The following is a 55,355-nucleotide window of genomic DNA, read 5'->3' on the forward strand; positions in this document are numbered from 1 at the left end:
GCACTGGTGTTCGGCCCGCTGTTCTTCGCCCGAGGCAATAGTCAGATCGACGGCCTGATCGCCGCCTTTGCGCTGTATGCCGTGGGCTTTCTCGCCCGGCCGCTGGGCGGCCTGGTGTTTGGCCATCTGGGCGACAAATATGGTCGCAAGCATTTACTGCAGCTCAGCCTGATCATGGTGGGTGTCACCACCTTTTTAATGGGCTGTCTGCCCGGCTTCGACAACATAGGCTATGCCGCGCCGATTCTGCTGGTGATACTGCGGCTGATACAGGGCTTTGCCTTTGGCGGCGAATGGGGCGGCGCCATCTTGCTGGTGTCCGAACACAGCCCGGCCGACCGTCGCGGCTATTGGGCCAGTTGGCCGCAAGCCGGTGTCCCCGCCGGTAACCTGATTGCTACCATCGTGTTGCTCTTGCTGTCGAGCAACTTATCCGAGGCTGACTTCCTAGCCTGGGGCTGGCGCATTGCCTTCTGGTTTTCCGCCGTGGTGGTGCTGATCGGTTATTGGGTGCGCAGCAGCGTTGACGACGCGCCGATCTTCAAACAAGCGCAAGCCAAGTTTGAGCAGCAGGCCAAACGCCAGCCCGGCCTGGTCGAAGTACTGAAATATCACTGGCGCGCCGTGCTGGTGGGCCTGGGCGCGCGGTTGGTGGAAAACATTCTGTACTACATCATCACTACCTTCTCCATCACCTATCTGAAGCTGGCGCTGAATAAGGACACCAGCCAGATACTGTTGCTGATGTTCGGCGCCCACGCGCTGCATTTCTTCTTCATCCCGCTGATGGGCTATCTCTCCGACCGGCTTGGCCGCAAACCGATCTATCTGGCCGGCTCGGTGCTGGCAGGCCTGTGGGGCTTTATCGCCTTCCCGCTGATGAACACCGGCCAGGACAGCCTGATCATACTGGCCATCATCCTGGGGCTGCTGGTGCACTCAATGACCTATGCACCCTACGCGGCGCTGGTGTCCGAAATCTTCCCCACCCATGTGCGCTATACCGCGCTATCGCTGTGCTATCAAAGTGCGCCCATCGTCGCCGGCTCGCTAGCCCTGCTAATCGCTATCAGCCTGCTCAAGGAATATCAAAGCTCAACGCCAATCGCCATCTATGTGCTGATCGCTGCTGTGCTATCAACGCTGGCGATGGCTGTCGCGCGCGAAACCCGTGGGCGATCCCTGTATGAAGTCGACCAGGAAACCGCCGCAAGCCATCAAAACCACTAAACTGTCGCTGGCCACCACTGGCCAAGGCCAGGCCTGCGTCAGCGGGCTGTTGACTGCCGCCGCGGCCAGCGCCTCGGCGCAGAGCGTCGGGCAGTTCGTCCAGGTAGGTCTAGCGCGGAGGTCGGCCGGTGGCGGCGGGATGGCCGCGTCCGGCGCTCGCGCACCTCCGCTTTAGCGTTGTCAGTGCGCCTAGGCTGTGTGTCAGCTAACGCTTGCTACCGCTGGAGCGCTATCCCTTGCCCTTGCACGCGGTCTATGCGGTATTCCCCGAGCGCAAGCACGTGCCGGCCAAGGGGAGCGCCTTTCTGGAGTTCATCGATAGACGGCTGGGAGGCGAACCGCCGTCGTGGGAGCGGGCAAGTTCCTGAGGTGACTTGGCTGAGACACTGTCCCATGGGTCAGTTATCGCCGTCGCCGGCTGGGCTCCCTGATTGGGGCGTCAAGACGGCCATCCGGTGTTTTCCACCGCCGCTCCATCGTTTCCGTGCCGTAAAACCGGCGTTAAAGGCCCGCTACGCGGGCCTTTCGTCTTTCCACCATCACCGCCGGCGCTAAGCGCCACCGCGCCGTTCGTCCTTGGCCAACCTAACAGTTCTGCTAGCTTACGCCCGCCCCTGCCGCATCCCTACGATGCAAGCTAGGTCGGACAGCCCGGTTTGCTGTTCGATTCGACCCGCAAGCTAATGAAAGAAAAAATGAATATTTTATGAATCCGGGTCCGCGCCCGCGGTTTGGAGTCCGGCGCGGCCTGTCCCGCGATGTGGAAAGCGATGTGTCGAATGAATGGTTCCGCTTTGAATGTGCAGATTGTCCGGCGTGAGCTGCTGCCGGTGGCTGACCTTGAAAACATGCTGCGGCTGCGCGCCCGGTTTTTTTACGACCGCATGGGTTGGGATGTGCGGGTGGAAAACGGCATGGAGCGGGATGGCTACGATGAGCTCGATCCGCATTATCTGCTGATGAAAAGCCGCGGCGGCGGCGTGCAGGGCTGTATGCGGCTGCTGCCGACGCTGGGGCCGAATATGTTGCGCGACGTGTTTTCGTCGCTGCTGGCCGGCCGGTCGATTCCAGCCGACGCGCAGGCTTGGGAAATCTCCCGTTTCGCGCTGAACCCGGACGGCTCCTGTTGTGACCACGCGCAGCGGCTGGAGCATATCCGCGCCGCGCTGCATCAACTGGCCGGTTTCGCTCGGGAACGTGAGATCCATCGCTATGTGATGGTTACCACCCCGACGGTGCGGCGCTTGTTCGCCCTGCTCGACATTCGGGCGCAGGCCCTGTCGGCGCCAACTCGCTTCGGCGTGGACGAGGCGCTGGTGTTGTCGGTGCCTCTGACCGCGGCCAACCGCCGCGCGGTGGCCCCGTCCGTATTTTCGATGCCGCCGGCTCCGCCCGGCGTCATCCGGGCTTGGCAGTGAACCGGACTTTGTTTGTCTCTTTTTCTCGCAACCGCTGTTGCTAAACCACCGGGAACCACCATGGAACAAACCCTGAGCAAACGACCGTCCGCGAGCGCGGAAAAAACCGCAGTGGCCGACAAGGCTGCGGCCAACGACAAGCAGGCGGATCAATGCCATCCCACGACGCCGCGAGAGCCGGTGCCGCCGAGTAACGCCGCGCTGTCCCCGTTCACCACCGAGATGCGTAGCAACGACGGCAATGTGCTGTGGTACGACTCCAAGGTGTTGGCGGGGCTGGGTGAAGAGGGCTGCCGTGCCATCATCCAGCGTCTGGGCCAAGGCCGCTACAACGGCATCGTGCTCTACGCCGTCAATTTGAAAACGCTGAGCCAGGCGGTGTCGCCGCGCTTGCAGCGCGTGCTGCATGTCGAATCGGCCGAGCAGTGGGCCGAGTTGTCTGCGCAGATCGCGCCGACCGCCGGCAAGGAGCTGATCCAGGTATCGGTGATTTCCAGCAGCCAGCCCTCTTTGCTGGCCGCCGCCCGCGCCGCCGGTTTCCGCACCAGCTGGCGCGCCCATGTCGACAACGCGGTCTCCTTGCACGCCTCCTTCCACGATGGCATGCACTACGACTTCCTGATGGTGTCGTTCAAGGACCCCACCAATATTCCGCTGGAACTGGTGATCGCAGAGCTGCACAAGACCAATACCGTGCTGCTCAAGGAAGTGAACCAGGACGTGGATGACGCGATGATCGCGCAGGGCGTGCTGGAGCTGGGCAGCGACGGCGTGCTGGTGGCCTTTACCGATATGGAGCAGTTCGACCGCTTCGCCCACAAGATGGATGCGCAGGCCACGCCGCGCATCGATATTCAGGTGGGCGTCATCGAGCGCATCACCCACTTGGGTCTGGGCTACCGCGCCTGCATCGACACCACCCATATGTTCAACCCGGACGAAGGCATCCTGGTGGGCTCCACTTCCACCGGTGGGATTCTGTGCTGTCCCGAAGTCTTCCATCTGCCTTATATGGAACTGCGTCCGTTCCGCATCAACGCCGCCTCGGTACACAGCTATGTGTTCCAGGTCAATGACCGCACCAGTTATATCAGCGAGCTGCGCGCTGGCAGCGCGCTGACCACGGTGAACGCCCGCGGCGAAACCCGCCAGATCTTCGTCGGCCGCACCAAGACCGAAATCCGCCCGCTCTTGCTGATCGAGGCCACCTTCCCGCAAAACCGCAAGGTCAACATCATCATGCAGGATGATTGGCACGTGCGCGTGTTCTCCGACGACGCCAAGCCGCGCAATGTCACTGAGCTGAAGCCGGGTGACCGCGTGCTGGGCTTCGGCACTGAGCCGGGGCGCCACGTGGGTGTGAAGGTGGACGAACACATCATCGAACTCTGACCCGCAGCGGAAGCGTCCCGCACGGGGCGCTTCGACGGCTCATCGCGCAATGAGGAGCATCAAATGCATCAGATTCTGATTACCGGCGTCACCGGCTTTGTCGGCAGCGCCCTGGCGGCAAACTTCCTAGCGCGCGGCGCCCGCGTACTGGCCGTATCGCGCAACGACCCCGACGGTATGCGCACCATCAACGCGGTGGTGGCTGCGGCGCAAGGCTCCGGACTCGATATCCACGGCGTACTGGCGAACCATCTGGACGTCGTCAACGTCGACTTTTCCTACCTAGAAGACGTATTGGACGACGCAAAGCTTGCCGGCGTCACCGAGGTGTGGCACGTGGCAGCGGAAATGAGCTACTCCCCCCGCAAGCTGTCGCAATCCTTTGCCACCAACGTTGGCAACACCAGCCGGCTGTACGAATTGCTAAGCCGCAACGCTCCCGACTGCCGCCGTTTCTATTACGTCTCCACCGCTTACGTGGTGGGTATGGAAGGCGGCCTCGTCAAGGAGGAGCTGCACGCCTGCAGCCACATGATCAACACCTACCAGACGACCAAATGGAGCGCCGAGCACTCGTTGCATCTGCTGTTTCACCGTCACGGCCTGCCGGTCACCCTGTTCCGCCCCAGCATCGTGGTCGGCCACAGTCGCAGCGGTTGGGCGCTGCGCAACGGCTTTGGTTTTTACATGTTCCCCTGCGCCATGGTGGCTGCAGCCCAAGCCGGCCTCAAGGAGTTGGCGGTCGATTTGGTGGCCGACAGTCATCTGGACTGCATCGCCATCGACCAGCTGGCGGCAGACGCCTGCGCACTGACGCTGCGTGAGCAGCAGGGACGCGACTTCGAGGTGTTCCATTGCGCTGGCGGCAACGGTGCGCGCCTGGAGGAACTGGTGCACATGTGGGGCGAGGTGGCCGGTCTGCGCGCAGTGCTGGGCACGCCGACTTCGGCGTTGGAGCTGAAGTTCAATCGCGCGGTGGAGCCGAATCGTCCGTTCGCAAACCAGATATGGCAATTCGACCGAAGCCTGCTCGACGCCGCCACCGAACGCAGTACGCCGCTGTCACCGCTGTCGCTTGAGGCGTTGCGCACGATGTGCCTTTGGTATGCCGACGACGTCGCGGCTGAACAGGCCGCGATGGCGGAAGTGAACTGAGGAGAAACGCCGTGATCTCTCAGACCGCCACGCAACCTGTCCGCGCGACTGTTGCGGAGGCACGGCGACTTGATGCCTTGTCGGAGCTATTCGTCCACTTGGGCGAACTGACCAACGTCAACACCAACCAGATTCTCGTCGTTGAAGGCTGCCTGGACGCATCGCTGTTGGAACAAAGCGTGCGTCTAGCCATGTCCAGCATCCCACTGTTGCGCGCACAACCACGCCCTGGCCACGCCGAGCTGCGCACCGACGTCTTCATTCAGTTGCACCGCCTGGTAGCGCATCGCGAGTACGAGGGCCGCTGCGACCTCGGCGACGCCGCCTTGCGCCGGCTGCTGATGGATTTCAGTTTTCACAACAGGCTAAACTGGCGCGAGCGTCCGCCCATTCAACTGCTGCTGGTCACCTCGATGGATCGCGGCAGCAGCTGCGTCTATTTGAGTACGCACCACGGCGTGGCCGACGCGCGCAGCGACAGCCTGCTGTTTCGGCGCATCATCGATCATTACGCCCATTTGAGCGGCGCGACGGCCATGCCGCCCGTCATCAAACCGCTGCCTTTCAATACCCTGCCCGAGATCCGGCCGGATTGGTATCGTCCACTGGCGCGAACCATGCGCTGGCTACGCGGCTTTTGCAGTGTGGCCGCCGATTTGGTGCACCGAGATATCGGCTTGCGCGTGCCTTTGACCGGCTCGCGCTGGGAGGGGCGCGCCGCACAAGCGGATATCGGCGAGTTGGATTTTTTTCACAGCGTCATCCCCGAGGCACTGTCCGCTCGGCTGGCGCGCGTGGCGCGCGCGAGCGGCGTCACCCTCAATACCTTGCTGTGCGCCGCGCTGGCACGGCATCTCGAACAAAGCAATGGGCATGGCCGGGGTATGTTGAGAATCACCTGCGCCGTCAGTCTGCGCCGGCTGATCGACGAACATTACGACCAAAGCTTCCGCAATTATCTGGTGCCCAGCAAGATCCGCATCCGCCAGGGGCTCGCGGCGAGCGCGCTGGTCCATGCCGTGCATCGGGCCATCGGCGCGGCGCGGGCGGATCGGCAAGTAAGCGACGAACTCGGCCGGCTGGAATCTCTGCTGCTGGCGCTGCGCATCCCATCGCTGCACGGCCTCGCACGCAAACTGCTCGACTATTGCCAAGGCACCAACGTCTGCTACTCCAACCCCGGGCGCATCGAGGAGGATTTCTCGAGCTTCGGTTCACCGCGGCACCCCACCCGGCAGTTCATCGGCTTTGGCTGCGTGGTGCCACCGTACGACTTCATTCTCTATACCCCAACGGTCAATGGACAGATGCAGCTGGACGTGGTCTACCGTCGCGCCGCATTCAGCGATATCGGCCAGCAATTCGCCGCGCCTCTGCTGAATCGACTGCAGCGATTGCTCGACGAACTCGAGCTGACTCTCTATCCCGGACGGATGCCGCCATGAGCTACTTCTTTGCCACCCTCGCTTTCGCCGTGCTGGGCTACCTTATCTTCGCTTTCGTCCATTTGGGGTTTCCTGTCCGGCTAACGCTCTTGGTCCGCTGGGACAACCGTATCGACACCGTGCTCGAAACCGCCGCGCGGCGCCATGGCTTACGCGAGTTGATCGAGTTGGCCCGGCCGCTGCGCTGGACCGACCGCCGGGTCTGGACCGCCGGGCAATTGCTCGACACCGTCAATGCGTTGTCCGCTTGCTGGCACAGCCTGGGCGTGGCGCCCGGCGATCGGGTGGCTATCTATAAAGCCAACGACTTCGACTATTTCCTGTTCTCTGTCGCCGCTATCCGACTTGGCGCCATTGCCGTGCCGATGAACGCCAACGTACCGCCCGAGACCGCCGGCCTGTACCTGTCCCGGGTCGGTGCCAGCCTGTTGATCGCCGACTGCGTCAACTGGGAACGCGTGCGTCCGTACATACCGGCCTGCGTTCATCAAGCCGTGCTGGCCGATGGACTCGCACCGGCGGCAGAAGGTTGCGTCCACGCGCTGTCCGAACTGCTGCGGCAGTGCCCCCGAACCGTGCCGCGCGCGGCGCGAGGCCCCGACGATCCGCTATACATTGTCCATACTTCCGGCACGACCGGCACTCCCAAAGGCGTCATACTCAAGAGCGAGGGCATCGCCCAATCGTTACGCTCGACCATGCTGTTCAACCTGATATCGCCGCGCGACCTGGCATGCTTCGCCTTGCCGATGAACCATCAGGTATCGCAGCTTTATCTGCACAACACCCTGCTGATAGGTATGCGTTGCATCATCAATGGCGACCTGGACGCGCAGGGCCTGTTGCGGCAGTTGGAACAGCGGCTTCCAACCGTATTCTTCAGCTTCCCTATCACCTACACCCAGCTGATGATCGCCGGCGCCGCCAAGCGACCACTGAGCAGCGTGCGCATCTGGGGTTCCACGGCCGACGCCAGCCATGAAGTCCAGCAACGGACGTTCTTGCCCAAAGGTTCGTTTTTCCGGCGATTGGGCCTGCCGGTCAGCGGCTCGCTGTTCATCGACGGCCTGGGCTCCAGCGAGGTGGGCATCGCCGCCTTGCTGCGCATCGCCACGCCGTGGACCCGTTGTTTCGATCGCCGCGTCGGCCGCAAGACGCCGCTGGGGCCGCAGATCAAGGTAGCGGACAGCGAGGGGTTGCCGGTGGTCAAGGGTCGTCCCGGCCTGCTGATGATCAAGGGCAAGAGCATGTTCGGCGGCTACTGGAACGCGCACGACGTACTGTACGCCTCCTCTCGCGACGGTTGGTGGTTCACCGGCGATGTGGTGCGCGAGGCCGCCGACGGAGAAATGATCCACCTGGACCGCGAAGTGGACGTGATCCACGCCTCGGACGGGGCGGTATATACCCTGCCGCTGGAAGAGGTGCTGCTCAAGCGCGATGGCGTGCTGGACGTCTCGGTGTTCGGCGTGCGGCCGGAGCCGGGCGCGCCGGAGCGTACGGCGGCGGCGGTGGCCTGGCGCGAGGACGCCGCGCCGGTGGCGGCGGATGTCCTGCTGCGGGAACTGAACCGCCAACTGGGGCCGGAGCAGCAACTGGCCCATCTGTGGGTCCTGCCCTGGGAGGACTTCCCCATCGGCGCCACCGGCAAAACCCTGAAACGCCGCCTGCGCGAGCGCTACAACGCGCAATTACAGGCTTCCGCCACCGCCACCGAGAGTCTGGCATGCGCAGCCGTTTCCGTTACCGAATTGCGGCCGTCCTGAGCTGCGCGCTGTTGGCGCTGGGCGCCGACGCGAGCCGGGCCGACGGTGTCGTCGAGGCGGCCGGCGGTCTGCGGCTTGAGCATGACGCGCTGCTGCAGCTGATCCATGAGAGCGGCCGGCTGTATCCGGCGCTGGGCGGCGGCGTCAGTCGGCTCAGCGGCGTCGAGTTGAGGCTGGATCTGCGCCTGAAATGCGAGGGCGGCGCCTGCGACGGCAGCCGCGCGGTGTTGAAGCCGCGCTTCTGGCTGGATGAGGAGTCCAAGCCGGACGCGCTGCAGTCGCAGCGGCCGGAGCCGTTGATGGAAGGCTACGCCATCGTGCCGGTGGGCCGCGGCGAGATCGGCGCCGGCAAGCGTCTGCTAGGTTGGGGGCCATCGATGTTGTACAGCCCCACCAACCGGCTGTTTCCGGACAACGGAGCGGTGACGCCGCGGCGTGAAATCGCCGGCAAGCCGATGGCTTTCGCCAGCCTGCCGCTATCCGAGCGCGGCCGGCTCAATCTGCTGGCGGCCAATCCCAATCTGGACCCGGAGCCGGGCGTCCGCGACAGCAACGGCCTGTTCATGCTGGCGCGTGGCGAATGGAGCTGGATAGACCAGCCGGCGGCCACTGTGGGCGCGGTGCTCGCCGGCGGCGGCGGTTTCCAGCCGTATTTCGGCGGCTATGCGCAGTACGGCCTGAACGACGCCTGGACCCTCAGCGGCGAGTTCGCAGCCTCGCGTGGCTACGCGCGCCGCGACACGGCCGGACCGTGGTTGGCCCAGGACGACGAGAGCTGGCGCTGGGACGGCACGCTGGGCCTGCGCTACGGCCTGGCTTCCGGCGCCGAGATCGGCCTGGAGCTGATTTACAACGGCTACGCGATGACGCCAGAGGAGTGGGCCAATCCGCTACGGGCCGCGGCGCCGTCCAGCGGCAGCAAGCCCTCGCACAACCGGCCGCTGCATCCGTTCGCGCAGCAGCGTTACGCGCTGCTGCAGACCACCTGGCCCAAGCTGTTCGGCGATCGGCGCTGGGGACTGACCGCGCGCTGGCAACAGGGGCTGGACCGGCCCAGCTCCGACGCCTTCGTCGAGCTGTCCTTCAGCCCCGGCGACGCCGCCACCGTTTACCTGGGCGTGTCGCGCAGCCGGGTGACGGACGATTTGAAGCAGACCAGAGCGTTGCCGCGCAACGCCTACCTGGCGCTGGAAATTCATTTCTAAACCTGATCAAGACCTTATCGGAGGATTGCCGTGTACCTAGTTGAATTTGCATCGGTCACCAAGCGCTACCAGCTTGGCGATGTCGAGGTGGTGGCGCTCGATGGCGTCGACTTCCACGTCCAGCCCGGCGATTTCGTCGCCATCACCGGCCCCAGCGGCAGCGGCAAGACCACCATGCTCAATCTGATCGGCTGCCTGGACTCGCCCTCGGACGGGGAGATGAGGGTGATGGGCAAGGCGGTCAACGCCCTGAGCGAGCCGGCGTTGGACCAGCTGCGCAGCCGCACCTACGGCATGATTTTCCAGAACTTCAACCTGATCCCGGTACTGACCGCGGAGGAAAACGTGGCCCTGCCGCTGCATCTGCACGCGTTGTCGCGGCAGGAAACGCGCCAGCGCGTCGCCGAGGCGCTGCGCGCCGTGGGCCTGGAGCGCTTCGCCGGCTTCCGTCCGGACCAGCTCTCCGGCGGCCAGCGCCAGCGGGTGGCGGTGGCGCGCGCGCTGGTGACGCGCCCGCAGCTGATCCTGGCGGACGAACCCACCGCCAGCCTGGACACCGCCAACGCCATCGCGCTGGTGGAACTGATGAAGCAATTGAACGCTGAGCAGGGCGTGACCTTCGTGTTCTCCACCCATGACGACCGGCTGCTGCAGCATGTCCGTCGCATCGTGGAGCTGCGCGACGGCAAGCTGTCGGTGACCCGCGAGCCGCAAGCGGCCGCGCCGCGCGACGGCCTTGTTCCGCAAACCGACCGTCAAGAGGTGATGTGATGTGGGGAATGGCATTTCGCAATCTGTACCGCGACCGGCGCCGCACGCTGGCCACGGTGGTGGCGGTGGGCGTCGGCTTGCTGGCCGTGTTGCTGTTTCTCGGCTACATCCGCTTCGTCGAAGGCTCGCTGGCCTCGGTGGTGATCTATCGCGACGCCAACGCGCATGTGCAGATCTACCGCAAGGACGGACCGGAGCAACTGGCCGCGACGCCGGCGCAGTATTCGCTGGACCGCGCCGAGCAGCGGATGCTGCATAAGCAGGCGCAGGAACTGGCGCACTTCCGCCGCGTGTCGGACCAATTGGTCGGCGTCGGCATGGTCAATGCCGGCGGCGAGAACGCGGTCTTCCTCGGTCGCGGCATCGACCCGGCCTTCGAGGCCGCGCTGCAGGCGGAAAGCCCGCTGGCCGCGCCGCCGTCGGCGCTGGGCCGCGACGGCCTGTTGCTGACCCGCCAGTTGCAGGACTTGCTGGGCGCGCCGGCCAAGGGTGGGGACTTGCAGCTATTCGGCGCCTCCTATTCCAACCGCCTCAATGCGGTGGAGGCACCGTTGAGCGGCGAGTTCTCCACCGGCATCGAGGCGATCGAAGACAAGGGCCTGAAAGCGCCTCTCAATCTGCTGCAATCGTTGTACGACACCGACGCGGTATCCCGCGTGGTGATCCAGCTGGACGACCGCGGCAACGCCGTCGCCTACCGCGACGCGCTGGCGGCGCGGCTGGAGCGTCAGGCTCCGGGCCGCTATGAGGTGACCACCTGGAATCACCCGCAGATCGGCCAGCTTTACGTCAGTTTCATGGGCTTCTTCAACATGGTGTTCGCCTTCACCGGCACCGTGGTGTTCGTGATCGCCCTTACCACCATCCAGCACACGGTGGCCATGAACGTGGCCGACCGCACACGCGAAATCGGCATGCTGCGCGCCATGGGCTTCAGCCGCGGCAAGATCGCCGGCCTGTTCGTGCGGGAAAGCGTGCTGACCACACTGATAGCGGCCTGCGTGGCCCTGGGACTCGCCTATATGACTATTTACGGAATCCTCTCCGCCAATCTGCAAACCCAATTGCCGCGTATCGCCGAACCGGTGAAGCTGGCGCTGGACCTGCCGCTGGGCTGGGCGCTCGCCGCCAGCGTCGTGACGGCGCTGGGCATCGCGCTGGGCGCGGCCGTCACCGCGCGCAAACGCATCGGCGGCGAAGTGCGGGCCAAGGGCAAATCAGTGCCGCTGACCCGGCTGCTGGCTACCACCTCCTGCCTGATGCTGGCCACCTTGCTCACCGCCAGCCTGGCCCACGCCGAAGACGCGCCCAGCGAAGCGACCATGCGCGACTGGCTGCGCAAGGCCGACCGAGCCCGCGGCGGTTGGGGCGCTTACAAGTGGTCATTGAGCATCCATACCGAAGACCCGGCTGGCGCGACCACTACCACCTACGACATTGTGGTGCGCGATGGCAAGGCGCTGGCGCGCACGGTGGAGCCTAAGCGTTACCAGGGCGAGAAAATCCTGATCGCCTCGCGGGCGATGTGGTACGCCAAGCCCGGACTGCGCAAGCCAGTCAGCATCAGTCCGCAGCAGCGGCTGGTGGGCGAGGCCGCTAATGGCGACATCGCTGCTACCCAGTACGCGCGCGACTACTCCCCGGCCTACGCGGGCAGCGCCCAGGTCAACGGAGTGGACTGCCACAAGCTCAAGCTAGCCGCCGCCACGCCGGGCGCCACCTACGAGAGCATTGTTTATTACCTGGACAAGCGCAGCCTGATGGGTGTGAAGGCGGATTTTCTGACCGCCGGCGGGGCGGTATTCAAGACCGCCTCCTTTGAGTATGGCAACAAGGTCAAGGTCAACGGCCGCGAGCAACCCTTCGTATCCACCATGAAGATCGTCAACGCCAACTTCCCGGACCGCTACAGCCGCCTGCAATACGGCCAGGTGGCGCCCAGCAATCCGCCGGACAGCCTGTTCGCGCTGGATACGCTGATGACCATGTGAGAGAGGCCGCGAGATGAACGCCAAATTGTTATTGAGCATGTCGCTGCGCAATGTGCGGCGGCAGGGACGCAAATCCGTCGGCACCCTGGTGGTGATGGCGGTGTCCATCCTGGCCCTATGCCTGTTGGCCGGCTACACGCAGTCCAATGTGGAACTGATCCAGAACGCCTTCATGCGCTGGGGAGCGCGCGGCCATCTGGTGATTGAGCGGCCGTCGTCGCAGCTAGCCAGGGAAGTGGAGGGCGCCGGCCAGAATCCGATCACCGCCGCGATGCAGAGCGACATCGACCGGGTGCTGTCCAAGGATGCGGATGTGGCGGCTCGGGCTCGCATCCTGCGTATTTCCGGCATGGTGTCCAATGCCCGCGTCAGCACTATCTTCGCCGGCATCGGCCAGGACGTGCAGGAAGTGCGCCGCATCAAGGGCCCGGCCTATGAGTACGACGTGGTAGCAGGCACGCCGCTGTGGCAGGAAACCCGCGCCCATCCGCTGGTGTTGGGCCAGGGCCTGGCCGCTATTCTGGGCTGCGAAGTGCCCAAGGTCGGCTTCGCCCCGGCGCAGCCGGGCCAGACCCCGGCCTCGCGGCCGATGCGTTGCCCGCCCGGGCCGCTGGAACTGATGGTGTCCACTCGCGGCGTCGCGCGCATCAACGCCACCCAGGCGTTGCCGACCGGCATCATGGATTGGGGCATCAAGGAAATCAACGACCGCCTGGTGGTGATGCCGATGGCCGAAGCCCAGGCCCTGCTCAACACCCGCGAAATCAGCGAATACCACGTGTTGTTGGCCGATGGCGCCGGTCTGGACGCCGTGCGCGACCGACTGTCCGCCAAACTCAAGGCCGCCGGCCTCGACGTCACTGTGTTCCGTTGGTCCGACCGCGCAGCCTTTTATCAGCAGTTCAAGGCGGTGCTGGGTGGCTTTCTCAACTTCATCGCCATCGTCGCCGGCATCGTCGGCTTCACAAGCCTGCTCAACGCCAGCTATATGAACTTCGCCCAACGCGCCCGCGAATTCGCCACCCTGCGCAGCCTGGGCTTCACCCGCCGCTTCGTGATGACGCTCACCGCGCTGGAGAACAGCTGGCTGGCCGCGGCCGCGGCGCTGGCTGGCATTGCTTGCGCGCTGGGCGTCACTTGGGCGGTGCGTGCGGCCAAGATTATGTGGATCCCGCCCGGCTCCAGCAATGCGGTGCCGGTGGAGGTGGCCTGGGTGGCGCCGGTTTACGCCCTGACTCTGGCGGGCGTGGTCATCCTGGCCGCGCTGGCCAGCACGATTCCCACTCGCAAGATCCTGCGCCGGCCGATCCGTTCAGTGCTGAGCGAAGGCTGATCCCCCGTTGGACACACACAGCAGCAAGGAGGCTTAAATGACTGAAATGGCACGCAAACGTCGCTGGTCCCGTTTTGTAGACCGGCAATCCGGCAAGGCCTTGATCGTTCCCATTGACCATGGCCTGACCATGGGCCCGTTGGACGGCCTGAACCGGGTGGAGGAGGTGCTGCGCTGGCTGGATCCGGAGGTGGTGACCGGCATCGTCGCTCACAAGGGTTTCGCCCAGCGGCTGGGCGGGGCGCCCGGCTGCGGCCTGATGATTCACCTGAACGGATCGCTCAATATCGGCGCCACTCCGGACGTCAAGCAGATGGTGACCAGCGTGGAAGCCGCGGTGCGCCTGGGCGCGGACGCGGTGTCGATCCAGACTAATTTCTCCGCCGACACCGCAGGCCACAACCTGCAATTGATCGGCCAGGTGGTGGACCAGGCCCACGCCTACGGCCTGCCGGTGCTGAACATGGTCTACGACAAGGGACCGCTGGCGGGCAAGGCGCTTAACCATTTGCGCCATTTCATGCGCGCGGCGGTGGAGTTGGGCGTGGACGCGCTGAAAGTGGCGGCGCCGGAAGACCTGAACGTCATCCCGGAATTGGTGGACGGCATCCAGGAGCACACCCCGGTGTTGTTCGCAGGCGGCGCGCTGGCCGATGAACTGGCCTTGCTGGAGCTGGCCGCGGCGGTGGTCCGCCACGGCACCGGCGGCATCTGCGTGGGCCGCAATGTGTTCCAGCGGCCCAATCCGCTGTCGACGATGACCCGGCTGCGCGACTTGTTCCGCTGCGGCGTGCCGGTGTTGGACTACCGCCGCCTAGCGCAGCCGGAAGCCGAAGCGCTGGAAAGCTGAGCGCGCGCCGCCAACGGCGGCCCGCATTTTCAAATTTGCGAGGTTCAAGACATGTCTATTGACTCCAGCCCCGGTTGCGTCGACCTGATGGTGGACCGCCATGTGCGCGCCGGGCGCGGCGATTGCGTCGCCCTGATCGAACGCGGCGCGGAAGGCCGCCGCGTCCTCAGCTATCGCCAATTGCAGGCCTTGAGCCTGACGGCGGCGCGCGAGTTGGATCTCCTGCTTGCCGGCCGCCGCCCGGGGCAGCGCGTGGCGCTGGTGGGGTCGGCGACGCTGGAGACGGTGATCTACTGGCTGGCGGCCATGCGTTCGCAGCGGCTCGCCTTCATGGTGCACCCGGATCTGCCGGCCGAACACTATGAAGACCTGTGGCAAAGCTATGACCCGGACCTGATTCTGGCCGACCGCACCGCGCGCCAGCCGCGCGCCGAAGCGATGACCGACCTGGCGACGCTGGCGGCGCGCAAGAGCGCGCCGACGGCGGCGCACGCGGTCGGGGACATCGAAGCCAGTTTCGATCTGAGCCCGGCGTTGGTGCTCGCCACCTCCGGCTCCACCGGCCGGCCCAAGTTGTGCGCGCATTCTCACCGCTCGTTCTGGGAGTTCGAGCGCACCGTGACCCGGCCGATGTGGGGACTGTGCGCCGAGGACAGGGTGCTGGCCAGCACCGGGCCGTTCTTCTCCTTCGGCCTACAGGGGCTGCATGCGCCGCTCAGCGTCGGCGCCAGCGCGGTGCTGCTGCCGGAATGGGGGCGTCACGCCGATTTTCTCGACGCCATCGAAGCCGAATCCGTTACCGCCTTCCTGGCGGTGCCCACCCTGTACCACCTGCTGATGGCGCGGGCGGAGCGGGCTTACGACTTCAGCGCGCTGCGGCTGTCCTTTTCCGCCGGCGAACGCCTGCCGCCGGCGATCCGTCAGCGCTGGGAAGCCTGGACCGGTTCGCGGATGCTGGACTCCATCGGCACCACCGAAACCTTCGCGCCCTATCTGTCCGAAACCGTCGACGGCGGTGCCGGCCTGCGTCGCGTCGAAGGCTTCCGTTACCTGGAAACGCCGCATGCCGGAGACGCCGACGCGCCGTCCGAGGCCTTCACCCTGGACCTGTCCGGCGGCTGTATGATGCTGGGCTATTTGCGGCCCGGCGAAGCCGGCACCATCGAAACGGCGCCGGCCAGTTTCCCCACCCGCGATCTGTTCGTGCGCGCCAGCGAGGGCCTGAGTTTTGTCTCGCGCGACAGCGAACGCATCAAGGTGGCCGGCTACTGGGTCAGCCCGCAGGAGCTGGAAGCTTTCCTGCTGGACGACAAGCGGGTGTTGAAGGCGGCGGCGTTGCCGGTGGTCACCGCTGAAGGGCTGACCCGGCTGCGCGCTTACGTGGTGACCACGGGCAGCGGTTGCAGCGGTGCCGCATTGGTGGAGGACCTGCTGAGGCGTGTTCAGCACGAATTGTGGCCCAAGGCTTTGCGTCCAGACCGCATTGAGCTGGTGGCCGACATCGCCACCACGCCCAGTGGCAAGCTCAGGCGTCAGGAACTGCAAGGTCTAGTTAACCCTTCTGTGGCCATTGCCGGCGTGGTACTAGCTGATTGAATCAGGGGGGATCAAGCCTTGGGCCAAGGCTCGGGCCACGGCTTGGCTGCGGTTGGATACCTTCAACTTGTTGATGATGTTGCGGATATGAAAATTTACCGTGGACTCGGAGCAGCGCAGGATGCGCGAGGTTTCCCAGGAGGTTTTACCGGCGGCGGCCCAGCGCAGGCATTCGTGCTCGCGCTGGGTCAGGTTGACCGCGGTGGCCTGGCTGGCCTCTTCGATACGGCAGACGGCCTCGTAAGCGTAGGAGCACAGCAAGTGCACTGTCGGCGTCAGCGTTTGCAGCCATTGGTCGGTGCGCGCGTCGGCGCGGGCGTCGCAGGCCACGGTCATCATCATCTGCTGGTTGCGGCCGACTCCGCGCAAAGAGGCGGCCACGCCGGCGGAAACACCGTAGGCGGACGCTTCTTCGAACAGGTGCTGGGCGGCTTCGTCCTCAAAGCGGCCGCGGTGCCAGATCAGCGGCACCGCTGACTGCCGGCAGTGGCGTACCACCGGATCGCGCTTCACCCATTCCAGTCGCGCGTAACGTTCCATCCAGACTGCTGGGTAGTTAGTTTCCACGCGAGGTGCGGGCGTGTCGCCATTCACGGATTCAATGCCGATCAGGAAGAAATCCATCCCAATGTTGGAGACCAGTTGTTGGCAGCGCTGCTTAAGCTGCTCAGTCGTTGTCGTCGATAGCAAGTCGGGTAAAACGCGGATGACATGTTTTTGTGCGGGCATCTGACATTACTCTGACTTTCAACTGTGAATCGGAGGGCAAAACCCAATAACACGGTGGATAGACCTGTAAGAACGCTATCCGTATGTGTTGCAATCCATGTTCATAAAAATCAACATGTTAGCAGAATAATTAAAATATTAAAAATAAGAAAGCTGTAAATGAAATGATTTCATAAACAAGAATAAAACTAATAACAATAGTTTGTGAGTGCTTATTTCATGCCGGTTTTGGAGGTGGGGCTGATGTCTAATAGCCGGACCATATTCCTAGGCTCGCTGCCGTGGAAGGTTGTACCACTGTCTCAACGTTATATGGGTTGGTCCGACAGGACCTTTTCAAATCCTGATTTTGGAGCAGACATTATGAATATGCAAATGGCCATTTTAGAAGAAAGCAAAGAGCAACTGGTAGTACGCCTCCGTTCCCATTCCTTCCTGACGCGCTGTCGCGCCGGCGAAGTCTCGCTCGACGAACTGAAGATCTTCCTGGTGCAGCAAGGCTTGTACAGCGCCTACTTCACGCGCTACCTGTGCGCGATGATGGCCAATCTGCCCAGCAACGAGGAAGTGCTGGAACTGGCGGAAAACTTGTTCGAGGAACTGGGACTGGCGCCGAACAGCCCGCGGCCGCATCATCTGATCTACCGCGAAATGCTGGAGCATTACTCGGTGTCGCTGGACGGCGCTCAGCCGCTGGCCGGCACGCGCCGGCTGATCGACAGCATGTTCCAGCATTGCCGCAACCTGAACCCGGCAGCGGGTCTGGGAGCCTTGTGTCTGGGCGCTGAGGGACTGGTGCCGCCGATGTACGGCGACATCATCCTCGGCTTCGAGGCGCTGGGCGCGGCGCGGCGCGACCTCGAGTTCTTCCACATCCATGTGGAGTGCGACGACGGCCACGCCGAAACCATACGCGACATCATGCTGGACATCGCCAGTTCGGCGCCGGAGCAGATCGACCTGATGTTGCAAGCGGGCCATCGCCTGGTGGACGCGCGCCTGGAGTTCTTCAGTTCCATCGAGGCCGCGCATCGGGAGGCGTCGCACGCCCAGCCCGCCATCGCATGAGCGCGGCCCTCCCGTGCCGGGAGGAGTTCCGCATTCGGGCCGGCCTCGCGCGGAGTGGCAGGTTCTTGTCGAGAAAGGAGACGCCATGACCGACACTATGGCAATGGACAAACAGAGCCTGATCGAACGGGCGAAGACGCAGATGCAACACCACCTGGGGGTGCAGGACTGGTCGCTGCGCGAAAAAGTGGCGCTGACCTGTCGCATCCTGTTCGCGCAGGGCCATGATTCCGGTCTGGCCGGCCAAATCACCGCGCGGGCGGAACGGCCGGGTGAATACTACACCCAGCGGCTGGGTCTGGGCTTTGACGAAACCTCCGTCGGCAACCTGCTGCGGGTCAACGCCGACTTGGATGTGCAGGAGGGCGACGGTATGGCCAATCCGGCCAATCGCTTCCATAGCTGGATCTATCGGGCGCGGCCAGATGTGCGCTGCATCATCCACACCCACCCAGTCCACGTTTCGGCACTGTCTATGTTGGGCCGCCCGTTAAAGATAGCCCATATGGACGCCTGCATGCTGTACGAAGATGTAGCCTTTCTGCCGCAGTGGCCCGGCGTGCCGGTGGGCAACAGCGAGGGCGAGATCATCAGATGCGTGTTGGGGGACAAGCGCGCGGCGCTGCTGGCCCACCACGGCCTAGTGGTGGCCTGCCGTTCGGTGGAAGAGGCCTGCATGATGGCGATCCAGTGCGAACGCGCTGCTCGGCTGCAACTGCTGGCGGAAGCGGCGGGAGAGATCCGCGAAGTGGAGCCGGAGTTGGCACGGGAAGCGCATGACTGGATTCTGCAGGACAAGCGCTCCCAGGCTGGCTTCGCCTACTACGCGCGCCGCGCGCTGCGTACGCTGGAGGCCGGGGCCGAGCATCCGCTGGCGACCTCGCCCACGGCATGAGCGTCGATGCCATCCTGCTTTCAGTTAGACCCGGAAGCTCAATCCCGGGCAATAAGCTGCGAGACTGGCCGGAGCCGCGTCCGCGCCGGCCGGCTCACGTCTTTCGCCGAAAAAGGGGTCGTATGTTGCACAAGTTACACCGCCTGTCCGCCAGTCTGATCAGCTTGTACATCCTGTTCCACCTGCTCAATCACCTGACCGCCTTGGCCGGTATCCAGGCCCATATCGACTATATGCGGGCCTACCGCCTGTTGTACCGCTTCCCACCGGTGGAAACCCTATTGCTGGCTTGCGTGCTGTTCCAGACGGGCTCTGGCCTGTATTTCGTGTGGGCGCGGCGAGGCCGGCGGCAGGGCTTTTTCGACCACGCCCAAGCTTGGTCCGGTCTGTACCTCGCTTTCTTCCTGCTGTTCCACCTCAGCGCGGTGCTGTACGGCCGCTGGGGGCAAGGCGTGGATACCAATTTCTATTTCGCCGCCGCCGGTCTGAACCTGGGCAATTACTTCCTGTTCTTCATGCCCTATTACTTCTTGTCCATCGTCGCCTACTTTACTCATATCGGCTGCGGGCTGCGCTGGTTGTTGCAAACGCGGTTGGGGCCGCGCGGCTGCGACCGGCTGGCCGGTGGGATGATGGCGGTCGGCGCGCTGCTGTCCGGCATCATCATCGCCACCTTCAGCGGTGCTTGGTATCTAGTTTCAATTCCGTCGGCATATCAATTCGCAGGGCTGGCTCGATGAGGACGCCGACGCTGGCACAAAGACTGGAGCGAGCGCTGGCGCGCCGCGCGTTGCGGCTGCCCGGCCCCTTGCTCAAGGCGCTGGCCGGCACGCCATGCCGCGTCGACGGGCTGACGCTGAACCCTCAGTTGCAATTGGTGCTGCGGTTGCGGCGCTTGGGCCGCAAGCGCGGCTGGCATCGTCTCGGCGTGGCTGCCGCGCGGCGTGAGCTGGACTGGGAAGGAGGCTTGCTGGCCCAAGTGACGCCACAACGCGTGCTGGTCGAGGACGCGGCGCTGGCGGGGCCCGCCGGCGCGATCCGCGTGCGCAGCTACCGGCCAGCGGGCTTGGCATTGCCGGCGCCGACGCTGGTGTTCTATCACGGCGGCGGCTTCGTGGTGGGCTCGATCGAATCGCACGACCTGCCTTGCCGCGCGCTGGCCGTCGATGTGCATTGCCAGGTGATCTCGGTGGATTACCGGCTGGCGCCGGAACATCCCTTCCCCGCCGGGGTGGAGGACGCCATCCACGCTTTCCGCGCGCTGGCGGCGGACTGCGTCGCCTGGGGAATGGATCCGGAGCGGCTGGCGGTGGGCGGCGACAGCGCCGGAGGCAATCTCGCCGCCGTGGTGGCGCTGGCCACGCGCGGGGACGCCACGCGGCCGCGCCTACAACTGCTGTGGTATCCGGTGGTGGACAATAGCGCCGGCTTTCCTTCCATCCAGCGTTTTGGCGACGGTTTCTACCTGGAGCGGGCCGCCATGGACTGGTGCGTGCGCCACTACACCGGCGGTGGCCAGCTGCGCCATCCGCAGGTATCGCCGCTGTTCGACGAGCTGGACGGCGCGCCGCCGGCCTATATTCAAACCGCTGGCTTCGATCCGCTGCGCGACGAGGGCGAGGCCTACGCCGCCAAGCTGGCGGCCGCCGGCGTGTCGGTCCGCTGCGAGCGGCAAGCGGGGCTGATCCACGGCTTCTTCAACATGGCCGGCGGCATCGACGAAGCCGCCGCCGCCTTCGCCGACGCCGTGGCCGCGCTGCGTCGGGCCTGGCTAGTCGAGGTGGAGCCTGAGCCGGCGATATAAGCGGCGGCGCGCGCCGACTTATTCTGCAAGAAGCTGTTCAAGGCCTGCGCGCATTCCCGCTCGCAAGGCGGGGAACAGCTTGGCAGTGTCCAGCGGAGGCGAAGATGCGAAACGTAATACGGTGGATCGTGGTGTGCTGGGCGATGACGGCGGCGGCCGAGGTGCCGGGCTGGGCCAGCTATCAGCATGGGGACTACGCCGCCGCGCGGCGGCAGTTCGAGCAGGCGGCTGAGGCCGGCGATCGGGTGGCGGCTTTCGACCTGGCGATGATGGACTGGCGCGGCGAGGCGAGGCGGGAGCGGTGGACCAGAAGCGGGCCCTGCGCTGGCTGCGGCGCGCCGCGGACCTACGTTTGCCGCAGGCCCAGCACGCCTTGGGAGTGTTGTACGAAAACGGCCAGCAGGTGGCCAAGTCGCAAGCCGAGGCGACGCGTTGGTTCCGGTCGGCCGCGGATCAAGGCTATCTGCCGGCAGAGTTGGATCTGGGCACTCAGTACTTCCTCGGTCGCGGCGTGGCCAAGGATTACCGGCTGGCGGCGTATTGGTACGAGAAGGCCGCCCGGCAGGGTGACGTGGGCGCGCAGTATCTGATCGCCAGCATGTACGAGCATGGCGACGGGGTGGAGCGGGACTTGCCGGCGGCGATCCGCTGGTACGCCAAGGCGGCCGCGCAGGGCGATGTCGGCGCCAGGCTCAAGGCCTTGGACCTGGCCAAGCGGGCCAAGCCGCCGGCATGACGGCTTGAAACCTGCTCAGGCGCGGGCCGGGCCGCGGCGCATCGACGCCAGGCACTGGCAGGCGGCCTGCCAATCCTGAACGCCGCGCAGGCCGCGCACGATGATGCCGGCCAGAGTGTCGTTGCAGGCGTCCGGGCCGAATTGCATCAGCATTTCATGCAAGGCGAAATGCAGGGAGGCATTGTGCTGAAGCAGCAAGCTAACCTGTTCATGGACGAAGCCGTCCACCGTGGCCTGGCCGTCGCGGTCCACGTGGACATGGTGGCGCGGACAGAAGCCGGAACGGATCAGCGCCTGGTCCGCGCGCACGTCGTCGAGAAAAGCCTGCGCGCTGTGGTGCAGAAAGCCGCACGCCATGATCAGGCTGGCTACGGAGTAGGGTTTGGTGGTGGTGGCGTCGGCGACGAGGGCGTTGTCCGGCAAGGTGGCAAGCATTTATGTTCTCCTGTTATCTTTGTAAACCGCGCTTAAGTGGCATAAATCGTCGGTTTTATTATTTTTTCCGCGTTTTTGTATCATTCATGCGAATGTATTGGCAAGCCCGTCAAAAGGACGGTTGCCAGCCGCGGCTGCCAGGGTTTTTCTTGGGACGATGGCCATTTAGAATGAACCCTTTATTTACTGTTTGTTCCCATCCGCATGCACATTGTCTACCTGCACGGCTTCAATTCCGGTCCTCAATCGTTGAAGGCGAACGAAACCGCCGCTTATTTGCAACAGAACGCGTTCGATGCGACCTTGCATTGCCCGCAGTTGTCGCCGCATCCGGCCGAGGCGATCGAGCAGGCGTCCGCTCTGGTGGCGTCCTTGCCGGACGACACCTTGCTGATCGGCAGTTCGCTCGGCGGTTATTACGCTACCTTTTTGGCCGAGCGCCATCAACGCCCGGCGGTGCTGATCAATCCGGCGGTGCGGCCTTACGACGATTTGGCGCGTTTCATCGGCGAGCAGACCAACCCTTACACCGGGGTGGTCTACACCTTGAGCGACGTCGATATGCACGCCTTGCTGGCGCAGCGCGTGTCACAGCCGTCCGCGCGCCGTTACTGGCTGCTGTTGGGCAGTTGCGACGAGGTGCTTGATTGGCGCGAAGCGGCGGCGCTGTATCTGGACTGCCGCCAGACAGTGTTCAACGGCGACGATCATAGGCTTGAAGCCTGGCCGCGCATCCTGCCGGAAGTGCTGGCTTGGGGGCGCGGGCAATTCTTGGTCTGATGTAGAAACAGTCTGTTCTGCGACAGCGGCTTGCCTGGGACGGCGGCGCCGTCGCACACTGGATTTTTTGAGCCTAGGAGGCCGCCATGACTCAAGCCATCGTTTTCTCTCACACCGGCGGGCCGGAAGTGCTCGGTCTGCAAAGCCAGGAGCTGACCGCTCCGGGACCGGGTCAGGCGCGGGTGCGTCATACCGCCATCGGCGTCAACTTCATCGATACCTATCAGCGCAGCGGTCTGTATCCGTTGCCGCTGCCGTCCGGACTGGGCCAGGAGGCGGCCGGGGTGGTGGAAGCGTTGGGGCCGGGGGTGTCCGGTCTGGCGGTGGGAGACCGCGTTGCGTACGCCGGAGGCCCGCTGGGCGCTTATAGCGCCGAACGCTTGCTGCCGGCGGCGGTGCTGGTGAAGATTCCAGACGGCATCAGCGACGAATCCGCCGCCTGCATGATGTTGCAGGGCATGACTGTGGAGTATCTGGTGCAACGCACCTACCCGGTGAGGCCGGGCCAAACCGTTTTGTGGCACGCGGCCGCCGGCGGAGTGGGACAGATCGCGGTGCAGTGGCTGACGGCGCTGGGCGCGACGGTGATAGGCACCGTTGGTTCCGACGCCAAGGCCGACATCGTGCGCGGCCTGGGCTGCCAGCATGTGATCAATTACAGCCGCGAAGACGTGGTGGCGCGAGTCAGCGAGATCACCGGCGGACAGGGCGTGCCGGTGGTCTATGACTCGGTGGGCAAGGATACTTTCCAGATATCGCTGGCTTGCCTGAGTCCGCGCGGCATGTTGGTCAGCTTTGGCAACGCGTCCGGCGCGGTGCCGCCGTTCGCGCCTTTGGAGCTGACCAGTCGCGGCTCGCTGTTCTTTACCCGGCCTAAGCTGGCCGATTACATCGCCAGCCGCGCGGAGCTGGAGGCTTCGGCCCAGGCGCTGTTCGAACGGGTGGCGGACGGCAGGATCAAGGTGGCGCCATCGCATCGCTATCCTCTGGCCGAGGCGGCGCAGGCGCACCGCGATCTGGAAGGACGCAAGACCAGCGGCTCCATCATCCTGCTGCCTTGAACGGGCAGCGACGCCGGTCAGGCGTCGCTTATTCTTGGTGCCAGGGTTGGCGCTGGTGTCGCTCCAGCCAAGCCAACGCCCGGCCGTCGCTGTCGACATGGCCCAGATAGCCGGCCAGGCTGACGTCGGGCGGGCAGCTTAGGTTGGTGTCGCGCCAGCTTTGCAGCCGGTCCACGCGGAAGCTGCGGTAGTCCAGGCGCAGGCCGCACCAGGCGGCCAGCAGCCAGCGGTCGCCCCAGAAAAACAGAGCCAGCGGCAACAGCGCACGTTGGCTGTCGCGGCCGTTTTCGTCGCGGTAATCCACCCAAAGCGCTTGGTGGGAGACGATGGCGTCGCGCAGCGGCGCCAGCCGCTCGCGCGGGTAATTGCCCGCCGTGGGCGCGTACAGCGGCTCCGGCGGCAGGCCGGAGGACCCCAGCACCGCGTGGATGCGGCCCAGCGCCGATTGCGCCGCGGCGGCGGTGTCCCGGTCCGCCCAGGCCGCCAGCATGCGCGCGCCCACTTCCAGCGCCGCCAGTTCGCGCGCGGAAAACGCCACCGCCGGCGGCGTGAAGCCGGCTTCCAGCCAATAGCCCTCGCCGGCTTCGCTGTTGAGCGGCGCGCCGCTGGCCATCAGATCCGCCATATCGCGGTAGACAGTGCGCGGCGTCACTTCCAGCCATTCGGCCAACTGCCGGGCAGTGGTGCGGCGGCGGCCGCGCAGCAGCAAGAGGATTTGAACCAGTCGGTCGGCTCGGCGCATATTTAGTCGGGTTCCCGCAGCATGGATGGCGGCAGTGTCGCCCGCATCGCGCGCGCGATCAACAGGAAATCGGCGCGGCCGATTTCCAGGTGGCCGAAGCGAAAGGCGTAGCCCCAGCGCGCCGGATCCGCGATGAAGGTCAATTGGCCGAGCAGCGGCCGGATTTCGGCGTCCTCTGCCGGCCAGAACGCGATGTTCCGCCGGTAGGGCTCGAAATCGGCGCTGACCCGGAACGGGTAGACTCGGTCGTCCATCGCCTGGCCGATGGCGGTGAAGCGCTGGCAGGGCTCGCGCCCTTCCAGGCTGAGCACCGGCGAGTAATAGATCAGGCCGTCGCCGGCCGCCATCCGCCTGAGCGGCGCGGCCTTGCCGTGGCAGAGCTGGGCGAAGCCGCCGGCCAGCCCGCGCAGTACATGGTCGCGGCTGGCCACGCCTATCCAGTAGCGTCGGCTCATGTGGCGCTGTGCAGGCCGATCAGATTGCCTTCCAGATCGGAAAACAGTGCGATGTGCCCCCAGGTTTCCGGCAAGGGGGTCTTGGGCTGCACCACGATGCCGCCGGCGGTTTTGACCCGTGCCAGCGTGGCGTCCAGATCGGCGCCGCCATCCAGATAGACGCGCACGCCGTCTACGTGGGGGCGGGCTTGCGGGCAGCTCAGCAATGCGCCGCCGCAACTGTCGTCGGTTTTGGGAAACAGCGCCATGCGGGCGTTGTCGAAGCTCTCCTCATGCAGCGCCACCTGCAATACCTGCTGATAGAAGGCGACGGCGCGCTCGAACTGGGTCACGGGAATTTCAAACCAGTGTAGGAAAGGGGACATGGTTAACTCCTTGTAGGGGGTACGGCTTATAGGCAGTGATAAAAGTCCATGTGGCCGGTATCGGCGGCAATGGCGGCGAGAAAATCGCGGCAGGCGGGCTCCGCCGGCCATTGCGCGCACAATTGCCGCGCGCGTTCCGGGCTGTCGGCCAAGGTAAGGTGGACGAAGCGCCGTTCCTCTCCGCGCAGCAGCGCGTAGCCTTGGTAGCCGGTTTCATGGCGGAGCCAGTCGGCGTCGATTTGCCGGGCGGCGTGTTGCAGTTCGGCTTCGGATACGCCTTCTTTTAGTTCGAAACTGGCGATTTCCAAGCCGTGTCCGGCGGGAAGCTGAAATAGAGGGGTGCGCATGTTGAGGCTCTCCGTGGTGGATACGCGGGTCGGCTCAGGGCCGTGACGCCAGTGTGCGGCTCCCCTGCTGACAGCGTGCTGTCAGTAGCAATCCGCCGCCGCCAATTTTGTTGCTTGGGCGGGAGCGCGCATGGCTCGGCGCGTAGAAATCGCCTGGTCGGACACGACCCGCTCACGCGGATGTGGCAAACTGCCTGACTGTTTCCCGGCATGCCGGGACGGCTACTTTTCAATCGACCGCAGGAGGAATAACAAGTGGAAACCTTACTGCAGTTTCTGGGCTTCAACGGGTCTGGTCTGCTGCAAACCTTGCTCAGCCTGTTGACGGCTTTCATTCTGGGCTCGGCCATAGGCTATGAGCGCCAGTTCCGTCAGCGCACCGCCGGCCTGCGCACCAATACCCTGGTGGCGGTGGGCGCGGCGGCCTTCGTCGACATGGCGCTGCAGCTGGACGGCACCGGCGGCGCGGCGCGAGTGGCGTCCTACGTGGTGTCCGGCGTTGGTTTTCTCGGTGCCGGCACCATCATGAAAGAGGGCTTGAACGTGCGCGGTTTGAACACCGCGGCGACCTTGTGGGGCTCGGCGGCAGTCGGCGCCAGCGCCGGCGCGGGTCAGATTCCCCAGGCTTTTCTGATCACGCTGTTCGTGTTGGCCAGCAACACCTTGCTGCGTCCGGTGGTGAACTCGATCAACCGCAAGCCTATCGACGACGAAACCAGCGAAGTCACTTACCAGTTGTGCGTGATCTCTAGCCGTTCCGGCCAGAAACACGCAATGGCCTTACTCAGCGACCTGCTTGAGGAGTCCAAGTATCCGGTGGGGGATCTGGACGTGGAGCCCTTTGGCGACGACGAGGTGGAGATGACCGCCACCTTGCTGTCCACCTCGGTGGAGTGGGAAGAACTGGAGGAGATCGCCGCCAAGCTGGTGGCCCAGCCTTTCATCAGTCAGGCGTATTGGAATCCCAGTACTTCGGAGTGAGAAGGATGGGGAAAGATCAAGCCCTGGGCCGCTTGCCGGTCCAGGGCTTTTTTATGGGCGGGAGAGCCTGTTCAAAGTCTTGAGAGCAAGACAAGACGAAACCCGCTGAGAAAGCAGAATGTACGCGTGGTACATGAGCGTTTCAAAGCGGGTTTCAACCCATCTATCCATCCCGCTGACGCGCAGCGGGCTTTGAACCGCTTCTTAACCTTCCGCCAGCGCCGCCATCACTTTGGCCGACAGCGCCTGCGGTTGCGCGGTGACGCGCAGCAAGTGGCGTACCGCCGGGTGCGGCGGGCGGTGCACGGCGATGCCGTCGGACAGCAGCTGGCGATGGATGGCCTCGCTGCTGGCGGCGTCGCGATAGGCGATGCAGACGAAGTTGGTGTGCGAGGGCATCACCACGAGGTCGCGCGCGCGCAAGGCGTCGGATAGTTTGTCGCGCAGATGGATGGTGGCGGCGATTAGCTGACGGGAATAGTCGGGATCGTCCAGCACGATTTGCGCCGCCAGTTGGGCGAAGCTGGACAGCGCGAATTGCGGCCGAATCTGGTCCGCCTTGGCGACGATGTGTTGCGGACCTATGGCGTAGCCCACCCGCAGACCGGCCAGCGCATAGGCCTTGGACAGCGTGCGCAAACGCAGCGTGTTGGGCAGCGCGCCCTGCGGCGGCGCGTCCTGCGCGTCCACGCAGAAATCGACATAGGCCTCGTCCAGGATCAACAGCGTGGACGAAGGCAGGGTTTCGCGCAGCGCCAGGATATCGTCCGCGCTCCAGTAGTGGCCGCTGGGATTATCCGGGTTGGCGAGATAGAGCACGGCGGCACGCTCGGCGCGCGCCACTTCCGCCAGCCGCGGCAGATCGGCCTGCAGCCGGTCGCCTTGTTGCTGGTAGGGCACTTCCAGAATGCGCGCGCCCACGCCTTCGGCGAAATAACGGAAGGTGGGATAGGTGCCGGCGGTGCATACCACCGCGTCGCCGACATTACAGGCCAGACGCAAGGCCAACAGGATCAGGCTGTCGGCGCCGGTGTCGAACAGTACCTGGCTCGCGTCCACGCGGTTGTGGGCCGCCGCGCGCTGACGCAGTCCGTGCGCGTAAGGGTCAGGGTAGAGCCGGGCCAGTTCCGTCATCATCTCGCCGAACTCCGCCGTTAGCGGAGAGGCCGGCTTGGCCATGCTTTCATTGGAACCGATGCGCGCGCCGATGCGGTGGCCCAACGCCGCTTCCAGCTTCACGATGCCGGGGAAGGGGTTGACGATGGTGTGATGTTCCAGGTGACGGGCGAAGTGAGACATCGGCGGCTCCTTTATCTGCAGATACAGCCTTTGAGTGTAAAGGATATGACTGATGTGCAGGAAACCGCGTGGGAATATCAATATGTCTTCGGCATTTTTCGCCGTCGCCGCACCGCCCGGAAGCGCGGCGGGAACCGTCAGCGAGAGGCGGGAGAGGCGGATTCTGCCGCGGCGCGAGGGGAGGAGGCGTCGGCCTTGACCGCGGGTTTGGCGGCGGGCGCGGCGGCGGGCGGCTTGGCTGCGGGGGCGGGCAAATACAGCGGGCCTTTGAAGCCGCAGGCGGCCAAGAACAGGGTCAGGCTTGCACAAGCCAGCAAGGTGCGCATACGAATGAGTTCCAATGTGGCAAAATCCCGATACTAGCAAAGCTGCGGCGCGCCGTGTGATTACGTTGCGCCCGGCGATCAAGGCCTGAGCCGCGCCAAGACGGCGTCCAGGCCGTCATTCAACGGGAAAGCGCAATGAACGAAACCGAATTTCTGCGGCACACCGACGCCATCTTCACGCGCATCGAAGCCGCCATCGACGACAATGATCTGGACGCCGACTATCTGGTGTCCGGCAATGTGCTGGATATCGAGTTCAGCGACGGCGCCAAGATCATCGTCAACCGCCACACCGCCAATCAGGAATTGTGGATAGCGGCCAAGAGCGGCGGCTACCACTTCGCCTTCCGCGACGGCCGCTGGATCGCCGCGCGCGACGGCTCGGAATTCTTCTCCACCCTCAGTGCCGCCATCGCCGCCGCCTGCGGCGAAACCATAGAGTTTGATGAATGAGCCACTTGGTGTGGCTGGGGCTGGGCGGGTTGGCGGTGTCTGCCTTCACCTCGTCCACCATTTTGCCCGGTAATTCCGAGCTGGCGTTGTCCGCTTTTCTGTACAAATGGCCGGACTGGCTGTGGCCGGCCCTGCTGGTGGCCACGGTGGCCAATACCGCCGGCAGCGTCACTAGCCTGTGGCTGGGGAGGTTGGCGCCGCGCAAGGAGTTGCCGCCGAGGCTGGCCGGCTGGTTCCAGCGCTTCGGCCCGGCGGTGCTGGTCTTGTCCTGGCTGCCGGTGGTTGGCGACGCGATTCCGCTGGCCGCGGGTTGGCTGCGTCTGCCCTGGTGGTCCAGCATTTTGTGGTTGACCCTTGGCAAGGCGGCGCGCTATCTGGCGCTGGCCTGGGGCGTGCTGCTGCTGTCGAGTTGAGAGGGCATAACAAGGCAATAAAAAAAGGACATGCGGGAGCATGTCCTTTTTCGTATAAAGCGAGCGGAATCAGCAGCCCTGCTTCAGCGCCAGTTCCAGGCTCTTGTTGTAATGCTGAGCCGCCAGCTCTTCCTTGCCGGTGGCTTCGAACAGCCGCGCCAGTTCGGCGTGGGCGCACAGCGTCGGCGATATCGAAGCGCTTGCCTCCAGATAGCTTTGCGCCTTGCCCCACAGCTGCTGGCACAAGGCCAGCCGGCCCAAGGCCATCAGCAGCCAGTGGTCGCGCGGCCGCTTCTTCAGCCAGTTTTCCGCGGTTTTCAGCAGCTCCAGGCGTTTATCCTCGCTCAGGTGCTCGGCCAGCTTGCCCAGCTCGCGGGACAGCTCCGGGGTGTCGTGATCGTCGTTGGCCAGCGCGCCGGCCAGCAGGGTGGCGGCGTAATCGTAGTCCTGCAACACGATCAGCCGCGCCACCACTTGGTCCATCAGCTGCGGATTGCTGCGCTCGGCTTCCGGGATGCGGCGCAGCCAGTCGCGGATTTCCTGGCCGCCCAGCAGGGTGACCAGCTGTTGCTGATAGGCTGCCAAGCGATAACGCCGCGCCTGTTCCGGCTCCAGCGCGTCGGCCTTGAGCAGTTTCTCGGTCAGAGCCAGCACCGCTTCCGGTTGTTTCTGCAGCAAGCGGACCTTCAATTCCAGCCGCAAGGCGTTGGTCAGATTGGGCGACAGCGCGCGCGCGCGTTCGATGGCGGCCAAGGCGCCCAGCGGGTCCTTGGCTTCCAGCTTCAGCTCGGCGTCCAGCATATGGCGCGCCAGTTGCAGCCGCGGCGGCATGGCGTCCAGCTGCGCCAGATAGCCGTCACGTTTGTCCAGGTCGCCGGCGGCGCCGGCGGAGCGGGCGGCGATCAGCAGGGCCAGGGCCTTGTTTTCCGGCGAGTATTCGTCGTCCAGCGACTTGCTGGCTTCGCGCTCGGCTTTCTGGAAGCGGCCTTCAAAGTAGGAGATGCCGGCTTCGCGCAGCGCGTGGCGGGAGGCTTTCAGCTTCTTCTGGCGCTGGAAGCGGCGCACTTCCGCCGGCAGATTGGCGGCCACCGCCACCATGCGCAGCACCAGATGCACCACGAAAATCAGCACCACCACCGATACGATCAGCAGGTTGAACGACACCTCCATCCGATATGGCGGCAGAAACAGGATGGCGTAGCCGGTGTTCAGGGTGGCGGCCAGGCCGACCAGCACCGCGAGGGCAAACAGCCCGGTAATCCACAAGGCGAATTTCACGGTTTATTCTCCTGCTGCGCCTTGGGCGTCGCGCACCGATTTGAGGCTGGCGTTCATATCCGGCAGCGCCACGTCCAGCGGCGCGCTTTCCAGTTCGCCCAGCGTGCCCAGCCATTGGGTGACGGCCGGCGCGTCGCGGTCGAAGTAGCGCTGCACATAGCTGCGCGCGGCCACGATGTCGGCGGCGAAGGTCTTGCCGTCGCGCTGGATCAACGCCAGACGAGCGTCCAGCAGACGCATTTTCAAGTTTTCCCGCAGGAAGAAAGCCTGCTCCGGTGACAGCAACAGCGCTTCCGGCTTGTCCATGCGGCGGATGTGGATCAACTCGCCCAGGCTCTTGCTGACGTCGGCCACCAAGCGCTCCCACAGCGGCGCGCTGGCCGCCGTCGCCGCCTTGGCCTGCGGCTTCTGGCTGGCCAGCCGGTGAGCGTCCACCGCCAGCGGCAGGCTGTCGGAGGACAGCATCAGCCGGTCCAGCTTCACGGTGAGCCCGACGCTGTCCAGATAGGGCAGGGCCTTGAGTTTTTCCAGGTCGGTGGCCACCGCTTTTTTCACGCCGATCAATTGCGGGCGATCGAATTTGGCCAGGCGCGCGTCCACCATCTCCAGCGCGGACACGGCGGCCGGCACGTTGCCGGCCAGTTGCAGCTGCTGGCTGGCGATGGCCAGAGTGTGTTCCACCTCGGACAGCAGCCAGTCGGTGCGGTTCTTGGTCAGCTCCTGGTACATGCCGTTCAGGGTCGCGTACTGGCCGGCGGATTCGTTGACGCGGGCCTCCATCAGCGCCAGACGGCCTTCGGTGGCGCGGTTGGCGCTGATCGCCTGCTCGGTCATCGCGCGCAGTTCCTTGGCGGATCCGCTGCCTTCGGCCAGCCGGCGCGCCAGTTCCTGGCGGGCGGCGGTCAGTTCCTGCTGGGTGCTGAAGTACTGCCAGCCGGACACGCCCAGCGCGGCGATGGCGATCAGCAGGGCCGGACTCAGCGATTTCTTGGACTCGGGTTTGGCGGTTTCGGTGATCTGGGATTCGCTCATGGGTGACGACAGAACCATTTTTTAAGGCCGGCGACCAGTGCGCTGTCTTCGGCCCGGGTTGTCATGATGCGCGTCGCGCCTTGCGCGGCGAGCCGGTCGGCAACGCGCGGATGCGGCACGCAATACAGCAAGCATTGTAACGTCCTGATTCGACTGGGGCCAGCGAGACGGAACAATTGCTCTACGATTTCGCCGGAAGTGACGATCACGGCGTCCGGCGGCGCGCGGTCGAAGGCCGCCCAGTCCGGTGCGCCGTCCAGTCGGCGGTAGATCTCGGCGAACTCCACCGCCGCGCCCCGCGCGGCCAGGCTTTGCGCCAGTAGGGGCCTGCCGCCGACGCCGCGCACGATGAGCGTACGCTGCCCGCGCATATCGGCCAGCTCAGGCAGGGCCAGCAGGGCTTCGCTGTCGCTGCCCTCGGTTGGGTGCAGCACCGGCCTGCCGCTGAGCGCGGCCAATTTGGCGGCGCTGGCGCGACCGACGCAGACCAGCCGCTTGTGGGCTAGGTCCAGCGTTTGCAGCGCCGGCCAGGCCTGATCTATGGCGCTGGGGCTGACGAAAATCAGGCAACTCGCCGCCGCTGCTTGCCCAGGCAAAACGGCCAGCGCGTCCGGTTGCGGCGCGATTTCCATCAGCGGCAGATGGCCGGCGTCGAAGCCCGCTGCGGCGAGAAGACGCAGCAGCTCGGCGCTTTGCGCTTGCGGGCGGGCGACCAGGACGCGCGGCATCGTCGTCTCAGCGCGGGTCGGCCAGCACCGCTTCAATCAGCGGGCCGGCGCCGTCGTCCAGCAGCTTTTTGGCCACGGCGCGGCCCAGCGCGTCGGCGTAATCGGCCGGGGCGCTGGCGTTGGCGGTCAACATCACGGAACCGTCCGGGCTGGCGACGAAGCCGCCCAGCGCCAGCGTGCCCTCGTTGAGGGTGGCGAAGGCGCCCAGCGGCACTTGGCAACTGCCGCCCAGCTCGCGCGCCAGCGCGCGTTCGGCGCTGACACAGGAGTGAGTGGCGGCGTGGTTCAGCGGCGCGAGCAGCTGCATCAGGTCGGCGCGGTCGGCGCGGATTTCGATGCCCAGCGCGCCTTGTCCGGCGGCAGGCAGGCTTTCCGACGGCGGCAGTTCCTTGCGGATGCGCTCGGAGAGGCCCAGGCGTTTGAGTCCGGCGGCGGCCAGGATGATGGCGTCGAATTCGCCGTCGTCCAACTTGCGCAGCCGCGTTTGCACGTTGCCGCGCAGGGGCTTGACCACCAGCCGCGGATAGCGGGCGCGGATCTGCGATTCGCGGCGAAGGCTGGAGGTGCCCACCACCGCGCCGTCCGGCAGTTCCGACAGGTCCGCGTAGCGGGCGGACACCAGCGCGTCGCGCGGGTCTTCGCGCTCGCATATCGCCGCCAGCGCGAAGCCTTCCGGCAGCACCATCGGCACATCCTTGATCGAATGCACCGCGAGGTCCGCGCGGCCTTCGGCCAGCGCCACTTCCAATTCTTTGACGAACAGGCCTTTGCCGCCGATTTTGGACAGGGTCTTGTCCAGAATCTGGTCGCCCTGGGTGGTCATGCCCAGGATGTCCACGCTGAGGTGGGGATAGAGCGTTTGCAGCCGGGCCTTGATGTGTTCGGCCTGCCACATGGCCAGCCGGCTCTCGCGGCTGGCGATGACGATTTTGTCCATGAAACCGGTTCCCGATCGGACTATGTGCTTGGATGGCGGGCATTCTAGCATGCCGGCCCGACGCACAGCGCCGCGGCGTCGCCGGGATGGCGGCGCAAAGCTTGATGTTGCGCAATGCGCACTCAGGTCAATATCTCACGGGTTAAATGACAGTAGTGTTGCCACTACAGCGGCAAGCCTGCCTATGATGTTTTGCATGCGAAACGAATCGCCTGAAGCCAGCGACGCCAGCGGCCGCGCTGCCTTGAGCCGATTCAAAAACCGGGAGCGGCCAAGCCGCCCGTCACCATCAAGGAATACCGAATGAGCGATTTAGACAAGGACCTGCCGCTGCGCGCCGATTTGGCGCGCCTGGACCGCGCGCTGGCCGAGGTGTTGAGCGAACAAGCCGGCCCCGAGGTCTACGCCGAAGTGCGCGCCATCGCCGGCCGCAGCGCCGAGGAACGCAGCCAGCCCTTGGCGGCGGAGTTGAGCCCGGCTGCGGCGATGGCGCTGGTGCGCGCCTGCGGCCTGTACGCCCAGCTGTTCAACATCGCTGAGGACCTGCACCATGTGCGCCGCCGCCGGGCCCACCGGCAGGCCGGCTCCGCGCCGCAGCAGGGCAGCCTGTCGCGAGCGCTGGGCAAGTTGAAGGCCGACGGCGTCAGCATCGCCATGCTGGCCGACACCCTGCGCGACGCCTATGTCGGCGCCATCCTCACCGCGCATCCCACCGAGGTGCAGCGCCAGAGCGTGCTGGACGGCCACCGCGCGGTGCGCCGTTTTCTGGGCAAGCTGGCTGCGGCGGACCTGACGCCGGAAGAGGAGGGGGAATTGGAGGCCAAGCTCAAGCGCGTGATCGTGGCGCTGTGGCAGACCTCGGAAATCCGCCACTTCAAGCTGGCTGTCAAGGATGAGATCGAAAACGGCGTAGCCTATCACCCGCTGACCTTCTTCCAGGCCTTGCCGGCGCTGTATCAGCGCTTGGACCGGCAGATCGAAGCCACCTGGGGCCAGACAACGCCGCTGCCGTCCTTCATTCGCGTCGGTAGTTGGATAGGCGGCGACCGCGACGGCAACCCCAATGTCGACGCCGCGGTGCTGCGCCACGCGGTGACGCGCCAGGCGCAGGTGGCGTTTGAACATTATCTGTACGAACTGGCGGCGCTGTACCGCGAACTGTCGCTGTCGCAACGTCTGGTCGGCGTCAGCCCGGCCTTGGTCGCCTTGGCGGCGCTGACCCCGGATCAGGAGGAGAGCCGCCGCGAAGAGCCGTATCGGCGCGCGCTGGCGGCGATGGAGGCGCGGGTGTTGGCCACCGGCCTGCAGCTGGGCGTGAGCCTGAGCGGCCGTTGGCCGGCTGACAGGCCTTATGCCGACCAGGCCGAGTTCCAGGCTGACCTCGCCGTGCTGGACGCCTCGCTGCGCGAACACGGCAGCGCGGCGCTGGCCGACGGCCGGCTGGCGGAGCTGATTCGCGCGGTGGACGTGTTCGGTTTCTTCCTGATGCCGTTGGACCTGCGCCAGTTCGCCGGCAGCCACGAGGCGGTGGTGGGCGAGCTGTTCGCCCGCGCCGGGCTGGAGGAGTTCGCCGCGCTGGATGAGGCGGCGCGAAGCCGCGTGTTGCTGCGCGAGCTGGCCACGCCGCGGCTGCTGTATTCGCCCTATCTGGACTACAGCGCCGAAACCGAGAAGGAACTGGCGATCTTCCGCGAGGCGGCCTTGATCCAGCGGCAGTTCGGCGCCGACGCCATCGGCCAGAGCATCATCTCCAACTGCGCTCAGGTCAGCGACATGCTGGCGCTGGCGCTGCTGTTAAAAGAAGCCGGCATGATCCGGCTGGTGGACGGGCAGCCGCGCTCCAGCGTCAACCTAGTGCCGTTGTTCGAAACCATCGCCGACCTGGACCGCAGCGCTCAGGTGATGACTGCGCTGTTCGCCTTGCCGTGGTATCAACAGTTGCTGGATAGCCGGGGCCGCATGCAGGAAGTGATGCTGGGCTATTCCGACAGCAACAAGGACGGCGGCTATCTGACCAGCCAATGGCAGCTCTACCAGGCGGAGAAGCGTTTGGTGCGCTGCTTTGCCGACGGCCGGGTCAAGCTGCGCTTGTTCCATGGCCGCGGCGGCTCGGTGGGCCGCGGCGGCGGCCCCTCGTTCGAGGCCATCATGGCGCAGCCGGCCGGCAGCGTGGCCGGGCGCATCCGCATCACCGAGCAGGGCGAGGTAATCGCGTCCAAGTATTCGGACCCGGCCATCGGCGGCCGCAACCTGGAAGCCCTGGTGGCGGCGACGCTGGAAGCCAGCCTTAGCGGCTGCGCCAGCTGCGAGACCGACGAGACCGTGTTCGACGAGCTGTCGGACGCCGCCTATCGCGCCTACCGCGAACTGGTGGAAGCGCCGGGCTTCATGCAGTACTTCCTGGAGGCGACGCCGATCAACGCCATCGCCAAGCTCAACATCGGCAGCCGGCCGGCGTCGCGAAAGAGCCTGGCCTCTATCAAGGACCTGCGCGCCATTCCCTGGGTGTTCTCCTGGTCTCAATCGCGGGTGATGCTGCCCGGCTGGTTCGGCGTCGGCTCGGCGGTGCGCGCTTTTATCGAGCGTCACGGCGAAGCCGGACGCGCCCGTCTGCAAAGCCTGTACCGCAGCTCGCCGTTTTTTCAGGTGGTGCTGTCAAATATGGAGCAGGTGTTGGCCAAGGCCGACCTGGGCATTGCTCGCCGCTTCGCCGGCCTAGTGGAGGACCGCGCATTGGCGGAGGCCCTGTTCGGCCGCATCCAGGCGGAGTGGGAGGCTACGCTGGATGCTTTCTACGCCATTACCGGCCAGAGCGCGTTGCTGGAAAAGAACCCGACGCTGCATCGCAGCCTGGAAACGCGCTTGCCGTATCTGGACGCGCTGGGCCTGTTGCAGGCCGAGTTGCTAAGCCGGCTGCGCCGTCAGCCGGACGACGCCGAGGCCTTGTACGCGATCCACCTGACCATCAACGGCACTTCGGCCGGCTTGCGCAACAGCGGCTGAGGCCAGGCGCTGCGGACTTTGAACGGGGTTTTCAGCCCTGGCGCAGCAGTTCCAACAGCGCCGCGCCGTCCAGCCGCGCGCTGAGGTCGCCGCCGTCCAGCAAGCTGTCGGCCAGCTCGCGCTTGCTGGCGTGCAGCGCCACGATCTTTTCTTCTATGGTGTGCTGGGCCACCAGCCGGTACACCGTCACCGGCCGCTGCTGGCCCATGCGGTAGGCGCGGTCGCTGGCCTGGTCCTCCACCGCCGGATTCCACCACGGGTCGAGGTGGATCACGTAGTCGGCGGCGGTCAGGTTGAGGCCGGTGCCGCCGGCTTTCAGGCTGATCAGGAACACCTCGCCGTCGCCGGCCTGAAAGGCGTCCATGCGCGCCTTGCGCTGCGCGCCGGGCACCGCGCCGTCCAGGTATTGGTAGCGGATGCCTTGCTGGTCCAGCCAGCGGCGGACGATGGCGAGGTGATCGACGAACTGGCTGAACACCAGCGCCTTGTGGCCGTTGTCCAGCAGCTCCAGCATCAGTTCGCGGAACAGCGTCTGTTTGGCGGCGGGCAGCGCGCTGTCCGGCTGGGTCAGCGTCGGGTGGCAGCAGAAGCGGCGCAGCCGGGTCAGTTCGGCCAGCACCTGCATCGCGCCGCCCTCGGCCTCGCCCGGCTGGGCCAGCTTGTCCAACGCTTGCTGGCGCATCGCCTCGTAGACCTCCATCTCCGCCTCGCTAAGCGGAATGGCGCGGGTGATGTCGGTGCGCGGCGGCAGTTCGGTCAGCACCTGTTGCTTGGTGCGGCGCAGCAGGTAGGGGCGGATCAGCGCTTTCAGCGCTTCGCGGGCGTCCTCGTCGCCGTCGGCGATGGGCTGGGCGAAGCGCTGCTGGAATTTGTCTTCGTTGCCCAGCAGGCCGGGCGCGACGAAGCGGAACAGGCTCCACAACTCGCCCAGGTGGTTTTCCACCGGGGTGCCGCTGGCGGCCAGGCGAAAATCGGCGTAAAGCGCGTGGGCGGCCTGGGCGCGCTGGCTGGCGGCGTTCTTGATCGCCTGCGCTTCGTCCAGCACCACGCTGGCCCAGCGCACCTCGGCGAAGGCGTCGGCGTCGCGTTGCAGCAGGCCGTAGCTGGCCACCACCAGATCGCCGGGGCCGGCGGTGTCCAGCCGCCGGTGCTGTTGGTAGGGGAGCAGCCGCAGGCCGGGCGCGAAGCGGGCGGCTTCGGCCAGCCAGTTGAGCGCCACCGAGGTGGGCGCCACCACCAGCTGCGGACCGAGCGCGGCGCGGCTGAGCAAGAGCGCCAGCGTCTGCACCGTCTTGCCCAGGCCCATATCGTCGGCCAGGCAGGCGCCGGCGCCCCAGTGGGCCAGCCGCGCCAGCCAGTTGTAGCCTTGTTGTTGGTAAGGCCGCAGCGTGGCGCGCAAGGCGGCCGGCACTTCGGGCTCGAAGTCTTGCAGCGACTGCAGCCGTCGCCATTGCTCCTGCCAGCCGGCGTCGCCGTCGAAGGCGCCGGCCTCGGCCGCCAGTTCGCCCAGCCGCGGCGCGGCCAGCGGGCACAGGCGCAGGCCGCTGGGTGCGGCGTGGTCGGCCAGCAGCGTCAGCTGGCGCAGGCGCGCGGCCAGCGAGTCGGATAGCGCCAGCCAGTCGCCGTCGGACAGGCGCAGGTAACGGCCGGGTTGGCCGGCCAGCGCTTCCAGCAGGTGGCGCAGCGCCAGGATGTTGCCGTCGTCCAGCCCCAGTTCGCCGTCCACTTCCAGCCAGCCGCCCTTGCGTTTGGCGCTCAGTTTCAGCTGCGGCAGGCTGACGCCGGCGCGGATGCGCTGCCGCTGGCCGGCCGGCCATTCGCACTGCAGGGTGTCCGCGTCCAGCGCTTGCAGCGCGGCCAGCAGGTCCAGCGCCGCCTGCTGGCCGTCCACCACCCATTCGTCGCCGTCGCGGCGCGCGGCGGCGAGCGTCGGGCAGGCGGCGTGGACCCGGCGCAGGCGGGCGCGTTCGGCGGGAAGGTCGCGTTTGAGTTGCAGGGCGGCGCCGTCCACGCTCACCACCAGGCCGGGCGCGCCGCGGCCGGGCGCGTACAGCGCGCTGGCCGGATGCGGGCGCACTTTCAGCTGCAGCCGCAGGCCGGTATCGTCCAGCCGCAGCAACGCGCGCAGAACGGCGTCGGCCGGCTGGCTGGGCAGGCTGTCGTCGAAGCTGGCGCTGACATCGTGCAGGGGCAACTCCGGCGCGATGTCGCGGATGGCGTCCAGCACTTTCTTGCGGGCATGCCAGGGCAGGCTCAGGCTATGGCCGAGCAGGGCGGCGATCTGGCGCACTTCCTCGTCCAGCCGGTAAACCGCGAGCCGGTCCGGCGCCAGCTTGCGCCACAACACGCCGGCGCAGGCGGCGATGCCGGGCGGGCTCAGCCGCAGCGCGATCTGCTCGCCCTGGCGCTCCAGTTCCAGCGCCACCTGGCCGGCTTCCACCCGCAGCGGCTGTTCCGGCGCGTCGGCCCAGTACAGCGCCGGGTGGCCGACCAGCAGCGGCAGCGCGGCGAGCGCGTCCAGCGCCGCGTGGTGGTCGGCGGCGATGTCGGCCTGCAAGTCGGCCAGCGCGCGCAGGATCAGTCGGTCCTGGCCGCTGAGCCAGTCCAGGCCGTCCTGTTCGGCCAGCAGCCTGGCCAGCGGCAAGCGCCGGCCGCGGCCGTAGCCGTCGGGGCCTCGCGTTTGCTCGCAGGGCTGCAGTTCGACGCCGGAGGCTTCGACGCGCAGCCGCCAGGCCAGGCGGATGGGAGGAGTGTGCATGCGGAAAGGCGCCGCCGCGCGAAGGCGGCGGCGTTCAGGCTTAGACGCGGCTCAGCGCGCGGCCGGCGGCGGCGATGGTCTGCTCGATGATCTCGTCGCTGTGGGCGCTGGAGACGAAGCCGGCCTCGTAGGCGGACGGCGCCAGGTAGACGCCCTCGTCCAGCATCGCGTGGAAGAAGCGCTTGAAGCGCTCGATGTCGCAACGGGTGGCTTCGGCGTAGGACTTGGGCGCTTGCTCGCTGAAGTAGAAGCCGAACATGCCGCCCACGCTGTCGCTGCTCATGGTCACGCCGGCCGCGCGCGCGGCGTCGGCCAGGCCCTGGGCAAGGCGCGCGGTGCGGCGGCCCAGCGTTTCATGGAAGCCGGGTTGTTGGATCAGCTTGAGGGTGGCCAGGCCGGCGGCCACCGACAGCGGGTTGCCGGACAGGGTGCCGGCCTGGTAGACGCTGCCCAGCGGCGCGATGCAGGCCATGATGTCGGCGCGGCCGCCAAAGGCCGCCAGCGGCATGCCGCCGCCCACCACCTTGCCCAGCGTGGTCAGGTCCGGCTTGACGCCGTGCAGGCCCTGAGCGCAGTTCAGCGCCACGCGGAAGCCGGTCATCACCTCGTCGTAGATCAGCACCGCGCCGTGCTGTTCGGTCAGGCTGCGCAGCGCCTGGACGAACTCGGCCGACGGCTGGATCAAATTCATATTGCCGGCGATGGGCTCCAGGATCACGCAGGCGATCTGGCCGCCGATTTCGCGGAAGGTCTTCTCCAGTTGTTCGACGTCGTTGTACTGCAGCACCAGGGTGTGCTTGGTGCAATCTGCCGGCACGCCGCCGGAGGACGGGTTGCCGAAGGTGAGCAGGCCGGAGCCGGCCTTGACCAGCAGGCTGTCGGAGTGGCCGTGGTAGCAGCCTTCGAACTTGACGATCAGATCGCGGCCGGTGAAGCCGCGCGCCAGGCGGATCGCCGACATGGTGGCTTCGGTGCCGGAGGAGACCAGTCGCACTTGCTCGATCGAGGGCAGCAGCTTGCGGATTTCCTCGGCGATCAGCACTTCGCCCTCGGTGGGCGCGCCGAAGGACAGGCCGCCGACGGCCGCTTGCTGCACCGCGCTCACCACCTCAGGGTGGGCGTGACCGACGATGGCCGGACCCCAGGAGCCGACGTAGTCCAGATACTGTTTGTCGTCGGCGTCCCAGAAATAGGCGCCTTCGGCACGCTTGACGAAGCGCGGCGTGCCGCCTACCTGGCCGAAGGCCCGCACCGGCGAGTTGACGCCGCCGGGGATGGATTTCTTGCCACGTTCAAACAGCTCCAGATTGCGGGACATGTGCGTTTCCTTGTGGGCGGCCGCGGCCGCGGATGTAGGTTCGGATTGGGACGGGCGCGGAGCCCGTGCTTAGCCGCCATTTTAACCGAGGCCGATGGCGGGAGGGTGTGGGTAAGTCAAACCTCGGCCTGAGTGCTGTGGATAAGCTTGGGGGAGGCTACCAGCGGCTATAGGGGGTCTTGGATAGATAGGCGTTGGTGTAGCGGCCGTCCTCGGTAACTTCCTCGCCTATCCAAGCGGGCTTGTCGAAGGGAGTGCTCTCATCCGGCAGCTCGATTTCCGCCAGCACCAGTCCGGCGTTGTCGCCGAAGAACTCGTCCACTTCCCAGATGAAGCCGCCGTGTTCGATGCGGTGGCGCAGCTTGTCCACCACCATCGGACACATCGCCCCCATGATGGTTTGCGCGTCGGCCAGCGGCACCGGGTATTCGAATTCGTGGCGGCTGACGTTGCTGATATTGCTTTTCAACGTCAGCCAGGCCTGATCGCCGACCACGCGCACGCGCACGGTGCGCTCCTTTTCCACCGACAGATAACCCTGGCGGTATTGCACGCCGGGGGCCAGGCCGCGCCAGTCGTCGCCGACGACGATGAAGCGGCGTTCGATTTCCACTGCCATTTTATGCGTACTCCTTAGGAGCCAGTTCAACGCCGCATCGCCGAAGCGCGGCAGACATTGAACCGGTTCTAATGGGCGATCTGTTCGCCTTTGGGTTTACCGCAGGCTTCCGCCCGAGGCGAGATCTGCAGATACAGCGACAAGCTGCTGCGCTGTTGTTCGACGCCGCTGGCTTGCCCGTAAGGCGAGCTGCGCTGTGGCCAGCTTCCCACCAATTCCGGCTGCGTCCCGATCAGGGTCTGGGCGCTGATCACGCGCTTGCCGTCCTGATCGCTCCAGCTGGCGCTGGCGTTCAGCAGCGGCTTGTGATGGGCGCGCACCGCGGCGACGGTGCCGCCTACGCTGAGCAGGGCGTCGCCCACCTCGCGCTGGCCGGAAAAAGCGCCCTTGGCGTCCACGCACATCGGCAGCCGCAGCAGTTCGGCGCCGTCGCGGCGCAGCGTGGCGACCACTTCCGGCGGCAGCGCCGGTTTGGGCGGGAGCGGGGTAGCGGCCCAGGCGGGCAGGCAGCCCAGCCACAATGCAATCCATTTGCGCATGCGATCCATCTCCTCAGAACGGTTTGACTACCACCAGGATCACCACCGCCAGCAATACCAGCACAGGCAGTTCGTTGAACACGCGGAACCAGGCATGGCTGCGGCGGTTGGTTTTGGCGGCGAAGTCGCGGTAGAGCTTGCCGCAACAGCCGTGGTAGCCAACCAAGAGCAGCACCAGCGTCAGCTTGGCGTGCAGCCAGCCGCCGCCGATGCCGAAGCCCAGCCACAGGCCAAGACCGGTGGCCAGCGCCAGCGCGGCCAGCGGGGTCATGAAGCGGTAGAGCTTGCGCGCCATCAGCAGCAGGCGCTGGTATTCGGCGTCCTGTTTCGCCAGCGCCAGATTGACATAGAGGCGCGGCAGGTAAAACAGCCCGGCGAACCAGGACACCACGAAGAAGATGTGGAAGGCTTTGAGGTAAAGGTAGCTCACGGTGTTCTTGTCGTTGAAGTGGGGGCTGCCGCGGACCGATGTGCGGCGCGGAGCCGGGCTTGGCCGGGCGCTTTCACGCCGAGGCCTCGTAGCGTTGTCTGACGGCCTTGGGCAGCTTGGCCAGCACTAGCCGGCGCGCGTCGGCGATGCCGGCGTGCAGTTGTTCCAGGCTCAAGGCTTCCAGCGACGCCACTTCTATCCAGCGCGCCCTCGCCAGATATGGCGCCGGCCGCACGCCGGGCAGGCCGCTGAGGACTAGAAAATCGTCGGCGGCCACCTTGTACATCACCGAGTCGTCGTGGAACAGAGCGAACATCTTGCGTTCCAGGCTGAGCACGCGCCGGGTTTCCCACTTGATGTCGAACTCGGCGCCCGGCAAGGCGCGGGCCTGGGCCAGCAGGGCGTCCACATCCTCTGTGCGCAAGGCCATGTTCAGGCTTTCTTAGCCGCCTGGTACAGCGGCATCACTTGCGGGATGCGCTGTTGCAGGTCGCGGATGCGGGTGGGGCCGGACGGGTGGGTGGACAGGAATTCGGCGCCGCCGCTACTGCCCGCCGCCATCATCTTGTTCCAGACATTCACCGCGGCGTTGGGGTCGTAGCCGGCGCGCGCCATCAATTCCAGGCCCATGATGTCAGCTTCGGACTCCATGGTGCGGCTGTTGGGTTTTGACAGCGCCACGTCGGCGGCCATCGCGGCCATGTCCATCTGGTTCTGCTTGAGCCCGGCCACCGCGCCCACCAGCGACAGGCCCACTTGCTGCGCATAGGCCTGGCTCATGCTCTCGCGCGAGTGCTCGCGCAGCGCGTGCGAGATTTCGTGGCCGATGACGGCGGCCAGTTCGGCGTCGCTCAGCTTGAGCTTGGTGATCAGACCGGAGTAGACCATGATCTTGCCGCCTGCCATCGCGTAGGCGTTGGGTTCGTCATTGCGCATCACATTGACTTCCCAGCGCCATTTGGCGGCGTCGGGGCGGAATACCGGCGCTTGGGCGATCAGGCGCTGGGAGATCTTGCGCACCCGCGCCGTCATCGCCGCGTCGGTGTTGAGCTGGCTGGCGGCGCGCGCCTTGCCCAACTGCTGGGCGTAGGACTTGGCCGACATCTGCTCCACTTCCTGGCTGGACAGCAGCATGGTCTGGCCGCGGCTGACGCCGACGGCGCCGCCCTGGGTGGTGTTGACCTGGGCACAGCCGGCGAGGGCGGCAGCGGCCAGCAGGCCGGCCAGGGTTTTACTCCAGAAACTTTTCATTGCGGTATGGCCTCTTGAGCGCCCGGCTCCATTTCACTGGCGAGCGGCGGCGCGGCGGGATATCGCGGCTGGCACGGGTTGAGCCGGCTCAGATTTCCACCATTTCGAAATCGTCCTTGCGCGCGTCGCAATCGGGGCAAGTCCAGTTGGGCGGAATGTCTTCCCACTTGGTGCCCGGCGGGATACCATCCTCCGGACGGCCGGCTTCCTCGTCGTAGATAAAGCCGCAGATCAGACACATCCAAGTACGCATCGCATCACCTTGTGATCGAGTAAAACAGTTATTCTAAGAGTGGTCCGCGAGACTGACAATGCGCCCGCCGGCCGCTCCGACCCTATACAGAACTAAGAGGTTTCAGTCTTGACCACTCAGCCCACTCCTCCCGTGGTCCTTACCCTGGCGGGCTCGGACCCTTCCGGCGGCGCCGGCATTCAGGCCGACATTCTGACGCTAGCCAGCCTGGGATGCCATCCTTTGTCGGTGATCACCGCGATTACGGTGCAGGATACCGTCGGCATCAATGACTTTATGGTGTTGGACGCGGACTGGGTCAATGACCAAGCGCGTTTTCTGATGGAAGACATCCCGGTCACCGCTTTCAAGATAGGCATGCTGGGCAGTGTGGAGAACGTGGCGGTAGTGGCGCAGCTGATTGCCGACTACCCTGACATCCCGGTGGTATTGGATCCGGTGCTGGCCAGCGGCGGCGGCCACGAGTTGGCCGACGAGGACTTGATCGCGGCGATGCGCGACATGTTGATTCCCCAGGTGTCCATCCTGACGCCCAACAGCATTGAAGCGCGGCGCATCGCCAGCAACGACGCCGACGAGGACGAGGACCTGACCTTGGAGCAGTGCGCGCAGCGCATCCTGGCGCTGGGTTGCCCGCATCTGCTGATCACCGGCACTCACGAAAACACTAAGGAAGTGGTCAACCAGCTTTACGGCCCCGGCGGCCTAGTGCGTTCCGATACCTGGGAGCGCTTGCCGGGCAGTTACCATGGCTCCGGCTGCACGCTGGCCTCGGCCATCGCCGGCATGCTGGCCACCGGTTTGTTGCTGCCGGAAGCGGTGAGGGAAGCGCAGGAGTACACCTATCAAGCCTTGCTGAACGGCTTCCGGCCCGGCATGGGGCAGTTCTTGCCGGACCGCATGTTCTGGGCGCGCGGCGATGACGAGGATGACGATGCCGGCCAGGCTTAAGGGACTGTACGCGATCACGCCGGACACCGAGGACAGCGCGCGGCTGTTGAGCCTGGCGCAGGCGGCTGCGCCGCACATCGATATTCTGCAATACCGCAACAAGAGTCCTAACGCGGCTTTGCGTCTGGAGCAGGCGCGGGCGCTGGCCGAGCTGTGTCGGCGCTACGGCGTGGTTTTCATCGTCAACGACGATGTGGAGCTGGCGGCGAGCGTTGGCGCGGATGGTGTGCATTTGGGGCGAGACGACGGCGCATTAAGCGCGGCGCGGCGGCGGTTGGGCGCAGGCGCGTTGATAGGCGCGTCTTGCTACGACAGTCTGGAGAGGGCGCGGCGGGCGGTGGCGGCCGGCGCCAGTTACGTCGCCTTCGGCGCGGTGTTTCCGTCCGGCACCAAGCCGGATGCGGCGCGCGCGGAGTTGAGCCTGTTCGCCGCCGCGCGGATTTTGGGCGCGCCCTTGGTGGCGATAGGCGGCATTGACGCCGGCAACGCCGGACAGACGCTGGCGGCCGGCGCGGACGCGATCGCGGTGATAGGGGGTGTGTTCGGCGCGGCGGATCCGGCCGCAGCGGCCCAGGAGCTAGCGGAAATCTGCCGCCGGAACGGGCGCTGAACGCAAAACCGCCGCGCATGGCGCGGCGGGTGGGCGATGCTCTGACTCGGGCTTAGATTTGGGTGGGCCGCGAACTGCCGTCGATCAAGGCCTTGCTGACCTCGCCGGGCTTGATGATGCCGTGCTCCACGCTGTAAGCCAACAGCTCAAGCAAGTAGTCGTGGCGGAAAATCAAGGACCCTTCCCATTCGCTGCCTTGTTCGCCTTGGATTGCGGGCAGGGTGATGATCACGCGTTCGCCTTCTATCGTGTCCAGCGCGAAGGCTTCCACATTTCTGGCGATTCCCGATAACGATCTTGCAGAATGCTTGTCATAATTCAAGGCGCGTATGCTCATTGCTGACTCCTGTCGCATCATGGTTTCTCTTTGGCCCGCGTTGATCTTGAAATGGCCGCCGCGCCGTTTCCCTGGCGTCGCCTTGCCGGCGCCGGCCGCCTTGGGCGGCGCGCATGGCGGAAAGCGCGGTTTGTGTTGCGCAGGGGGGCCTGGCGGCGTTTCAAGTATTTTTTTGTCGAGCGGTCGGCATCTTGATATAGCGCCGCGCTTGAGGGCGCGAGCCGGCGAGATGCGTCAGCCGCTCAGGTGTGCCGCGTGATTGGAGCGGCGATGCCGGCATTGGGATGGCAGTCCGGTCGCGCGGTTTACCGCTCCAGGCTCAGAGCATAGCGTTTTTATGCCTATGGGGTAACTCCAGAAAAATGGAGAATGCCCAGTCGGATATCACAATTGTTTGGAACCGATCAGCCTGCTGAAAAGCGATGTCGGCATCTTTCGGTGCATGCCGGCGGCAATCAGCGCATCGCATAATTCAGCGCGCCGCTGAGTGGGCAAGCCCAGTTTTTCGCAAATATAGTTCTTGCTCTTGATAATAGAATCCGCCACACGGGTTTTAGGCTTGGGGCGATATTTGTTCATGAAGTCGGCTATTTGCTTGAAGTCCCAGTTCAGCAACATCAGGAAGCAGACTTCCTGTTCGTACTCCGTTAATTCCACATCAAGCAGTTTCAATTCGCCTTGCACTTGCTCTATGCTGCAGCCGGCGCCGAACTCCAAAATGTAATTGGGCATCAGGTTGATGAAGTTGGCGATTTCAATTTCATGGGCGTAGTAAATGGTGCCCAGGATGGAGCGCGTCGCTTCGTGTTTGAGCAAGTGTTTGGAGAATACCCGCGCCTTGAGGCCGTCTCCGTATTCATGCACGTTGAGAATGGAGACTTTGCGTGTCGGGTCGCAGGTCCTCATCAGCGCCAAATCTTCCTGCACATAGCAATCGGCGAACTGGGCAGTGCCTTCGCAGGGCATTTCCTTATCCAGACGGTCCACCACATCGTCTCCACGTTTGAGCGCAACGATCCTGGCGTAGGCGTCGCTGGATGCCAGATGACGGGAATTGGCGTCTTTAGCGCCGACGATCATATCGGTTTGGCTGGAGAGCTGGGAAACGGATTGGCGGAACTGAGCCACGAATTCGCTTTGTTCTTCGGAGAAGCGTTCAGGGGATACTAGCTGATAGTCCATAGTGTGCGCCTGGTGCGGAGGTTGGTCATGTCGGGGTGCGCTGTCTTGGCCTCGCTGTCGCGTCGGCCGCTGTCCAATGTTTGCTGCGCGCTGGCGAGATGCTTGGAATGGCGTTGAAGCCGGTTTTGCAACGCGGCGCGTTGTATGCAAACGTGCGTTTCCATGCCGCAACGCTTTGTCTCGCTCTTGTTCTCTAAACGTTGAACAGCTTCTTAAGTTGGGCACTTATAGATTTTTTGTTTCGATAGTGTCAATGCGAATGGCTGTTTGGACTTGATTAACTGTACTAAAGGATTAAAGTTCACCGAGATCGAGAGAAAGGCAGGCAGGTTTGAAATAATTGATCGCGGGTAATGATTATTTTGTCTGAATTTACTGTTTATTAGGAATATCATGAAGGTGATTGATTGGAAGTTGGAGCTTGAAAATGGCGTTTACGATAAGAGCGTGGGCATCAAGATCTTGAAATTGGCCGGCGATGCCGGCTTCAGCACTTATTTAACCGAAGTCGCCCCTGGGGTGGCGATCAACGGACATTATCATCGCCATGGGGACGAGCATTACCATATCGTCAGCGGTCGCGGCGAGATGAGGCTGGTGGATGTGGCTACCGGAGCGGCGAGGACTCACGCTGTGGCGGAGCAGAGTTCCTTCGTGGTGCCGGCCAATACCCAGCATCAACTCAGCAATACCGGCGCCGCGCCGCTGGTGTTGATGTTCAGCTGTCCGGCCAGCCACCTAGCGGACGACCGCCATTTTCTGTAGTGGTCTGTGTATCAAAGCGGAACAGCTCGGCGGGGGTGTCGTGGGTGATGCGCCGGCGGCGCTCCATGTCGGGAAGCCATTGTTCCAGTAGTTCCAATGTACGGGCGTAGCGGATGGAGCCGAACTGGGTATGAGGCCAATCGCTGCCCCACAGCAAGCGCCCCGGTCCCAGCGCGCTGTCCAGCAGCGGCAGCGCGGCGCGTGCGATGTCCTCGCCGCGTCCGGCCAGGCCGTTGCGATAGGCCGCGGAGATTTTGACCCAGATGCGGCCGCTGGCCGCGCCGGCGTCCAGCATGCGCCGGAAGCCGGGGTCGTCCACGCCCAGCACCGGGTGCGGGCGGCCGAAGTGATCGATGACCACCTTGACCCCGGCGGCCAGCAATGGCGGCAGCAAGGTAGGCCAATCCTGCGCCGCGCGATGCACCTCCACTTGCCAGTTCAGGCTGGCGGCATGAGCCAGACAGCGGCGCCACGTCGGTGAATACAGGTCCGGCAGCGGGCGGCCGATCAGGTTCAGCCGCAGCCCGACGACGCCGGCGTCGTCCATGGCGCGCATGACCGGTAGCGGGCAGTCCGGCGCTATCACCGCGATGCCGCGAAGCCGGCCCTCGCTCTCGCGGAGTCCCTGCAACAGATAACGGTTGTCATTGCCCAGAAAACTAGGTTGCACCAGCACGCCGCCGGCTATGCCGAACTGGTCCAGCTGAGCCAGATAGGCCTGCAAGGGCGCGTCCCGGTACGGCTTGTAGCGCAGCGGGGCGGCGCCGATTTGCCGGCGCAGGAAGATATGGGCGTGCCCGTCTATCATCGGCGCCGGGTTCAGCCGCAGGCCTGACAGGCAGCGTTGCGCGCCGCGCCCAGGTCTAGCGCCGCGTCGATGTCGGCGGCGTTCAGTACTTTGTGCCGAATGCTGTGGGACAAGAGGGCGAGCAGGTAATCGCGGCGGAAAATCGGCGAACCCTCCCATTCGCTGCCGGCTGTGCCCAGGATGATGGGCGAGGTGATGATGACTCGCTCCCCCTGGATGGTGTCCAGGGCGAACTCGTCATCGGTGATCTGGTTGGCGATTTCGTCTAATGCCATGGTGACCTCACAATTTCGATGAAATGGCGCGTTTGCCGTTCAGGCCGAAGCGCGGGCGTTGCGGGGTTCCGGTCCGCGCGGGTCCGGCTGCGCGTCGTTCAGCGGCTTGCCCTTGGTTTCCGGCAGGCAGAACACGGCCAGCGCAACGATGGAATAGGCTATCGCGGCGCTGACGCCGATGGAGGCGCCCAAGGTCCAGCCATCGCTCAGGTAACCGACCAGCAAGGGAAAACCGGCGGACAGGATGCGGCCGAAGTTGTAGCAGAAGCCCACGCCGGCGCCACGCATGCCGGTGGGGTATATTTCGTTGAATAGCGCGCCCAGGCTGGAGGGAATGCCGGCGGCGAAGAAACCCAGCGGGAAGCCCAGAAACAGCATCAGCGGATTGCTCAGCGACGCGAACACGTAGATCAGCACCGTGGCCACGCAGCAGACTGAGAACAGCAACAGGTTGAGGCGGCGGCCGATGCGGTCCAGCAGGTAGGCGCTGGCCATGCAGCCGCACCAGAAGGCGACGATGATTACCGCCAGATAGCCGCTGGTGCCGAGAACGGACAAGTGGCGCTCGGTCTTGAGGAACATCGGCAACCAGGTCATCAGCGCGGCGTAACCGCCGTGCGCGCCGACGCCGATCAAGGCTCCAATCAGAGTCATGCGCAGCACGCCTGGCTTGAAAATATCCAGCAGGGGCACCGTGGGCGCGGCCTTGCGTTCGCTGCGCGGCGGCTCCGGGATATGGCGGCGGATATAGATGATGAAGAAGGCAGGCAGGATGCCGATGCCGAACATCACGCGCCAGGCGATCTCCGCCGGGAACAGCAGGAAGATCGTCGAGTACAGTAGCACCGAAGCGCCCCAGCCCACCGCCCAGGCGCTTTGCACCGAGGCCATCGCCTTGCCGCGATGTTCCGGCCGGATGATCTCCGCCATCAAGACCGCGCCGGCGGCCCACTCGCCGCCGAAGCCGAAGCCCTGCAGCGCTTTGAACACCAGCAACTGTTCGTAGCTTTGAGCGAAGCCGGACAGCAGGGTAAACAGCGAGAACCAGATAATGGTGATTTGCAGCGCCAACACTCTGCCGATGCGGTCCGACACCGCGCCCATGATCCAGCCGCCCAGCGCCGACGCCACCAGAGTCACGCTGCCTATCATCCCGGCTTCAGCTTTGCTCAGGCTGAAGGCGGCGATCAGCGCCGGAATGGCCAGGCTGAACATTTGCACGTCCAGCGCATCCAGCGCCCAGCCTCCGAAACAACCCCAGAAGGTTTTGCGTTCGCCCGGCGAGACCTGCTTATACCAATGCAACATGATGCTGCCCTTTATGGTTCTTGCTTATTGTCGATGCGCCGCCTCGCGCCGCTGCTATGGCGCGGGCGGCGCGGAATCAGCGGATGTCCGCCTGGTAGCGGAATTTGTCGGCGCGGCCGCGTACGCTGCGCCATTCCAGCGGGCTGCCGTCGTAAGCCTTGGCCAGCCGCTCCAGCACGATGGCCGGAGTGCCGGGCGCGAGTTGTAGCAGTTCGGCATGCGGCGAGGCGATGGCTTCCGCGGTCAGAGTTTCCCGCGCTGAGGCCACCACCTGGTGACAGCAATCCTCATACAGCGGATACAGCAGGTCGCCGAAGCTGGGCAAAGGAATCGCCAGCAGAGCCTGGAATCGCGTCGCCGGCAGCCAGATCGATTCGGCCAGCAGCGGCTCGCGGTCCAGGTAGCGCAAGCGGGTCAAGTGGATGGCCTGCCCGCCAGGCGAAAGTTGCAGGCTGTCGGCGATGGCCGGCGGCGGCGTCAGTTGCTCGCGGTGCAGGATCTTCGCTTCAGGGATGCGGTACTTGCCCGCGGCGTCGTGAAAGCGGAAAAAGCGCAGCAGCGAGGATTGGAAGTTGGCCGGTTTGATGAAGGTGCCTTTGCCCTGGCGGCGTTCCACCATCTCGTCGGCCACCAATTGATCCACTGCTTTGCGGATGGTGCCGATGGACGTGTGGAAGCGTCCCACCAGCTCCGCTTCGGTGGGGATGGCTTCGCCGGGCTTCCACACTCGGTTGGCGATGTCGCGCGCCAAAGCGTCGCGCACTTGCTGGTACAGGGGCAGGCGAAGGTCCGCCTGACGCATGTCGGTCATATGGTCATATATATGAATTAATTTGATGGCCGCAACGATGACAAATTAATGAGCGTTGAACAAGAGCTAAAACGTTTTATCAGGGTAAATCTGTACTAAAGGACGGTGTTTCTGCTTGGAGATGAGGAGGGGGAGCGGGGAAACAGCGAACAGGCCCGGTGATGCCGGGTCCGAGAAGAAAACCGCGCGCCGGCGGCCATGCCTTTATGGCATGGCTGGGCCGGGCGAGGGAGGGCGGAGTCAGATGCTGGCGGCGAGGCGAGAGCCTTGATCGATGGCCCGTTTGGCGTCCAGTTCTGCAGCCACGTCGGCGCCGCCTATCAGATGCACGCTCTTGCCGGCGGCCTGCAACGGCGCCTGCAGTTCACGCAGCGGGTCCTGGCCGGCGCAGATGATGACATTGTCCACCGGCAGCAGTTGGGCTTCGCCTTTGACCGTGATGTGCAGCCCGGCGTCGTCTATTTTGTCGTAGCTAACGCCGGACAGCATGCGTACCCGCTTCATCTGCAGGCTGGCGCGGTGAATCCAGCCGGTGGTCTTGCCCAGGCCTTCGCCCACCTTGCTGGTTTTGCGCTGCAACAGGTACACCTCGCGCGGGCTAGGGTGCGGCTGCGGTCCTTGAGGGCTGAGGCCGCCCGGATGCTCCACCGTCATGTCCACGCCCCATTCGCGCATGAAGGCGGCGGTGTCCAGCGAGCTGGACTTGCCCTCGTGGGTCAGGAATTCCGCGGTGTCGAAGCCAATGCCGCCGGCGCCGATGATGGCGACGCGCTTGCCCACCGGTTTGCCGTGCTTGAGCACGTCTAGGTAGTTGAGCACTTTGGGGTGGTCCACGCCGGGAATCTCCGGCGTGCGCGGGGCGATGCCGGTGGCCAGCACCACCTCGTCGAAACCCGCGAGATCCGCGGCCGCCACGCGTGTGTTCAGCCGCTGTTCCACTCCGGTCTGCTCCAACTTGCGCTTGAAGTAACGCAGGGTTTCGTAGAACTCCTCCTTGCCGGGGATGCGCTTGGCCACATTGAACTGGCCGCCGATCTCCGCCGCGGCGTCAAACAGCGTCACCTGATGGCCGCGTTCCGCCGCCACTGTGGCGAAGGCCAGGCCGGCCGGTCCGGCGCCGACGACCGCCAGCTTTTTGGCCTGAGCGGTTTTCTCGTAGTTCAGCTCGGTTTCGCGGCAGGCGCGCGGATTGACCAGGCAGCTGGTCAACTTACCCTGGAAGATGTGGTCCAGACAGGCCTGGTTACAACCGATACAGGTGTTGATTTCATCGCCGCGGCCGGCTGCGGCCTTGTTGACGAAGTCCGGGTCCGCCAGGAAGGGCCGCGCCATCGACACCATGTCGGCGCAGCCGTCGGCCAGGATCTCTTCGGCCACTTCCGGCGTGTTGATGCGGTTGGTGGTGATCAGCGGAATCTTCACCTTGCCCATCAACTTCTTGGTGACCCAGGCGAAGCCGCCGCGTGGCACCATAGTGGCGATGGTGGGCACCCGCGCCTCGTGCCAGCCGATGCCGGTGTTGATCAGCGTGGCGCCGGCCTCTTCGATCTCGCCGGCCAACTGCGCCACCTCGTCCCAGGAGCTGCCGTCTTGCACCAGATCCAGCATGGACAGCCGGTAGATGATGATGAAGTCGCTGCCCACCGCGGCGCGTACCGCTTTGACGGTTTCGATGGCGAAACGGATGCGGTTTTCAAAGCTGCCGCCCCAATCGTCGTCGCGCTTATTGGTGGCGCGGGCGATGAACTGGTTGATCAGATAGCCTTCCGAGCCCATCACTTCCACGCCGTCGTAGCCGGCCTGTTGCGCCAGCCGCGCGCAACGGGCGAAGTCGGCGATGGTTTGCCAGATGTCGGTGTCGGACAACTCGCGCGGTTTGTAGAAGTTGATCGGCGCGATCAGCGGGGAGGCGGATACGCACTTTTCCTGGAAGCTGTAGCGGCCGGAGTGCAAGATCTGCAGCGCGATCTTGCCGCCGGCGGCGTGCACCGCGTCGGTAACCAGCTTGTGGTGCGGCACTTCGGCCTCGTCGGCCAGCATCGAGGCGCCCTCGGCGACACAGCCTTCAGGGTTCGGACCGACACCGCCGGTAACGATCAGCCCCACGCCGCCGCGGGCGCGCTCCGCGTAAAAGGCCGCCATCTTCTCAAAACCTTGCGGGGCTTCTTCCAGGCCGGTGTGCATCGAGCCCATCAGCACGCGGTTTTTCAGCGTGGTGAAGCCCAGGTCCAGCGGAGCCAGCAGGTGCGGGTATGCCGTCATGTTTTCGTCCTCGTGTGGATTTCTCGCGCAGATCATTGTGGCCGCGGCCGCCGTCCGGCGCCAGCGCGGCGGGCAAGTGTTTGATTGCTTGGACTTGCCAGTGTTGGCGTTGAAGATACTTACTAGTAAGTAAGGTGTCAATCGACTCGATGGCCAGTTGAGGACTACATTGGAAGCGCAAAACAAAAACGCCGCCTGGATGACCGGACGGCGTTGCTTGCAAGTAGCGGTAACGCTTACTTGAAGTTGTACTTGATCGAGTAGATCACCGCGTTCTGGTAAGCCTTGGAACCCAGTTTCTGATCGGCGTAACGGTATTGGATGCCGGTGGTGATCGCTTTGACCGGGGTCCACCACAACGCCAGCGCGCCGTTCTGACCGGTTTTACGGATGTACGGATTGGTGAACTTGTCCTGACGATTCAACTCGGTCTCATGCCATTGAGTAATCATCAAGTCCTGACCGAAGGCTTGGAACGGATACATCATGACGTAGCCGGCCATGTAACCGTTGTAACCGGAACCGATGCCGAAGGAGTCCAGCTCGTTGTGCACGCCGATGAACGGCTTGATGGTCAGGTTACCGAAGCTCAGGCTGGTGCCCAAGCCCAGGACGCGGTTTTGGGTGAAGAACTCGTTGCCGCGGGTGTCGTAAACATGGCCGTACAGTTGAACCGGAACATTGCCGATCTGGGTCATGTTGTAGCGGGCAACCACCTTGGTGGTGTAGCGACGGTCCTTGGTGCCGGTGCCGTTGTTGCCTTTGCCCGGGTTTTCCAGGTCGAAGAAGCCGTACAGTTCGCCCCAGTTGCCACCCATGCCGCCTTCGGCTTCGAGGTAGCCGAAATCACGCTTGCCCGATTGCTCGGTGGTGCGGTTAGACCAGTCCAGCCAGTTTGCGCTGACATTGCCGAAGGAGTAATCACCGGCTTGCGCCAGGGTACAGCCGCCCACCAGAGCCAGGGCCAGCAGCAGATTGCGAGTTTTCATTGTTTCACCAGAATATTTTGTGCGTGTAGCGTGTAGTGCGCGCGGACAGACCTGTCGGCGCGGGCGCAGACTAGCTCAGAAATATTCGTTTGCAAAGTATTTACAATGTGCTTGTCGCATTTTTGTCATTTTATGTAAATGCGATGTACTTTGAGTCGTAGATATTATGCTTGAAACATTAAATGTTGCGGAACTACAACTTTTTGCTACAAAAATGCGCGTCCGGCCAGCCGTAACGCCGCAAGTCCACCTTGCCGGCCGCGCTCAATTCCACGCCGTCCTCTTCCAGCAGCAAACGCTGCCAGTCGGCTTGCTCGCTGCCTGGACGCGAGATGCGGCCGCCGGCGCCCAGCACTCGGAACCAGGGCACGCTGACGCCGTCCGGCAGGTGGCTGAGCAAGCGGCCGACATGACGCGAATGGCGCGGGTATCCGGCCTGCTCCGCCAACGCGCCGTAGGTGGTGACCCGCCCCGGCGGCAGCGCTAGTAATAGCGCGATCACCTTGCGGTCAAAATCAGGCGGCATCTCGGCTCAGCGGTAGCGCGGGTTGGCGACGTAGGGGTTGCTGCGCTTTTCCTCGCCTATGGTGGTCAAGGGACCGTGGCCAGGCACCACCGTGGTGTCGTCCGGCAACAGGAACAGCTTTTGCTGGATGGCGTCGATCAACTGCTGGTGATTGCCCATTGGAAAGTCGGTGCGGCCGATCGACCCCTGGAACAGCACGTCGCCGGCGATCAGCAGCCGCGCGGCCGGGCTGTGAAACACCACGTGGCCCGGCGTGTGGCCGGGGCAGTGGATCACGTTCAGCGTTTCCTCGCCCACGCTGACGGTGTCGCCTTCCTCCAGCCAGCGGTCAGGCGTCAGCGCCTCGCTGCGCGGAAAGCCGAACATATGGCCTTGCTGCGGCAGCTGGTCCAGCCAGAAGCTTTCCGCGCGCTGCGGGCCTTCGATCTTGACGCCCAGCTGTTCCGCCAGCCGCGCGGCGCCGCCGGCGTGGTCGATGTGGCCGTGGGTCAGCAGCAGCTTTTCCACGGTCAGGTTCTGGCGGGCGGTCCAATCGGCGATGCGCTCGATGTCGCCGCCGGCGTCCACCACCGCGGCGCGGCCGCTGGCGTCGCACCACAGGATGGAACAGTTCTGGGCAAACGGCGTGACCGGAATCACATGGAAATGCAGGGACATGGCGCGCTCGATTCAATGGGGATGCCGGGATTGTGGCATGAGTCGGCGCGGATGAGGAGAGGCCCGGCCATGACGGCGCGGGCCTCCGGGCGGGTGTCAGAACATGCGGTTGCCGCTGGCGCTTGCGTCCGGCACCGGTTGGATCACGTCCCAGTGCTCGACAATCTTGTTGTTCTCCACGCGGAAGATGTCGACCAACGCTCGGCCACGGTCTTTGGCATCGCTGGTGCTATGCACATGCAAGACCACCAGGTCGTCTTCGGCAACGGCGCGGATAATGGTGTTGCGGCGCTCGGGGGCTTGTTTGAAGCGCTCGGTGAAAGCCTCGACAAAGGCCTGCTTTCCGTCCTTGACGCTGGGGTTGTGTTGAATATAGCGGTCGCCGATATAACGGTCCGCCGCGCTCAAGTCGTGCTGGTTGAAAAACTGGTTGTAGAAATCGACCACCAGTTGCTTATTGCTGCTTGCCCGCTGCATTGCGACGGCGGGGGCGACGAGCGGCGTGGAATAACTCAACGCGGCGCTTAGGCTGAAGCTCAGAGCGGCGAGGCCGCTTATCATCCAGTGCGGTTTCATCGAGATGGATTTCCCTTGGGCGAAGGTGGAGATCGGCGTGGATTACATGGAATGGCCGTCCGGACGGTTTGGAATGCGGCGACGCAGAGGGTAAACTGCATCGCTTCGTTA

Annotated in this window: 58 protein-coding genes (1 of these 58 cut by a window edge); 27 read left to right on the forward strand and 31 right to left on the reverse strand. The window is 64.8% G+C overall.

Annotation, left to right across the window (positions count from 1 at the left end):
- From MOV80_RS04760 to MOV80_RS04815, 13 genes are all read left to right on the forward strand, one after another.
- Window positions 1–1,230, forward strand: the 3' portion of a protein-coding gene (locus MOV80_RS04760; protein ID WP_118268478.1) for an MFS transporter. It extends 54 nt beyond the left edge of the window; the window shows 1,230 of its 1,284 coding nt (coding positions 55–1,284); its start codon lies beyond the left edge, outside the window; the stop codon is at window positions 1,228–1,230.
- Between the two features lie 236 nt (window positions 1,231–1,466).
- A complete protein-coding gene (locus MOV80_RS23420) occupies window positions 1,467–1,598 on the forward strand; it encodes a hypothetical protein (protein ID WP_275897792.1) in 132 nt (43 codons plus the stop codon).
- Window positions 1,599–2,009: 411 nt separating this feature from the next.
- Window positions 2,010–2,648 (forward strand): acyl-homoserine-lactone synthase, encoded by a 639-nt coding sequence (locus tag MOV80_RS04765; protein ID WP_162897152.1) that lies wholly within the window; start codon window positions 2,010–2,012, stop codon window positions 2,646–2,648.
- A 60-nt stretch (window positions 2,649–2,708) separates the two neighbouring features.
- Window positions 2,709–4,040, forward strand: a complete 1,332-nt coding sequence (locus tag MOV80_RS04770; RefSeq protein ID WP_211104322.1) for a 3-dehydroquinate synthase II — start codon at window positions 2,709–2,711, stop codon at window positions 4,038–4,040.
- A gap of 63 nt (window positions 4,041–4,103) precedes the next feature.
- The gene (locus MOV80_RS04775; RefSeq protein WP_191186122.1) at window positions 4,104–5,195 is read left to right on the forward strand and encodes an SDR family oxidoreductase; all 1,092 of its coding nucleotides are present in this window, start codon (window positions 4,104–4,106) and stop codon (window positions 5,193–5,195) included.
- A gap of 11 nt (window positions 5,196–5,206) precedes the next feature.
- Entirely contained in the window at window positions 5,207–6,640 is a 1,434-nt protein-coding gene (locus MOV80_RS04780) for a hypothetical protein (RefSeq protein WP_162897151.1), read from the forward strand.
- On the forward strand, window positions 6,637–8,406 hold the full coding sequence (locus MOV80_RS04785) for a class I adenylate-forming enzyme family protein (protein WP_118268474.1): 1,770 nt from the start codon (window positions 6,637–6,639) through the stop codon (window positions 8,404–8,406). The genes MOV80_RS04780 and MOV80_RS04785 overlap by 4 nt, the downstream gene beginning before the upstream one ends.
- Complete coding sequence (locus MOV80_RS04790) at window positions 8,367–9,611, forward strand: hypothetical protein (RefSeq protein ID WP_118268473.1); 1,245 nt, start codon at window positions 8,367–8,369, stop codon at window positions 9,609–9,611. Before MOV80_RS04785 ends, MOV80_RS04790 begins: the two co-directional genes overlap by 40 nt.
- A gap of 30 nt (window positions 9,612–9,641) precedes the next feature.
- Window positions 9,642–10,382, forward strand: coding sequence for an ABC transporter ATP-binding protein (locus MOV80_RS04795; RefSeq protein WP_118268472.1), 741 nt, complete (start codon window positions 9,642–9,644; stop codon window positions 10,380–10,382).
- An 8-nt stretch (window positions 10,383–10,390) separates the two neighbouring features.
- A complete protein-coding gene (locus tag MOV80_RS04800; protein ID WP_162897150.1) occupies window positions 10,391–12,373 on the forward strand; it encodes an outer membrane lipoprotein-sorting protein in 1,983 nt (660 codons plus the stop codon).
- Window positions 12,374–12,386: 13 nt separating this feature from the next.
- A complete protein-coding gene (locus MOV80_RS04805; RefSeq protein WP_118268470.1) occupies window positions 12,387–13,706 on the forward strand; it encodes an FtsX-like permease family protein in 1,320 nt (439 codons plus the stop codon).
- Window positions 13,707–13,743: 37 nt separating this feature from the next.
- The gene (locus tag MOV80_RS04810; RefSeq protein WP_191186118.1) at window positions 13,744–14,556 is read left to right on the forward strand and encodes an aldolase; all 813 of its coding nucleotides are present in this window, start codon (window positions 13,744–13,746) and stop codon (window positions 14,554–14,556) included.
- A gap of 51 nt (window positions 14,557–14,607) precedes the next feature.
- A complete protein-coding gene (locus MOV80_RS04815) occupies window positions 14,608–16,152 on the forward strand; it encodes an AMP-binding protein (protein WP_205422964.1) in 1,545 nt (514 codons plus the stop codon).
- On the opposite strand, the gene MOV80_RS04820 is transcribed toward MOV80_RS04815, so the two are convergent.
- Entirely contained in the window at window positions 16,141–16,881 is a 741-nt protein-coding gene (locus MOV80_RS04820; RefSeq protein ID WP_118268468.1) for an autoinducer binding domain-containing protein, read from the reverse strand. The genes MOV80_RS04815 and MOV80_RS04820 overlap by 12 nt on opposite strands.
- Before the next feature lie 375 nt (window positions 16,882–17,256).
- Here MOV80_RS04820 and MOV80_RS04825 point away from each other — a divergent pair, with 375 nt between their 5' ends.
- The 5 genes from MOV80_RS04825 (at window position 17,257) to MOV80_RS04845 (ending at window position 21,384) form a co-directional block, all read left to right on the forward strand.
- Window positions 17,257–17,949 carry an iron-containing redox enzyme family protein gene (locus tag MOV80_RS04825; protein ID WP_205422963.1) on the forward strand — a complete coding sequence of 231 codons (693 nt, stop codon included), beginning with the start codon at window positions 17,257–17,259 and terminating at the stop codon, window positions 17,947–17,949.
- 85 nt (window positions 17,950–18,034) lie between these two features.
- A complete protein-coding gene (locus MOV80_RS04830) occupies window positions 18,035–18,844 on the forward strand; it encodes an aldolase (protein ID WP_118268466.1) in 810 nt (269 codons plus the stop codon).
- A 122-nt stretch (window positions 18,845–18,966) separates the two neighbouring features.
- On the forward strand, window positions 18,967–19,584 hold the full coding sequence (locus tag MOV80_RS04835) for a hypothetical protein (protein ID WP_118268465.1): 618 nt from the start codon (window positions 18,967–18,969) through the stop codon (window positions 19,582–19,584).
- Window positions 19,581–20,648: an alpha/beta hydrolase gene (locus MOV80_RS04840; RefSeq protein ID WP_118268464.1), complete on the forward strand. Its 1,068-nt coding sequence runs from the start codon at window positions 19,581–19,583 to the stop codon at window positions 20,646–20,648. The genes MOV80_RS04835 and MOV80_RS04840 overlap by 4 nt, the downstream gene beginning before the upstream one ends.
- A gap of 301 nt (window positions 20,649–20,949) precedes the next feature.
- Window positions 20,950–21,384: a tetratricopeptide repeat protein gene (locus tag MOV80_RS04845; protein WP_240333844.1), complete on the forward strand. Its 435-nt coding sequence runs from the start codon at window positions 20,950–20,952 to the stop codon at window positions 21,382–21,384.
- Window positions 21,385–21,399: 15 nt separating this feature from the next.
- Here the strand turns inward: MOV80_RS04845 and MOV80_RS04850 are convergent, their stop codons facing one another.
- Window positions 21,400–21,819: a hypothetical protein gene (locus MOV80_RS04850; RefSeq protein ID WP_118268463.1), complete on the reverse strand. Its 420-nt coding sequence runs from the start codon at window positions 21,817–21,819 to the stop codon at window positions 21,400–21,402.
- Window positions 21,820–22,023: 204 nt separating this feature from the next.
- Between MOV80_RS04850 and MOV80_RS04855 the strand changes: the two genes are divergently transcribed.
- Complete coding sequence (locus tag MOV80_RS04855) at window positions 22,024–22,599, forward strand: YqiA/YcfP family alpha/beta fold hydrolase (protein WP_081575437.1); 576 nt, start codon at window positions 22,024–22,026, stop codon at window positions 22,597–22,599.
- A gap of 86 nt (window positions 22,600–22,685) precedes the next feature.
- A complete protein-coding gene (locus MOV80_RS04860; RefSeq protein ID WP_118268462.1) occupies window positions 22,686–23,660 on the forward strand; it encodes a quinone oxidoreductase in 975 nt (324 codons plus the stop codon).
- A gap of 28 nt (window positions 23,661–23,688) precedes the next feature.
- On the opposite strand, the gene MOV80_RS04865 is transcribed toward MOV80_RS04860, so the two are convergent.
- From MOV80_RS04865 to MOV80_RS04880, 4 genes are read right to left on the reverse strand one after another with little or no spacing between them, the layout of a single operon-like run.
- A complete protein-coding gene (locus MOV80_RS04865) occupies window positions 23,689–24,402 on the reverse strand; it encodes a YafY family protein (RefSeq protein WP_081575439.1) in 714 nt (237 codons plus the stop codon).
- Window positions 24,403–24,404: 2 nt separating this feature from the next.
- The gene (locus MOV80_RS04870; RefSeq protein WP_081575440.1) at window positions 24,405–24,857 is read right to left on the reverse strand and encodes an EVE domain-containing protein; all 453 of its coding nucleotides are present in this window, start codon (window positions 24,855–24,857) and stop codon (window positions 24,405–24,407) included.
- Window positions 24,854–25,222, reverse strand: a complete 369-nt coding sequence (locus MOV80_RS04875; protein WP_162897149.1) for a VOC family protein — start codon at window positions 25,220–25,222, stop codon at window positions 24,854–24,856. The genes MOV80_RS04870 and MOV80_RS04875 overlap by 4 nt, the downstream gene beginning before the upstream one ends.
- 26 nt (window positions 25,223–25,248) lie before the next feature.
- Window positions 25,249–25,569, reverse strand: a complete 321-nt coding sequence (locus MOV80_RS04880) for a hypothetical protein (RefSeq protein ID WP_118268460.1) — start codon at window positions 25,567–25,569, stop codon at window positions 25,249–25,251.
- 255 nt (window positions 25,570–25,824) lie between these two features.
- Here MOV80_RS04880 and MOV80_RS04885 point away from each other — a divergent pair, with 255 nt between their 5' ends.
- A complete protein-coding gene (locus MOV80_RS04885) occupies window positions 25,825–26,550 on the forward strand; it encodes an MgtC/SapB family protein (protein ID WP_019103569.1) in 726 nt (241 codons plus the stop codon).
- A 204-nt stretch (window positions 26,551–26,754) separates the two neighbouring features.
- Here the strand turns inward: MOV80_RS04885 and MOV80_RS04890 are convergent, their stop codons facing one another.
- On the reverse strand, window positions 26,755–27,849 hold the full coding sequence (locus MOV80_RS04890; RefSeq protein WP_043639361.1) for an aminotransferase class I/II-fold pyridoxal phosphate-dependent enzyme: 1,095 nt from the start codon (window positions 27,847–27,849) through the stop codon (window positions 26,755–26,757).
- Between the two features lie 137 nt (window positions 27,850–27,986).
- On the reverse strand, window positions 27,987–28,175 hold the full coding sequence (locus tag MOV80_RS04895; protein ID WP_081575442.1) for a lipoprotein: 189 nt from the start codon (window positions 28,173–28,175) through the stop codon (window positions 27,987–27,989).
- Between the two features lie 135 nt (window positions 28,176–28,310).
- On the opposite strand from MOV80_RS04895, the gene cyaY reads away from it, so the two are divergent.
- Together cyaY and MOV80_RS04905 are read left to right on the forward strand one after the other, a co-directional pair.
- Window positions 28,311–28,628 (forward strand): iron donor protein CyaY, encoded by a 318-nt coding sequence (gene cyaY, locus MOV80_RS04900; RefSeq protein WP_043589353.1) that lies wholly within the window; start codon window positions 28,311–28,313, stop codon window positions 28,626–28,628.
- Window positions 28,625–29,041 (forward strand): YqaA family protein, encoded by a 417-nt coding sequence (locus tag MOV80_RS04905; RefSeq protein ID WP_019103565.1) that lies wholly within the window; start codon window positions 28,625–28,627, stop codon window positions 29,039–29,041. Before cyaY ends, MOV80_RS04905 begins: the two co-directional genes overlap by 4 nt.
- Before the next feature lie 69 nt (window positions 29,042–29,110).
- Here the strand turns inward: MOV80_RS04905 and MOV80_RS04910 are convergent, their stop codons facing one another.
- From MOV80_RS04910 to hemC, 4 genes are read right to left on the reverse strand one after another with little or no spacing between them, the layout of a single operon-like run.
- Entirely contained in the window at window positions 29,111–30,319 is a 1,209-nt protein-coding gene (locus MOV80_RS04910; RefSeq protein ID WP_019103564.1) for a heme biosynthesis protein HemY, read from the reverse strand.
- A gap of 3 nt (window positions 30,320–30,322) precedes the next feature.
- Window positions 30,323–31,351, reverse strand: a complete 1,029-nt coding sequence (locus MOV80_RS04915) for a uroporphyrinogen-III C-methyltransferase (RefSeq protein WP_019103563.1) — start codon at window positions 31,349–31,351, stop codon at window positions 30,323–30,325.
- The gene (locus tag MOV80_RS04920; protein ID WP_019103562.1) at window positions 31,348–32,079 is read right to left on the reverse strand and encodes a uroporphyrinogen-III synthase; all 732 of its coding nucleotides are present in this window, start codon (window positions 32,077–32,079) and stop codon (window positions 31,348–31,350) included. The genes MOV80_RS04915 and MOV80_RS04920 overlap by 4 nt, the downstream gene beginning before the upstream one ends.
- Window positions 32,080–32,086: 7 nt before the next feature.
- A complete protein-coding gene (gene hemC, locus MOV80_RS04925) occupies window positions 32,087–33,016 on the reverse strand; it encodes a hydroxymethylbilane synthase (RefSeq protein ID WP_043589357.1) in 930 nt (309 codons plus the stop codon).
- A 303-nt stretch (window positions 33,017–33,319) separates the two neighbouring features.
- Between hemC and ppc the strand changes: the two genes are divergently transcribed.
- Window positions 33,320–36,019 (forward strand): phosphoenolpyruvate carboxylase, encoded by a 2,700-nt coding sequence (ppc, locus tag MOV80_RS04930; RefSeq protein ID WP_043589358.1) that lies wholly within the window; start codon window positions 33,320–33,322, stop codon window positions 36,017–36,019.
- 31 nt (window positions 36,020–36,050) lie between these two features.
- On the opposite strand, the gene MOV80_RS04935 is transcribed toward ppc, so the two are convergent.
- The 8 genes from MOV80_RS04935 to MOV80_RS04970 form a co-directional block, all read right to left on the reverse strand.
- Window positions 36,051–38,777, reverse strand: coding sequence for a DEAD/DEAH box helicase (locus MOV80_RS04935; RefSeq protein WP_052051860.1), 2,727 nt, complete (start codon window positions 38,775–38,777; stop codon window positions 36,051–36,053).
- A 40-nt stretch (window positions 38,778–38,817) separates the two neighbouring features.
- Complete coding sequence (gene hemL, locus MOV80_RS04940) at window positions 38,818–40,095, reverse strand: glutamate-1-semialdehyde 2,1-aminomutase (RefSeq protein ID WP_118268458.1); 1,278 nt, start codon at window positions 40,093–40,095, stop codon at window positions 38,818–38,820.
- A gap of 157 nt (window positions 40,096–40,252) precedes the next feature.
- A complete protein-coding gene (locus tag MOV80_RS04945) occupies window positions 40,253–40,714 on the reverse strand; it encodes a CYTH domain-containing protein (RefSeq protein WP_019103557.1) in 462 nt (153 codons plus the stop codon).
- Between the two features lie 68 nt (window positions 40,715–40,782).
- Window positions 40,783–41,253, reverse strand: a complete 471-nt coding sequence (locus MOV80_RS04950; RefSeq protein ID WP_118268457.1) for a hypothetical protein — start codon at window positions 41,251–41,253, stop codon at window positions 40,783–40,785.
- A gap of 13 nt (window positions 41,254–41,266) precedes the next feature.
- A complete protein-coding gene (locus tag MOV80_RS04955; RefSeq protein WP_118268456.1) occupies window positions 41,267–41,683 on the reverse strand; it encodes a CopD family protein in 417 nt (138 codons plus the stop codon).
- 73 nt (window positions 41,684–41,756) lie between these two features.
- Complete coding sequence (locus MOV80_RS04960) at window positions 41,757–42,113, reverse strand: MmcQ/YjbR family DNA-binding protein (protein WP_118268455.1); 357 nt, start codon at window positions 42,111–42,113, stop codon at window positions 41,757–41,759.
- A gap of 2 nt (window positions 42,114–42,115) precedes the next feature.
- Window positions 42,116–42,934 carry a M48 family metallopeptidase gene (locus tag MOV80_RS04965; RefSeq protein ID WP_118268454.1) on the reverse strand — a complete coding sequence of 273 codons (819 nt, stop codon included), beginning with the start codon at window positions 42,932–42,934 and terminating at the stop codon, window positions 42,116–42,118.
- Window positions 42,935–43,022: 88 nt separating this feature from the next.
- A complete protein-coding gene (locus MOV80_RS04970; protein WP_039756174.1) occupies window positions 43,023–43,187 on the reverse strand; it encodes a rubredoxin in 165 nt (54 codons plus the stop codon).
- Between the two features lie 108 nt (window positions 43,188–43,295).
- Between MOV80_RS04970 and thiD the strand changes: the two genes are divergently transcribed.
- Together thiD and thiE are read left to right on the forward strand one after the other, a co-directional pair.
- The gene (thiD, locus tag MOV80_RS04975; RefSeq protein ID WP_039756173.1) at window positions 43,296–44,138 is read left to right on the forward strand and encodes a bifunctional hydroxymethylpyrimidine kinase/phosphomethylpyrimidine kinase; all 843 of its coding nucleotides are present in this window, start codon (window positions 43,296–43,298) and stop codon (window positions 44,136–44,138) included.
- Window positions 44,122–44,748, forward strand: a complete 627-nt coding sequence (gene thiE, locus MOV80_RS04980) for a thiamine phosphate synthase (protein ID WP_081575450.1) — start codon at window positions 44,122–44,124, stop codon at window positions 44,746–44,748. The genes thiD and thiE overlap by 17 nt, the downstream gene beginning before the upstream one ends.
- Before the next feature lie 52 nt (window positions 44,749–44,800).
- On the opposite strand, the gene MOV80_RS04985 is transcribed toward thiE, so the two are convergent.
- Window positions 44,801–45,085, reverse strand: a complete 285-nt coding sequence (locus MOV80_RS04985) for a hypothetical protein (protein WP_141113209.1) — start codon at window positions 45,083–45,085, stop codon at window positions 44,801–44,803.
- 384 nt (window positions 45,086–45,469) lie between these two features.
- A complete protein-coding gene (locus MOV80_RS04990; RefSeq protein ID WP_043589389.1) occupies window positions 45,470–46,267 on the reverse strand; it encodes a hypothetical protein in 798 nt (265 codons plus the stop codon).
- A 393-nt stretch (window positions 46,268–46,660) separates the two neighbouring features.
- Between MOV80_RS04990 and MOV80_RS04995 the strand changes: the two genes are divergently transcribed.
- Complete coding sequence (locus MOV80_RS04995; RefSeq protein ID WP_019103088.1) at window positions 46,661–47,032, forward strand: cupin domain-containing protein; 372 nt, start codon at window positions 46,661–46,663, stop codon at window positions 47,030–47,032.
- Here MOV80_RS04995 and MOV80_RS05000 read toward each other — a convergent pair.
- The 9 genes from MOV80_RS05000 to MOV80_RS05040 form a co-directional block, all read right to left on the reverse strand.
- The gene (locus tag MOV80_RS05000; protein ID WP_118268453.1) at window positions 46,986–47,840 is read right to left on the reverse strand and encodes an amidohydrolase family protein; all 855 of its coding nucleotides are present in this window, start codon (window positions 47,838–47,840) and stop codon (window positions 46,986–46,988) included. The two genes, MOV80_RS04995 and MOV80_RS05000, sit on opposite strands and share 47 nt — an antisense overlap.
- 11 nt (window positions 47,841–47,851) lie before the next feature.
- Window positions 47,852–48,115, reverse strand: coding sequence for a hypothetical protein (locus MOV80_RS05005; protein ID WP_081575452.1), 264 nt, complete (start codon window positions 48,113–48,115; stop codon window positions 47,852–47,854).
- Window positions 48,116–48,154: 39 nt separating this feature from the next.
- Window positions 48,155–49,423 (reverse strand): MFS transporter, encoded by a 1,269-nt coding sequence (locus MOV80_RS05010; protein WP_081575453.1) that lies wholly within the window; start codon window positions 49,421–49,423, stop codon window positions 48,155–48,157.
- A 76-nt stretch (window positions 49,424–49,499) separates the two neighbouring features.
- Entirely contained in the window at window positions 49,500–50,234 is a 735-nt protein-coding gene (locus MOV80_RS05015) for a GntR family transcriptional regulator (RefSeq protein WP_198001616.1), read from the reverse strand.
- Window positions 50,235–50,474: 240 nt separating this feature from the next.
- Window positions 50,475–52,496 (reverse strand): NADPH-dependent 2,4-dienoyl-CoA reductase, encoded by a 2,022-nt coding sequence (locus MOV80_RS05020; protein ID WP_019100278.1) that lies wholly within the window; start codon window positions 52,494–52,496, stop codon window positions 50,475–50,477.
- Between the two features lie 236 nt (window positions 52,497–52,732).
- Window positions 52,733–53,485 (reverse strand): outer membrane protein OmpK, encoded by a 753-nt coding sequence (locus MOV80_RS05025; RefSeq protein WP_081575455.1) that lies wholly within the window; start codon window positions 53,483–53,485, stop codon window positions 52,733–52,735.
- Between the two features lie 193 nt (window positions 53,486–53,678).
- Window positions 53,679–54,011: an MGMT family protein gene (locus tag MOV80_RS05030; RefSeq protein ID WP_019102778.1), complete on the reverse strand. Its 333-nt coding sequence runs from the start codon at window positions 54,009–54,011 to the stop codon at window positions 53,679–53,681.
- A gap of 6 nt (window positions 54,012–54,017) precedes the next feature.
- Entirely contained in the window at window positions 54,018–54,668 is a 651-nt protein-coding gene (locus tag MOV80_RS05035; RefSeq protein WP_118268451.1) for an MBL fold metallo-hydrolase, read from the reverse strand.
- A 96-nt stretch (window positions 54,669–54,764) separates the two neighbouring features.
- A complete protein-coding gene (locus MOV80_RS05040; protein ID WP_039755685.1) occupies window positions 54,765–55,244 on the reverse strand; it encodes an ester cyclase in 480 nt (159 codons plus the stop codon).
- Between the last annotated feature and the right edge of the window lie 111 nt (window positions 55,245–55,355).

Origin of the sequence: Chromobacterium sp. IRSSSOUMB001 (assembly GCF_023507765.1) — a bacterium.
GTDB classification, from domain to species: domain Bacteria; phylum Pseudomonadota; class Gammaproteobacteria; order Burkholderiales; family Chromobacteriaceae; genus Chromobacterium; species Chromobacterium haemolyticum.

Bases quoted from the DNA above. Each gene is read 5' to 3' on its own strand.
- MOV80_RS04765 (WP_162897152.1), top strand. From the start codon at position 2,010: ATGAATGGTTCCGCTTTGAATGTGCAGATTGTCCGGCGTGAGCTGCTG.
- MOV80_RS04770 (WP_211104322.1), top strand. From the start codon at position 2,709: ATGGAACAAACCCTGAGCAAACGACCGTCCGCGAGCGCGGAAAAAACC.
- MOV80_RS04775 (WP_191186122.1), top strand. From the start codon at position 4,104: ATGCATCAGATTCTGATTACCGGCGTCACCGGCTTTGTCGGCAGCGCC.
- MOV80_RS04785 (WP_118268474.1), top strand. From the start codon at position 6,637: ATGAGCTACTTCTTTGCCACCCTCGCTTTCGCCGTGCTGGGCTACCTT.
- MOV80_RS04790 (WP_118268473.1), top strand. From the start codon at position 8,367: ATGCGCAGCCGTTTCCGTTACCGAATTGCGGCCGTCCTGAGCTGCGCG.
- MOV80_RS04800 (WP_162897150.1), top strand. From the start codon at position 10,391: ATGGCATTTCGCAATCTGTACCGCGACCGGCGCCGCACGCTGGCCACG.
- MOV80_RS04805 (WP_118268470.1), top strand. From the start codon at position 12,387: ATGAACGCCAAATTGTTATTGAGCATGTCGCTGCGCAATGTGCGGCGG.
- MOV80_RS04810 (WP_191186118.1), top strand. From the start codon at position 13,744: ATGACTGAAATGGCACGCAAACGTCGCTGGTCCCGTTTTGTAGACCGG.
- MOV80_RS04815 (WP_205422964.1), top strand. From the start codon at position 14,608: ATGTCTATTGACTCCAGCCCCGGTTGCGTCGACCTGATGGTGGACCGC.
- MOV80_RS04820 (WP_118268468.1), bottom strand. From the start codon at position 16,881: ATGCCCGCACAAAAACATGTCATCCGCGTTTTACCCGACTTGCTATCG.
- MOV80_RS04825 (WP_205422963.1), top strand. From the start codon at position 17,257: ATGGCCATTTTAGAAGAAAGCAAAGAGCAACTGGTAGTACGCCTCCGT.
- MOV80_RS04830 (WP_118268466.1), top strand. From the start codon at position 18,035: ATGACCGACACTATGGCAATGGACAAACAGAGCCTGATCGAACGGGCG.
- MOV80_RS04835 (WP_118268465.1), top strand. From the start codon at position 18,967: ATGTTGCACAAGTTACACCGCCTGTCCGCCAGTCTGATCAGCTTGTAC.
- MOV80_RS04840 (WP_118268464.1), top strand. From the start codon at position 19,581: ATGAGGACGCCGACGCTGGCACAAAGACTGGAGCGAGCGCTGGCGCGC.
- MOV80_RS04850 (WP_118268463.1), bottom strand. From the start codon at position 21,819: ATGCTTGCCACCTTGCCGGACAACGCCCTCGTCGCCGACGCCACCACC.
- MOV80_RS04855 (WP_081575437.1), top strand. From the start codon at position 22,024: ATGCACATTGTCTACCTGCACGGCTTCAATTCCGGTCCTCAATCGTTG.
- MOV80_RS04860 (WP_118268462.1), top strand. From the start codon at position 22,686: ATGACTCAAGCCATCGTTTTCTCTCACACCGGCGGGCCGGAAGTGCTC.
- MOV80_RS04865 (WP_081575439.1), bottom strand. From the start codon at position 24,402: ATGCGCCGAGCCGACCGACTGGTTCAAATCCTCTTGCTGCTGCGCGGC.
- MOV80_RS04870 (WP_081575440.1), bottom strand. From the start codon at position 24,857: ATGAGCCGACGCTACTGGATAGGCGTGGCCAGCCGCGACCATGTACTG.
- MOV80_RS04875 (WP_162897149.1), bottom strand. From the start codon at position 25,222: ATGTCCCCTTTCCTACACTGGTTTGAAATTCCCGTGACCCAGTTCGAG.
- MOV80_RS04880 (WP_118268460.1), bottom strand. From the start codon at position 25,569: ATGCGCACCCCTCTATTTCAGCTTCCCGCCGGACACGGCTTGGAAATC.
- MOV80_RS04890 (WP_043639361.1), bottom strand. From the start codon at position 27,849: ATGTCTCACTTCGCCCGTCACCTGGAACATCACACCATCGTCAACCCC.
- MOV80_RS04895 (WP_081575442.1), bottom strand. From the start codon at position 28,175: ATGCGCACCTTGCTGGCTTGTGCAAGCCTGACCCTGTTCTTGGCCGCC.
- cyaY (WP_043589353.1), top strand. From the start codon at position 28,311: ATGAACGAAACCGAATTTCTGCGGCACACCGACGCCATCTTCACGCGC.
- MOV80_RS04905 (WP_019103565.1), top strand. From the start codon at position 28,625: ATGAGCCACTTGGTGTGGCTGGGGCTGGGCGGGTTGGCGGTGTCTGCC.
- MOV80_RS04915 (WP_019103563.1), bottom strand. From the start codon at position 31,351: ATGAGCGAATCCCAGATCACCGAAACCGCCAAACCCGAGTCCAAGAAA.
- MOV80_RS04920 (WP_019103562.1), bottom strand. From the start codon at position 32,079: ATGCCGCGCGTCCTGGTCGCCCGCCCGCAAGCGCAAAGCGCCGAGCTG.
- hemC (WP_043589357.1), bottom strand. From the start codon at position 33,016: ATGGACAAAATCGTCATCGCCAGCCGCGAGAGCCGGCTGGCCATGTGG.
- ppc (WP_043589358.1), top strand. From the start codon at position 33,320: ATGAGCGATTTAGACAAGGACCTGCCGCTGCGCGCCGATTTGGCGCGC.
- MOV80_RS04935 (WP_052051860.1), bottom strand. From the start codon at position 38,777: ATGCACACTCCTCCCATCCGCCTGGCCTGGCGGCTGCGCGTCGAAGCC.
- hemL (WP_118268458.1), bottom strand. From the start codon at position 40,095: ATGTCCCGCAATCTGGAGCTGTTTGAACGTGGCAAGAAATCCATCCCC.
- MOV80_RS04945 (WP_019103557.1), bottom strand. From the start codon at position 40,714: ATGGCAGTGGAAATCGAACGCCGCTTCATCGTCGTCGGCGACGACTGG.
- MOV80_RS04950 (WP_118268457.1), bottom strand. From the start codon at position 41,253: ATGCGCAAATGGATTGCATTGTGGCTGGGCTGCCTGCCCGCCTGGGCC.
- MOV80_RS04960 (WP_118268455.1), bottom strand. From the start codon at position 42,113: ATGGCCTTGCGCACAGAGGATGTGGACGCCCTGCTGGCCCAGGCCCGC.
- MOV80_RS04965 (WP_118268454.1), bottom strand. From the start codon at position 42,934: ATGAAAAGTTTCTGGAGTAAAACCCTGGCCGGCCTGCTGGCCGCTGCC.
- MOV80_RS04970 (WP_039756174.1), bottom strand. From the start codon at position 43,187: ATGCGTACTTGGATGTGTCTGATCTGCGGCTTTATCTACGACGAGGAA.
- thiE (WP_081575450.1), top strand. From the start codon at position 44,122: ATGCCGGCCAGGCTTAAGGGACTGTACGCGATCACGCCGGACACCGAG.
- MOV80_RS04985 (WP_141113209.1), bottom strand. From the start codon at position 45,085: ATGAGCATACGCGCCTTGAATTATGACAAGCATTCTGCAAGATCGTTA.
- MOV80_RS04990 (WP_043589389.1), bottom strand. From the start codon at position 46,267: ATGGACTATCAGCTAGTATCCCCTGAACGCTTCTCCGAAGAACAAAGC.
- MOV80_RS04995 (WP_019103088.1), top strand. From the start codon at position 46,661: ATGAAGGTGATTGATTGGAAGTTGGAGCTTGAAAATGGCGTTTACGAT.
- MOV80_RS05000 (WP_118268453.1), bottom strand. From the start codon at position 47,840: ATGATAGACGGGCACGCCCATATCTTCCTGCGCCGGCAAATCGGCGCC.
- MOV80_RS05005 (WP_081575452.1), bottom strand. From the start codon at position 48,115: ATGGCATTAGACGAAATCGCCAACCAGATCACCGATGACGAGTTCGCC.
- MOV80_RS05010 (WP_081575453.1), bottom strand. From the start codon at position 49,423: ATGTTGCATTGGTATAAGCAGGTCTCGCCGGGCGAACGCAAAACCTTC.
- MOV80_RS05015 (WP_198001616.1), bottom strand. From the start codon at position 50,234: ATGACCGACATGCGTCAGGCGGACCTTCGCCTGCCCCTGTACCAGCAA.
- MOV80_RS05020 (WP_019100278.1), bottom strand. From the start codon at position 52,496: ATGACGGCATACCCGCACCTGCTGGCTCCGCTGGACCTGGGCTTCACC.
- MOV80_RS05025 (WP_081575455.1), bottom strand. From the start codon at position 53,485: ATGAAAACTCGCAATCTGCTGCTGGCCCTGGCTCTGGTGGGCGGCTGT.
- MOV80_RS05030 (WP_019102778.1), bottom strand. From the start codon at position 54,011: ATGCCGCCTGATTTTGACCGCAAGGTGATCGCGCTATTACTAGCGCTG.
- MOV80_RS05035 (WP_118268451.1), bottom strand. From the start codon at position 54,668: ATGTCCCTGCATTTCCATGTGATTCCGGTCACGCCGTTTGCCCAGAAC.
- MOV80_RS05040 (WP_039755685.1), bottom strand. From the start codon at position 55,244: ATGAAACCGCACTGGATGATAAGCGGCCTCGCCGCTCTGAGCTTCAGC.